Raw genomic sequence first — 45,517 nt, 5'->3', positions numbered from 1 at the left:
CAATCGTCGCTTAACCTGTTTCGCCTCTGCCTATGCTCTGGGCATAATGTCCATTGCCGCCACTAAAAAAGTGGATGGGAGATTATTATTCTCTTGACTGGTGACAACCATATCAGGTCGGATTAGGACGCCCTTTGTCCGTAATCCGACGTTAAGCCGAGTGCCTCCGGCGGGTCGCTTTTTGTAAAAAGCTCCGCAAAAACTTTATGGTTTTGTTAGTAGGCAAAAAACTGATAATTTTAGAGTTTTAAAAATGTTAAGCCCATGAACTTTCAAATGTTACTGAGAATTGAGCATAAGCACATAAGAGAATACCAGTTTCTGTTTGGAAGTTTTGATGGTCTTGCAAAAAGCCCAAAAAGGCATTGGTGTCATGCCGGACTTGATTCAGTATTCAGTAATTACAGTATCTTATGGATTAAGGCTCCCTGTTTTCACCGGGGCAGGCTGCACCGGAATAACGAAAATCTGACTTTTTGCGAGTCCATCAAGTATAATTAAAAACCTGATCAGGGCTGTTTCTAAGGCGCGAAGAGCTCTGTTATCTCAAGAACAAGAAAACTATAAAGTGGAAGGGTTTTAAGATCCTCTGTGACTTCGTTTTCAGATTCGGCTCTCATAAGAATCCAGCCCTTTGATCTGTCCAGGGCAATCCAGTCTTCCAGTATTTTGCCTTTGTCTTTAAGAGCTTGTGCTGCCTTTATTTCTTCAGGAATAAGAGAGATATATTTATCGTCAGGCTTTTGTTTCGGCTTCCAGAAAACCATATATTTCTTTGGCATATTAGATTCCCGTTATTCATAAATTTAAATTTTTTAGAAACTCTACAATCAATGAACCTGTCAGTACCGGGTCTTCAATGTGGGGCGTATGTTCAAGCCCAGGAATTAAAACTGCCTGGCAGTCGCAGTATTTTGCAGTCTCAGTGGCCTGGTTTCCTGCGCTGTACGGATCATTTTCACCTTCAATGGCAAGTACAGAGCATGTGATTCTTTTCAGGCAAGGCCTGATATCCCAGTTTTTTGCTTCATCAGACAGCCAGGTATGCGCCCATGAGTAAAAAACAGAGTCTGTCTTTTCACCGTGGAATTTTTCAAGAGAAGCCTTGAACCCGCCTTTCTCATATCCCTGAACTGCGTTACTGATTCCACTTCTGGTAACATCGTCATTGAATACATGGGAGCCGATAGTGACAACAGAGGTGACATTGTCAGGATTAGAGGCTGCATACAGAAGAGCAATCGTGCCTCCGTCGCTATGACCTATCAGAACTGGTTTTGTGATTTCAAGCTTTTCAAGCATGGGCGCAAGATAATCCAGGGCTTCTATTCTGTGATAATCGATTTTTCTTTCATATGGCAATTCATCGGAATGGCCGTATCCAGGACGGTCATAAACAAGATACGGCAGACCTGTTATATTGCCCACGTATTCCGGGAAATCCTTCCAGAATCCTATTGAGCCAAGGCCTTCATGCAGAAAAACCATGACTGTTGAATCCGGTTTTTTTGAAAAGCTTTTTTGAATGGCAAGCAAGCAGCCGTTTATTTCAATTTTTTCAATCATGATCAGAAAATTTTATATAGAAGTGACATTACAATTTCTACGGATATGAGGATGATTATCATCCACTCAAGCCTTGTTCCTCTTTTGGCATGGGCAAGACCTGAAAAAACCTCGGTCACATCCATGAGGATTTCAGCCTTGCTTTTTATTGTTTCATATCTGTCATAGAGTTCAAAAAGATCAGCCATCTGAATATAAAACTGCTCGGCCTGTTCGTCGTTCCAGGCAATATCCGGCTTATCCAGAAGCATAATGTGGGAAATTGTGTTGAATTTGAATCTCAGAACCTTGCTGGAGATCTTGGCGAGTTTTTCGTCACTGAGGTTCAGATGGCCCTTGTCAAGAAATTCTATGACTTTTTCAATTTCATCGAGGAGCAGATCCGTATCTGACTCTATTTTCTCAAGGGCCACTGATTTGGCCAATATTGTTGCAATAATCGGAGGATGATAATCCATTAATTCATCCGAGATTATGCGGTCATTTGACAGCTCTGTGCTCTCGCCTTTTTTTATTTCAAGCCTGAATTCATCATTATAACTGAATTCAAGTTTGCCATTCAGGTTTTTGTCGAATTTTTTAAGGTAATCAAGAATGTCCTTGATTTCGTGGAGAGTCAGATTAGTACCGACTATGCTGCCAAAATGAAAAATATGAAAAGTTTTACCTTCAGGATGGGCTATGATTCCCTTGAGAAGATTCTCATCAAGCACAAGATGATCTTCCCATCTGTATTTTTTTGTGATCCCGAAATGCTCGGCCATGATGTTGAGGTTTATCTCATTTGATATGGCAAAGGATTTGAACTCAAAAATCTGCATTCATTACCTCTCTTTTTCAGGAATTCTGCCTGGCATGCAACGCGATACACCTGTCTTTATTTAAGATAAAAACTTAAAAAATGTTAACACCTATTGTCCGGGAATGTCAAATTCAGGCTGGCTTATTGAAGTTATCCTATCAAAGCTATCTGGTTATTCTACGGTTTTTGGCTATACCATCAACTTTGACAAGGTCATAAAAAGTCCTATTACAGTCATTCCGGCGCAGGCCGAAATCCAGAAGAGGCTGAAATTAATTGATGCGGATCAACTCCGGCATGGCGACAAGGCCATTTTTAGACTTTTTGCGACTCAATCAATTTTATATTTGCAAACTAAAGAGCATTATATGTAATGATTATTTTGCAGAACACTATTACAGACCTGAAAATGGAGTAAAAGCATGAAATACGACTCTGCCGCATGGCACTATAATGGCCATTTCCCCAAGGAACTGCCTCCAGAAGCCGGAGCAACCCATATCGGTATGTTTCTGGCCTGGGCGATTTCTAACGAGTTACTATCTGATCTCCACACAGAAAAATTTAATGAAGATATCAATTCTGTCCTTCAGAGAAACATGACCGGGCGTGAGTATCTTCTGAAAAACTGCAATTCTCAACTTTCAGAGGAAGATCTTTCCGAAACAGGTCAAAGTTTTGCCTATGATTTTTATTGTGATGATGAAGGCTATAAAGAATACATAGCCATATACGACAAGACATTCTGTAAAAAACTGGCAAGTTTTTACGAGGTCAGGGATTCCTGGGAAAATTTTGATAAAATTAAAATTCTGATAGACAAAAGTTTCCAGAAATGGCTGTCATCTGTAGGAAGAAAATGACTTTCAGAGGATGCGCCTTGTATGGGTGACAAGGTCGCAAAAAGTCCGATTTCAGTCATTCCGGCGCAGGCCGGAATCCAGAAGTGACAGAAATTACAAAGATGCCGGATCAAGTCCGGCATGACGCCGACGGCTTTTTGCGAGTGCATCATGGTTAAATTGACGTAAAAAAGGCCGATTCGTAAGTCGGATTAGAGCGTCCTTTGCTCGTAATCCGACACTGATCTGAAATGATTCGAATAACTCCGGCGGGTCGCTTTTTGAAAAAAGCTCCGCAAAAATTTCTATGTGTAAAAAATAGAGATACGAAAAAGAATCAAATCCGTATTGTTATCAAAAACACATTAAGTTTTTTAGGGGACTTAATGGATTTTTTACAAAAAGTTCCCCAATATCAAGAAATATTGAAAAAATTATTATTTCGATTTGCGCGTCAAAAAGGAAACTATCTTTTTTACACCCTGAATTTTCCGACAATTTCCTCAAGTTTTTTTGCAAGGTCAGTGAGGGTCTCGGCGCTTGAACTTACCTCAGAGCTGCTTGAACTGAAATCACTCGCAACGTGGCTCACTTCTGAGATTTCCCTCGTTATTTCGTTTATTACAATGGAACCCTGATGAAGCCTTTCGTTTACTTCAGAAACTCCTGATGATAGTTGCGTAACGTTTTTGGCAATATCCTTTGTTGTGGCTGACTGTTCTTCCACTGCCGCAGCTATTGATGAGACTATGTCATTCACATCGCTTATTACTTCGGCAACCTTTATTATGCTTGTTACGGCTGTTTCTGTGGTTGATTGAATCCCATGGATTTTACTTCTTATTTCATTTGTGGCCTCTGCTGTTTGTTTAGCCAGTTCTTTTATCTCGTTTGCAACCACAGCAAAGCCTTTCCCTGCTTCTCCAGCCCTTGCAGCCTCTATTGTGGCATTGAGCGCAAGAAGATTTGTCTGATCTGAAATATCGTTTATAACATCTGTCACCTGACCAATATCCTGGGCTGCAAGACCTAGGTTTTTCATCTGTGAAGAGGCCTGCCTTGCTTCTGCTACGGCATTTCCTGTTATTGATCTTGCCCTTTCACTGTTTCTTGCAATTTCATTTATTGTTGCGGTCATTTCCTCGGCAGCGGCAGCGACCAGGCCGACATTATCCGAGGCTGTATTCATTGCGCTAACAATGGAATCGACATTTGTGTTCATTTCCTCAGCACCTGCTGCGACGGTAGAAGAGGTGCTGGACATGCTCTGTGCGCCCTTTGACATTCTGGCCGAGAGTCCGGTAAGCGAGTTTGAAGACATGTTTATGGAAGCCGCATTTTTTTTTGTGCTTGAGATAAGCACCTGAAGTTTTCCCATGAACTGGTTGAAAAAATCCGCAAGCGCACCAATCTCATCTTTTGTATTGATGCGGAGCCTTCTTGTTAGATCAGCATCTCCTTCAGCGATTTGTTTCAAACCTTCACTTACTTCCATCACAGGATTAATAATCACCTTTTTCGTAATGGCGAAAATCATGCCTCCAAGCATTGCCGTCATTGTGATTACAGTAATTATTATGTTTATGATTTTTCTATTCATTGCAGATTCCATGAATTTAGAAGTCATGAAAACCTGTACATAGCCCATTTTATTGTTTTCTTTTATTATTTCGGTTTTTGAATTGAATTTGTAGCCAGCAATTGGTTCATTGGCAGGTATTGGTTCCCATTTGTCATTACGCTTTTTCCCGAATGTGATTTTTTTATCTTCGGCGTTTGTAACAATAATTGCATACAGCCTTTTTTCAGCCATTTCTGACCGCATTGTGTTGTCTACCTGGTTTTCGTCCATGTCCCATAACGGAGATGCCAGATTCTGGGCGAGCCTTTTGGCTATGTATTCTGAATCTATTGTAAGTGCTGTCATCAGCTCTTTTTTTGAATCGATATAGTCAATTATGTTTGATCCCAAAAGTATCAATACAGCGCATATTATAGTGTAGAATATTATTTTTACTTGAATGCTGTTTTTCATGATTACTCCTTAAGGCAATTGCTGTTTCATATAAAAAAGATCCTGTTTATAAATATCTGGAAAATCGAGGCGTACATTTGTTTTGTGCATTGCGAAGTGGGGGCTGCTTAGCTATAAAAAAAACTGAAAAATGGACATGGTTTAGTTATAAATTATCTATTTTCAATGCTTAACGCAATATAAACTTTGTAGTATTTGACAAAGTGCTCCTTATGAAATATCAAAAAGCAATAAATGCGGGTTTTAAGTGTAAATGTTCGTGGGCATGAATTTACCCTGTTAACTTTTTTATCGGAGGTACTTTGAAATGAATTACGAGAACATTACTTTTGAAGTAGCAGGCGGCATAGCTACAATAACCTTTAACAGGCCAAAGGCTCTCAATGCCCTGAACGCGGCTCTTCTTAAGGAGTTTTCCCAGGCTCTTGATGTAATCGCAGCAGATGAAGACATCAGAGTACTTGTGCTGACCGGAAGCGGTTCGAAAGCATTCGTGGCAGGCGCTGATATTACAGAGCTCGCCACACTGAATTCTCTCCAGGCAAAGCTTTTCTGTAAAGTTGGCCATGATGCCATAGGCAAACTTCAGTCTCTTTCAATTCCAGTTGTTGCTGCAGTTAATGGATTTGCACTTGGCGGCGGCAGCGAAATAGCTCTCGCGAGTGATTTTATCTATGCTTCAGAAGCTGCCCAGTTTGGTCTTCCTGAAATTACTTTGGGTATAATTCCTGGTTTTGGCGGAACACAGCGTCTGCCAAGACTCATTGGCAAGAATATGGCCAAAGAAATGATTTTTACAGGAAAAATGATTTCTGCCCAGGAAGCCAAGGACCTCGGCATGGTAAATAAGGTTGTTCCTGCAGAATCTCTCATGGAAGAAGTCATGAAGACTGCAAAGTCCATGGCAGCTAAGGGCAAAGTGTCTTTAAGAGCGGCCAAGGAAGCTGTTAACCGTGGTATGGACGTTGACCTCGCAAATGGCTGTGCTATTGAGATAGATGCTTTTGGGCTTTGTATGGCAAGTTCGGATGCCCGTGAAGGAACAAGCGCTTTTGTTGAAAAACGCAAAGCCGCTTTCACAGGAAAACTCGTAGGATAATACTTGGTCTGACAAAAAGCTTGTATGGGGCGGGATAAAAAACTTGACACCTGCTTTGGGCGCTCATACATAGATTGTAATTCCAGATTGTATTTTGGTATTTTAAATAGCCCAAAAGCCTGTTGGAAAAGATGCCCTCATGGAAAGCAGATTTAGGCGTTTTTTTGATTACAGTGCGGTGATTATGTTACATAAATAAACCGTGGGCTTTAGCCCGCGGTTTTTTTTTGTCATGAGGAGAACCTGATGATTTTTGATATCGAGTTTGAAACTTTGCCAAGAGAAGCGCTTGAAGCTATCCAGCTAAGACGCCTGAAAGATACCATTGAAAGGGTGTATGCCACAGTTCCTTTTTATAAAAAACGTTTTGAAGAAGCGGGTATCACTCCTGCTGATATCAAAACCATTAAGGATATGGCAAAAATACCTTTTCTCACTAAACATGATTTACGGGATAATTATCCTTTCGGGCTTTTTGCCGTGCCAATGGATAATGTTGTCAGAATTCATGCTTCATCAGGTACCACAGGTCAGCCAACTGTCGTAGGATACACAAAAAGAGATATCGACACATGGGCTAATCTTATGGCCAGAGCTTTGGCAGCTGGTGGCGGAACACGGGGTGACATCATCCATAATGCATATGGATACGGTCTTTTTACTGGCGGTCTCGGTGTTCATTACGGCGCTGAGAAGTTAGGAGCTTCAGTAATCCCGGTTTCCGGCGGAAACACAAAACGCCAGATAACCATAATGAAGGATTTTAAGCCCACAATCATTACAGCCACACCCTCATATCTTCTTCATCTTGCTGAAGTTGCTGAGGAGATGGGCGTTTCTTTCAAGGATTTAAGCTTTAAATGCGGCATACTCGGTGCAGAACCGTGGTCTGAAAGCATGCGTTCTGAAATTGAATCCAAGCTTGGCCTTAAAGCCCTGGATATATACGGACTTAGCGAAGTAATGGGGCCTGGCGTAGCAATCGAGTGCCGTGAGGCCCAGAAAGGTCTTCATATATTTGAAGATCATTTCATTCCTGAGATAATAAATCCTGAAACAGGCGAGGTTCTTCCCTATGGTGAGGTGGGGGAACTTGTTTTTACGTCAATTACAAAAGAAGCTTTCCCTGTGATAAGATACAGAACAAGAGACATTACCTCCCTCAATCTTGAGCCCTGCATATGCGGAAGGACACATATCCGCATGAACAGAGTATCAGGAAGAACAGACGATATGCTTATTATAAGAGGCGTTAACGTATTCCCTTCCCAGATTGAGAGTGTGCTTGTAAAAATTGATGAAGTTGAGCCTCATTATCAGCTTCTTGTGGACAGAGTGGGTACCCTTGATAATCTGACTGTCAGGGTTGAAATAAGTGAAAGACTTTTTTCTGACGAAGTTAAGTCTCTGCAGGGCCTTGAGAAGAAAATCGCCCATGATATCAAGGAAACTCTTGGTGTTTCGGCCACAATAAAACTTGTTGAGCCAAAAACCATCCAGAGAAGCGAAGGTAAGGCTGTAAGGGTCATCGACAACAGAACGATCTGATGATCAAAGCAGTCAGTATTGACAAAGTCGCAAAAAGTCCGATTCTCGTCATTCCGGCGCAGGTCGGAATCCAGAAGTACCTGAAAATACAAAGATGCCGGATCAAGTCCGGCATGACGCTAAAGCCATTTTTTTGACTTTTTGTTAGTCCATTTAGTATTGATATTTTTTTCTTGGATAATGCTTTTGTAAAAACAGAAATAATGATGGCGAAGCAGTCGCTAAGTCCTCATATAATCCAATGATACGACTGTATCCGTGGAAACTCTAAACAGGAGAAAAAGCATATGATGCGAGTTGAGCAGATTTCCGTGTTTCTTGAAAATAAGGAAGGCAGGGTTGCGCAGGTTACATCCATATTAAGCGGCTCTGAAGTAAATATACGCGCTCTTTCACTTGCAGACACAGCCGATTTTGGAGTACTTCGCCTGATAGTTGATAATACTGAGAAGGCCGAAGAAGTGCTCAAGGAAAAAGGTTTTACAGTGGGGAAAACCCATGTTGTGGCTGTCGAGGTCGAAGATAAGCCAGGAGGCCTCAATGATATTCTTCAGATACTCCATGATGCAAAAATAAACGTGGAATACATGTACGCATTTGTGAGACAGAGCGGCAACAAGGCCGTCATGATTTTCCGTTTTGACGACATTGAGTCAGCAGTATCTGTTCTTGAAGGAAAGGGCATAGGGATAATTCCTGGCAAGGATCTTTATTCAATGTGATTTGCAGCTGTTCATAATAATGGATGGTTTTTGTTAAAACACTGGTAGAGTTAAAAAGGGAAATTTCTGAAAAAATTCCCCGCCTCCGTTGGTGTTGTTCGTCGAATTTTAGAATAGTCTGGAAACAATACCAAGAATTAAAGATTGTGAATAGACGGGCAATAACCCAATAGTTTTTTGCGGAGCTTTTTTCAAAAAAGCTACTCGCCGGAGGCAAAAACATTTGCAGGCTTTAGTTGATAGTTAAAGTTTTCCTTTATTGGGAAATTCATTCGTGGAGGCGCAATTATGCGTCATGGCTTTTAGCCATAGGGTTTTTATCATTGATTAGAATAGAATTACTAAGGGAGAGATTGATACATGAAGAAATCGGGATTGTTGAAGTTTATTCTTGCGGTCGCAATGCTTTCGGGTATTCCGGGTATTGCCTTTTCCGAGGAAACCGTCAAGATCGGAGCCATTTTTGCGGTAACAGGCCCCGCGTCTTTTCTGGGAGATCCGCAGAAAAAGACCATTGAAATGCTTGTTGAAGAAGTAAACGCAGCAGGTGGCATTGACGGCAAAAAGCTTGAAGCCGTTATCTATGATTCTGAAGGCGATCCGACCAAGGCTGTCCAGGCCATGGGCAAACTCGTAAGCAAGGATAAGGCCGTTGCTGTTATCGGGCCTTCAATCACACAAGATACCCTCGCCATTGTTCCTGCAGCTGAAAAAGCAGGGATTCCTCTTGTCAGCTGTGCAGCAGGCGTAGCCATAACAGATCCGATTAAAAAATGGGTTTTCAAGACAGCCCAGACCGACGCTCTCGCGGCTACGACAATTTTCGACTATATGAAAAAAAATGGCATAAACTCCATTGGCGTGCTGTCAGTTGCCGACGCGTTTGGTGAAAGCGGAAAGAAGCAGATTGAAGTTCTTGCGCCTAAGGCTGGAATCAAGATAGTTGCAGCAGAGAGTTTTGGTGCAAAAGACACTGATATGACTGCCCAGCTGACAAGAATAAAATCAGCAAATCCCCAGGCGATCGTTTGTTGGGGTACTAACCCTGGGCCTGCTATTGTTGCAAAGAATGTCAAGGATCTTGGAATTACGATCCCTTTATTCCAGAGTCACGGCGTAGCCTCTCCAAAATTTCTGGAACTTGCAGGAGCAAATGCTGATGGCATTATTCTTCCTGCAGGGAAAATTCTTGTTGCGGATTCACTCGCAGATAGTGATGCCCATAAAAAAGTTGTTCAGTCATATCTCAAGGCTTTTGCTGCAAAATATCAGTCACCTACTTCAAGCTTTGGCGGATATGCATATGACGCTTTCAAAATGATTACCCTGGCTATGAAGGGCACAGGTTTTGATCAGGCTAAAATAAGGGATAATCTTGAAAAGATACAGGGATACACCGGCGTCAGCGGAACCTTTAATCTTTCTCCGGCAGACCATAACGGACTCGGCTCAGATGCATTTGTGATGGTTAAAATAGTCAATGGGAAGTGGGAACTTATTTCCAAATAATTGTTAAATTTTGTTCGGGTTTTTGACAGGCCGTGGAAAATTCATTTAAATTTTCCACGGTCGGTTTTTCTATTGATTCAAGAAATGACAAGGTCGCAAAAAGTCCGCTTTCGGTCATTCCGGAGAAGGCCGGAATCCAGAAATATCTGAAATAACTGGATGCCGATCAAGTCCGGCATTACGCCGTCGCCTTTTTTGACTTTTTGCGAGACCATCAAGAAATATATTAATGGACTTAAAGCTGGCTGAAAATATAAGCTTTACCCAAATCAGCAGAATTGATTTTCGGATATTATGATGCAGGAATTACTTCAATATCTATTCACAGGAATAACCAGCGGGGCTATCTATGCAATAATCGCTGTTGGATATTCAATGCTTTACAATTCCACGGAGTTGATCAATTTTGCCCAGGGTGAGTTTGTCATGATAGGCGGGATGAGCCTCATGACTTTCTGGGGAGTATTGAAAATTCCGCTTCCTTTTTCCATTCTGCTTGCTGTCGCGGTAACTGCTCTATGCGGTTTGATTTTTGAGCGCCTGGCCATCAGAACCGCAAAAAAGGACAATCATGTTGTTCTTATAATTATTACAGTCGGGGCCTCAATTTTTCTGAGGGGAGCCGCAATGATTCTTTGGGGCAAAGAGCCGCATTCCGTCGCCCAGTTTACATCTTTTCCTCCTATAAACATCGGAGGAGCTGTTATTGTTTTTCAAAGTTTATGGATTATAATCGGAGCTTTGATTATTGCTGTTGCGCTTGATTTCTTTTACAGAAGAAGTCTCACAGGAAAAGCAATGACAGCTTGTGCCATAAACATGCGGGCAGCCAGGCTGACAGGGATTCCGGCAGGGTTCATGGTGCTTCTTGCATTCGTCATAAGCTCTTCAACCGGTGCCGTAGCAGGCTCCATGATCGGGCCCATTACAATGTGCAGTTATGATATGGGAACTGTGCTTGGATTAAAGGGGTTTTGTGCGGCAATGCTCGGCGGACTCGGAAGCCTCTGGGGAAGTTTAGCGGGCGGTATTATTCTTGGAATCCTTGAATCCCTTGGCGCAGGATATATCTCTTCGGGCGTTAAGGATGCAACCGCGTTTCTTGCTCTTTTAATGATTCTTTATTTCAGGCCAGGCGGTCTTTTCGGGAAAAAAGATATCAAAAGGTTCTGATTTTTAAACTTTAAGGCATTTATTATTAATTCTGATCATATGAAAAATGAAATTGTATTTAACAGAGCCTGTTTTGCCGTGCTTATAACGCTTGTTGCAGCAGCAGGATTCTTTATTGATAATTCATATTATATTCAAACACTGACTCTGATAGGCATAAATACTCTGCTTGCTTTGGGGCTCAATCTTTTGATGGGTTATGCTGGTCAGATTTCTTTGGGGCACGCCGCATTTTTTGCAATCGGTTCCTATACCACGGCTATTTTAACCACCAAATTCATGATGTCACCCTGGTTGGCCCTGCCAGCAGCCCTCGTTCTTGCGGCGGCGGTTGCATATGTGGTTGGAATACCAACTCTGAGGCTTTCCGGTTATTATCTTGGAATGGGGACACTCGGGTTCGGGATGATAGTAAATATATGCATAAGAGAATGGGATTCGTATACCGGCGGAGCTTCAGGTCTTGTGGGCATCCCAGGACTTTCCTCACCATTTGTTTCATTTGAGAATCCAAGAAATTTCTTTTTTCTTGTCTGGGCAGTACTCATTTTATTTTTTATTGCAAGCCAGAGAATTATGGATTCAAGGGTTGGAAGGGCATTAAGGGCAATTCATGACAATGAGGCCGCCTCTCTAATTCTTGGAGTTGATACAAAGGATCTGAAGCTCAAGATATTTGTCTTGAGTGCTGTCATGGCCGCTGTTTCAGGTTTTTTATATGCCCACATGATTACTTTTATAAGTCCTGGAACCTTTGATTTTTTAGCATCCATAAGAATAGTCACCATGGTTGTCATCGGTGGAATGGCAAGCATATGGGGGGCACTTTTCGGAGCGTCTCTGCTGACGCTTTTACCAGAATGGCTTCATTCATTTGCTGATTTTGAAATGATGATATACGGTCTGATTCTCATGGTCGTAATGATTTTTATGCCCCAGGGGCTCACACGCGGTTTGATAGATATTTATGAACAAGCTAAATCAAAAAAATAATACACAGACTAAAATCCTCGAGGTTAGATCTGTATCCAAATCTTTTGGAGGCATAAAGGCCCAGAAGGATATATCGTTTGATATTGACAAGGGGACAGTTGCTGGCTTGATAGGTCCAAATGGTGCAGGTAAAACCACACTTTTCAATCTTGTCACCGGAGTCTATACGCCTGATACAGGTTCTATTTTCTTTGAAGGCAATGAAATAACAGGCGAGTCTCCTGCCAATCTTGTTAAAATGGGTATTTCCCGTACTTTTCAGAACGTCGCTCTATTTGAGAGTATGACTGCGCTCGAAAATGTAATGGTTGGAGCACATATAAGGACTTCAAGCGGTTTTCTTTCATCTGTGATTCGAGCATCGGGTTTCAGAAAAGAAGAAGAAAGAACCAGGGCTCTTGCATATGACATGCTCGATTTTGTTGGTTTGAAGGATAAAGCCATGGACAGGGCAGGGGATTTTCCCCTCGGCTGGCAGCGTCTTCTGGAGATAGCTAGATCCCTTGCGTCATCACCATCGCTCATACTTCTCGATGAACCTGCTGCGGGCCTCAATGCAGTTGAAACGTCAAAGCTCGGCGAGATTATTCTTAGGATCAAGGATCAAGGTATTACTGTTCTTCTTGTTGAGCATGATATGAGCCTTACTATGAACATTTCTGATAAAATTGTTGTTCTTGAACAGGGAAGAAAGCTGGCCGAAGACACTCCCCGTGAGATTCAGAGGAACCCTGAGGTTATGGCGGCTTATCTTGGAACAGGCGATTAGCCTGAATAGCGCTGGTATGAATAAAAATTTATTACACCTTAAATCCAGAAGTTTTTGCGGAGCTTTTTTCAAAAAACGACTCGCCGAAGGCGAAAAACATTGCTCATTCTTCTTTACAATTATTTTGGCTTATAAATGCTGACCATAAGAAACTTAAAATGCTATTACGGAAAAATAATGGCTGTGAAGGGCGTCAGTCTTTCAGTTGCCGAGGGTGAGTTTGTCACCCTGATTGGCGCCAATGGTGCTGGTAAGAGTACGCTTCTTGAGGCCGTGTGCGGTCTTCTTGAATCCTGGGAAGGAGATATTGTTTTTGATGGCAATCCAATCAAACGCCTCGACCCTCCTGAGATTGTAAAGCTTGGTATCAGTATGGTGCCGGAAGGCCGTCTGATATTTCCTCCTCTCAGTGTTATGGATAATTTGAGGCTTGGCGCATATATACGGTATAAAAAGAATGAAGGCGATTCAATAAGAGAAGACATTGAAAGAATGTTCACCCTTTTTCCAGTGCTTAAGGAAAGGTCAAAAAAGCCTGCCGGAGGTCTTTCCGGCGGAGAACAGCAAATGCTTGCGATCGCAAGGGCGCTCATGGCAAAACCCCGTCTTCTTGTACTTGATGAGCCTTCAATGGGACTTGCCCCTATTATTGTTGAAAAAATATTTGATATTCTTCGTTCTTTGCATTCCCAGGGTCTTACAATACTTCTTGTTGAGCAGAACGCCAGGGCTGCCTTAAAACTTGCAGACAGAGGGTATGTTATGGAAACAGGTAAAATAGTTCTTGATGGAGACGCCGAAGATCTCCTTTCAGACGAGGACGTTAAAAGAGCATATCTTGGACAGGATTATTCGGATTTCTGCGACGGGAGGGAATAAAAAATGACAGAGACTTCTATAAATGAAAGAAAACAGCTTCAGCTTGAAAGGCTCCAGAGTTCCCTCAACAGGGCATACAGAAATGTTCCCTATCATCAGTCGAAATTCAGGGAAATTGACCTTGATCCTTCATCTGTTGAATCTCTCAATGATATGCCAAAAATTCCGTTCATGACCCGTGAAGACATGGGCAGGAATTATCCTTATGGACTTTTTGCAGTTCCGTTAAGGGATATTGTAAGAATACACACGGCTCCGGGTACTACAAAAAATCCTTCGATAAGCGGCTATACACGTCATGATGTGGATATCTGGAGGAGTATTGTGGCAGGCGCCCTTGCTGTTTCAGGCATAAAGGATTCGGATATTTTACAGATACATCTGAATTCAGGTCTGTCAAACTGGGGCCGGGATTATCAGGCCGGAGCAGAAGCTCTTGGCGTCGGCGTAATACCGCATGATGTTCTTTCCCTGGCAAAAAATATGATGGTCTTGCGGGATTATAGGACAACCGTACTTGTCACTACTCCGGCATATGCAAAAGTGCTTACAGAATATATGTATTCGTCAGGATTTAACCCAACAGGGCTTTCCCTCAAAACATTAATTCTCGCAGGTGAAGCCGCATCAATCGATGAAAGATCATTTCTTGAGAAACATCTGCATGTCAAAACATGGCAGCATTATGGCCTTTCAGAAATGCCTGGAGCCTGTATAGCTTGCGAGTGCGCTGAAAAAAATGGCTTACATATTCAGGATGAGCATTTTATTGCCGAGATTATTGATCCTAAAACCATGACCGAATCTCCCCATGGGGAGTGGGGTGAACTTGTCCTGACAACTCTTACTGCAAGGGCATTTCCTCTGATACGCTTCAGAACCGGAGATTTGGCCCGTCTTATTACAGAGCCGTGCGATTGTGGATCTGTTGATACAAAAATAGAGTGGAAGGGCGATAGAACTGATGACCTTCTCAATATTGACGGAGTAAAGGTCAGCACTTCCCTTGTTCGTACATATCTTGAGGAGATGCTTGGATTTGAGCCCGAGTTTTGCGAGATAAGCAGATCCGAGACAGATGAGTCACTGCTGTCCGTATCCATGACTGTTTCAGAGAGGATGTTCTCGGATGAAATAAAGCTTCTTGAAAAAACAGTTCTTCAGCTTGAAACAAAGATCCAGGAATCTGTTGGTGTGAGAACGTCTTTTTCTTTAAGGGAGAAAGTTTTTTACATTTGAATTAATCAGCCTGACCATGTTTTTTGATTTCTGAAAAACATTCATTCCGGTCTGCGTGAGGTCTGATCAAAGCCATTCCTGTGAAGCCCGTCATGAGGAGCAACGTGCTGAACAGGCCAGGCAACGGGGCAGTAAGCCCAGGTCGTTTGACTATTAATCCAAAGATCCAAATTTAATCCGATCATGTCTTTCTTTGGCTTGGTAATGTTGCATAGCAAAAAACAATGTTTGCCTGATTGGATGGGCTTTTTGATGTTAATACATTGTAATAGTATTGTTTTTTAATTTGAACTTTTCAGATATTCTGTTATCCTTAAAAAAATATTGCTGAGCAGAAAAGTGGTCAATCCTCAAAAACCTACCCGAATATTCCGATCACTTTAACAAGTCATCCTTAAGTGGGACAATTAATTACTTCATAAAATCTATTAGGATCTCATAAAAAAGCTGCTGGTTCCAATTAAATCCTTAGCCAACTATCCTGACGGCTACTTTGAATTGTTATTATGAAATAGTAAGTTCGCCAGAGTTTTTAGACCGTCTTAATAGAAAACCTAAACCCATTTTTTAAAAGCTTAAAGGTATTTTCCACTTGTTTATTCTAAGGATAAACTGTGATTTGAAAATGTTTGCAGGTACAAAATGAAAAGTATCAAAATGTCATCTTTTTCAATGGGCTTCAGACTTTTTTTGAATTTATGCGGCTTTGTTTCTGCCGGTCTGATCTGTTTTCTTGCCGGAGCTTTTTTATGCAGAAATGATTATATATTGCCCATTATATCATTGGAGAGGCAGGAGATAATAGTTATAATTGCCGGACTTTTTATCGTCCTTGTACTGGTTTCCCTGCTTTTTTTATTTTTGAGGTTCAGTACTTCAGCAGCTTTTAAAGGGGGAAGGCTACCCTTTATATTTGATGCATCAGGATCAAATTATTTTATCACAGAAATGATGGGAAATATAAATATCGGAATATTTGTTTCAGATTTAAAAACTGGTAAACCGTTATTTATCAACAGAAAAATGAAAGATCTGTTTGATCTTTGCCCTGATGCCGAAAAAATTGGATGGAACGGTGACATTAAAAAGCCTCCCCAGTTTTTGAATTTAGCATCGCCTGAAAAAAAAGGTGAATTATTGCCGGAAGGAACTTGCGCGTGGGATGGCATAAGTGCCTTGAATAAAAGATGGTATTCGGTGCGAGTATCAAAAATGCAGTGGTTTGATGGCCGGATAGCAGCCTTTCAAACTGTCTACGATATAAATTCCCTGAAAAAACGAGAATCAGAACTACGGGATTTCACTCGCGGAATCCTTAGAGACCGTGAAACTGAGCTTAAGATTATATCGACAAATTTACATGATCATGTGGCCCAAGATCTTGCCAGTTTAAGGATCGCGCTTGATACAGTATATTATGGAATTGATGATATACCTGAAAAACTGACCGAAAGAACCAGGAATATGTCCATAGTTCTTCAGGATGCAATATCTCATTTAAGGGAGATTGCATATGGATTGACACCGTCATCCTTAGACGATTTTGGTATAGAAAAGGCCCTGCATCAGTATTGTAGTGAATTCTCTGAAAAGAGTGGTGTCAGAATAAGCTGCATTTGTTCAGGAATACACAACATCAGCTCTGGCTGCGAACTATCCATCAATATATATAGAATTATCCAGAATACTGTGGCAAATTTAGCGTCAAAAACCAGCCCTGCCCATATCAGGGTAAGTGTTGTTTTTTCGGCTACAAGGATAATTGTTAAATTTGAATCTGATGGAAAAGGATACGAGGTGAATACGTCTTCAGGATACAAGCTCGCAGAAGAAGAGCTAGAACTTCATAATGTCAGGGAGAGGATAAGGCTTCTCCGTGGCGAAGGGTTAAGAATAAATTCAGGAAACAATATGGGGATACTTATTTCCTTTGAAATTCATGGAGATTTTTCTATGGCCTGTAATACAGAATCACAAGCTCTGAATTCCGGAAGTTTAAAGGATGATGCTCTTAATAGTGTAACGGAAGCCAGGCCATATAAAACCTGTGCCGCTAAGAAATTTCTGCTTTTCTGTAAAGATGAAAAAAATGATTCGGAGTTGCGGCACCCCGACCAGTATCAAGCCCATGTTCAATGGCGGAGGTGATATAGCTTTTGGCGCTTTTACACGCTGTTTTAAAATCTTCGCCTGATGCCATATAAGCGGCTATTGCCGAAGAAAAAGCGCAACCAGTCCCGTGCGGGCTTTTTGTGCCTATTTTTTCTGCCTCAAGGACACTGAACCCCATTCCGTCATAAACAAGATCATATGCGAACTCGGAATTAAGATGCCCACCTTTCACAATCACCTTTGCGCCAGTTAGCTCAGAGATGGTATATGCCGCAGATTTCATATCTTCAATCGTGGTTATTGGTATGCCTGTAAGGGCCTCAGCCTCAAAAATATTAGGTGTTATTATGTCGGCAAGAGGCATGAGGATAGTTATAAGAGCTTCTTTTGCATCATCTGCAAGAAGGGAATAACCGCTTTTTGAAATCATAACCGGATCAAGTATGACAGGCGGTTTTCTGGTCAGTCTGTTTAAGGCGCTCGAGATAGATTTTACTATTTCAGCACTGTGAACCATTCCAATTTTTATAGCATCAATATCAGCATCTTCGAAAAGGCAAAGTATCTGATCAAAAACTATTTCAGGGAGAATGCCTTGAACAGCAAATACTTTCTGGGTATTTTGTACAGTTACAGCAGTTGTTACTCCCATTCCAAAGACTCCTATGGAATGGAATGTTTTGATATCTGCCTGTATGCCTGCTCCGCCCGAAGGATCTGAGCCGGCAATGCTGAGCGCAATTTTCATATTTTTGTATTTCCCCCTGTATTGTGAAGTCCTGACAGGTGTAACCGAGTTACAGAACTTGTATTTTAAAGAAAAAGCCTGGCAATCATGACGAATTTAGTTATCAATTTTTCAGAAAAATTCAAGATTATCTGTATTCAATTCTAAAAAATGAATTAAATTCATTGTAAGATAAAATAAAAAAGGATGCCATCGTTATTAGTGATGGCATCCTTATAACTGTAACAATCTAATATATTATTCCGATTTTAAATCAAGAGAACATTGATTTTTATGTCCGGCATGACGCAGAAGTCATTTTTCTGGCTTTTTGTGAGTCCATCAAATCTGAAATATAAATAATGATCCTTTGAAATAGAACTGTAATTGTCTGTATTATTTTCACTAAGGCCATGGGGTCTGAAAAACGAATAAATGTATTATCCAGATAGTCCCTGGATAATTGCCGTTGCCGACTCAATTGTTCTTTCTTCAAGCTCCGCAATATCATCCTGGGTAAGATCAAGCACTTCAAGGGTTTCTTTTTCTATTGGATAAGTCTCTCTATCTGTTGCCGTCGTGGCGAAACCGATTTTTTTAGCTATATAATCAGATAGATGAAGAATGTAAGCCAGTTCATTCTGGCCTGAAAGAGAAGGGTAATGATGAAATTTTATTGCATGGGCCTGGATTTCAGGGATATTCCATATTTTACAGAAGTCATATGCAATTCCGCTGTGATCAAAACCAAGAATTGACTGCTCTGCCATTAGAAAAGTCATATTCTCTGAATTCATTTTTGAATGAAATTCTTCCTTTATACTTTTTAAATACTCATCAAGAATGATTTTTCCTGAATCGTGGAGAAGTCCGGCAGTAAAGGCATCGTTTTCAAGATCAGGAGCTTTTCTTTTGGCAATTATCTGTGAACATGTAGCAACAGCTAAAGAATGTTTAAGAAGAGCCCCTGAATTTATTCCATAGCCATCAAGGTTTTTTCCCAGCATTTTTGATGTGCTGATAACAGTAATAAGGCTTAGAAGATTTCCCTGACCAAGTATCATACAGGCATGTCTTATTGATGAGACTGGTCTTATCAGGTTGTAATATGCAGAGTTTGAAAGTTTTAAAACCCTTGTTGCCATTGCAGGATCTGTCTCTATAACATTTGCGATGTCATCCGCTGATGAATCCGGATCTTTTATTACCTTCTGGGCCTTGGCAAGTATTTCAGGAACCGGTGGCAGAGACTTTACTGTTTCAAGAATGTGCTTTTTTAGCTCATTGCCTCTTGATGCAATGTTTCCTTCTTCTCCAGCAATCTGTTTTTTATTTTCAGGGGTTGTAGGATCCACAATAAAACTGTGTTTGCATCCAGGGCAGGTTATTGAAAACTTTCTGTTTTCTGGCGCTGCGCCTGCAGGTAGCTGATATTTTTTTTGACATGCAGGACACTGTATGATCATTTTTTCACCTTTATGCAATCATTGCGTTTCACTATTCCAGGGCAGCCTTGTGGTAATAATGATTCCTCATCGCCCATAAATTCTTCCCAGAAAGGAAATGTTCTGCACTGGGAAGGTCTTACCGGGTATATTAGGCATCTTTTGGAACTCATGTCAAAAAATATGCACGGATATTCATCGCCTTGTTTGGTTTCTTTAAGGCTGAAACGTCTTCCAATTTTAATCATATAATCTTTTACAATAATGTCCGCATCAATCCCCGAATAATTGGCTATACGCGATATGTCCGCTTTTTTCACCCAAACATACCCGCTTTCCATTCTGCAGCAATTGCCATCACATGCGTGACAAGCGCAATTGTCGAACATGTAGGCAAATCCTTCTTTAAAAACATGTTCATTGATGCGAGTTTCTTTATCTGAGAACATTATTTTTTGGCAAATCCGCTTATTATAAGCAGGATTACACCAATAACAAAAAGGGGCATATAAAGCGAGTCTTTGAAAATCAGGTTTAAAACTTTCTGGGCAAGGGCAAAATCTACATTTGCTATCCAGTCGCCTTTGTCCTGACCTATAAGACTGAGAAGAGAAATGTCCTGCCATGAATCATTATCCATCACATTGCCAATAAGCTCAAAGGCAAATAGAACCATACTGGCAAATAATGATAATATTCCGAAAAGAGATACTTTCCCCATTGTTTATCTCCTGATTGAATTATTGGGATTGATTAAAGATTTGATGCTTCTTAAGGACTTAGTCAAACATTAATATTTATATACTTTCAGCTTCATTAAATAAAGTATTATTACAATTTAAAATCAAAGCTATTTGGCTTTTTATTGATATGCCATGTTTATTTTCAAAGCCAATTTCCTTATAGGTTATTATCATGGGTACTTAAGGATTTGATGGTTTGGGTTATTGACTGTAAAAAAATATCAATACGGGACAAGCATTTGTATGTCATCGGAATTAAAGCCTTTTATGAGTTTGTACAGGCCATGGATGTCAAGTTTTCCAGCCATTTCCCTTATTGAATGCATTCCAAGGGTTGGAACCCCAATATCAACTGTTTTTATTCCAAGCAAGGAGGCTGTGATAGGCCCTATTGTGCTTCCGCAGGCCATATCGCTTCGCATTGTGAAAGTCTGAAGCTGTATGCTGTTTCTTTTTGCGACCATTTTGATTATGGCTGAAGTTTCACTGTTTGTGGCGTATCTCTGGTTAGCATTTATTTTTATGGCTGGCCCGTTGTTCATGATTGGTCTATGGTTGGTATCATGTTTTTCAGAATAATTTGGATGAACGCCATGGGCATTATCTGTTGATATCATGACTGATTTTGCCATGGCCCTTGAAAAGGACTCTGCACTTCCGCAGATTCTTTCGAGAATGCTCTTGAGGAATTGGCCATCAGCGCCGGAAATGCTGCTGCTTCCAACTTCTTCATTATCATTAAGCACAAGCACAGAGCAAAAATCAGTTGCCGTGTCAGCAATTGCCCTTGCTCCGGCGTAGCAGCTAAGAAGATTGTCTATCCTTGCGCCTGTCATAAATTCTTTTTTTAAACCCACAAAAGAAGGCCTTTGAGCGTCATAAAGAAAAAGTTCGTGCTCCAGAATCTCAGACGCTTCAGGAATTGCACCACGAACTTGATCAAGAAGCATATCCATAAAATCGTTTGTTCTGGAGTTTGCATTATGATGCATAACAATCGGCAGCATCTCTTTTTGGGGATTAACGCTTTTGGAGCTGTTTACGTCTCTGTTCAAATGTATGGCAAGGCTTGGAATAAAAGCTACCGTATCTATAAAATCAACAAGACAGGACATGATTATCCCATCTGATGTCAGGCATGTTGTTCTGCCTGCTATGGATAAATCCCTGTCAAACCAGGTGTTTAGTAAAACGCCTCCGTATATTTCCACATCAAGCTCAATATAGCCCGAGGATTTCAGCTCAGGAACGGGCTTCACTTTCAGGCACGGGCTGTCTGTGTGGGCGCCTGTGAGTCTTATCCCATTTATTGCCGGGCTTTCTTTTCCTGTTATAAAAGCAATTAAGGCCGAGCCATTACGAGTAACAATGTATTTACCTTTGGGTTTCAGATTCCATGCTTCTGACTCATCAAGCTTAACAAAGCCTGATTTTTCCAGAATAGAGCAGATGTTTTTTACAGCATGGAAAGGAGTTGGTGATTTTTCAAGAAAAGCCATAAAATCTAATGCAAAATCATCCATGTTCATATTTATCCTTGCGTGGAATTGATAATTTCAGGTGCTGAAGCAGGACATATAATTTCCATCATTTCAGCTTTCTCATAGCCGAATGGGAGATGTTTGCCCCTTCTTCCCCTTGTTCCAAAATAAGGTTCAAGATTTGCTTCCTTTAGTATAACAGGAGGTTTTTTGCTTGAGTGAAGCATCATATGGCAGCCTTGCGGCAGAATCAGTATTGATGTTAATCGTTCACCTGCAAGGAATCGGTCATTGGGTATATGTATTATTTTATTGCCCTTGCCTTTTTGAAGAACAGGAAGATCGCTGGCGCTGAAAATGAGCATTCTTCCTTCGGATGTGACCGCAGCTATCCTGTCTTTTTCAGGGTTTTCAATGAAAACAGGCGGAACAGGCAAAGAGTTTTCATCAAGTGTTAAAACCGCCTTTCCTGCCTTGTTTCTTGTTTCAAGCTCTTCAAGGGTTGTTACAAAACCGTAGCCTTCGTCACTGGCAAGAATGATAGATTTTGAAGGCTCTCCCATTATCAGGTGCTTGATTTCAGCTCCTTCGGGAATGCTTATTTTGACGCTGAGGGGTTCGCCCTGTCCCCTGGCTGATGGAAGCGTGTTTGGAGAAATAGCGTAAAATCTGCCCATGGTATCCATAAAAAGAGCTGGCTGGGAAAGCTTTCCAAGGGCGGCCTCCCTGAAACTGTCACCTGTTTTATAGCTCAGATTTTTAGGATCAATATCATGGCCCTTTGCCATTCTTACCCATCCTTTTTCGCTGAGTACAACAGTGACGGGATCAGATGACTGGCTAGCGTCCTGGGCAGTGATTGCCTGGGCCTGTCTGCGTTCTATTATTGGGGATTTCCTTGCGTCGCCGTATTTATTCTCATCTGTCCTTATTTCTTTTTTGATGAGATTTTTGAGCTTTCTGGGAGATTCCAGGGTTTTTTCAAGATAATCCCTTTCTTTTTCCAGCTCGTTTTTTTCTGACCTGATCTTGAATTCCTCAAGCTTTGCAAGATGCCTGAGTTTAAGTTCAAGAATCGATTCAGCCTGTCTGTCTGAAAGCCCGAACCTTTCCATGAGAATCGGCTTGGGTTCGTCATTTTTTCTTATAATACTGATTACTTCGTCAATATTTAGAAAAGCTATCAGAAGACCATCTAAAACATGCAGTCTGTCCTTGACCTTTTCAAGTCTTGTAAGGAGCCGGCGTCTTACAGTTTCTGTCCTGAAACTGAGCCATTCATTGAGAAGTGCAGGCATTCCTGACACTCCGGGGCTGCCGTTTGTTCCTATTATATTGATATTTACCCTGTATGATCTCTCAAGATCTGTGGTTGCAAAAAGATGATCCATGAGTCTTTCCGAATCCTGTTTCCCTGATTTTACAGAAATAAGGATGCGGGTAGGATCTTCATGATTTGATTCATCTCTCAGGTCGGTAATCATGGGCAGTTTTTTAGCCTGCATCTGGGCTGCTATCTGTTCTATGACCCTGGCACCTGAAACCTGATAGGGCAGGGAGTTAATTATTATGTCTCCGTTTTCCTTCTGAAAAGTTGCCCTCATCCTCACCATGCCCTGTCCTGTTTCATATATCTTCAGAATTTCAGACGAAGGCGTTATTATTTCTGCTTCGGTTGGAAAATCCGGGCCTTTAATGAATTCCATGAGATCTGATGCGGTCGAATCAGGATTGTCAATCAGATGAATGAGACCATCAGCCACTTCCCTTAAATTGTGCGGAGGGATATCCGTTGCCATGCCAACGGCAATTCCAGATGAACCGTTAAGAATAAGATTTGGGAGTCTCGCCGGCAACAACCTCGGCTCTTTAAGTGTTCCGTCGAAATTTGCCACAAAATCGACCGTGCCAGAATCTATTTCACCAAGCAGAACTTCGGCATAAGGAGTGAGCTTTGCCTCGGTATATCTCATTGCGGCAAATGATTTAGGGTCATCAGGCGAACCCCAGTTGCCCTGGCCGTCAATAAGCGGATATCTGTATGAAAATGGCTGGGCCATGTGTACCATCGCTTCATAACATGCAGTATCGCCGTGGGGGTGAAATTTGCCGAGCACGTCTCCGACCGTTCTTGCTGATTTTTTATGCTTTGCCGAAGCATTCAGGCTTAGCTCATTCATGGCATAGATTATTCGTCTTTGAACAGGTTTCAGACCATCAGCCACGTTCGGCAAAGCCCTGTCCAGAATTACGTACATGGCATATTCAAGATAAGCCTGCTCTGTAAACTCATGAAGCGGCTTTGATTCTATGTAATCCATCGATTTAACGGGTGTCTTCAATATTTTAACTCCGGGCTAAGATTTGCCTTGGGCGGGTCGCTTTTTTTTAAAAGCTCCGCAAAGACTTTTTGATTACGACGAATGCTACAAAAAAAAGGCCTTATTGGAAAAGCAAATTCCTGTCTATGTCAAGCATTCTGAGAATAGGTATATCCATCCTTAATAATGATTTTTCAGACCCCTTCAAGAAGCTCCTTTACAAGCCCGCCTTTGGTTTCTATCCACAGCCTTCTGTCCTTTGCCCTCTTTTTTGAAAGCATCATGTCCATGATGTCATTGGTTTCAGATATGTCACCCATTTCAAGACGGAGCAGTTTTCTTGTTTCTGTTGCCATGGTTGTCTCTCTGAGCTGGATAGGGTTCATCTCTCCAAGCCCTTTGAATCGCTGGATGTTAACCTTCCCTTTGATTTTTTCAGCAGTAATTCTGTCAATAACACCATTTTTTTCGTCATCATCAAGGGCATAGTAAACTGTTTTGCCTACGTCTATTCTGTAAAGTGGGGGCATGGCCACGTATATGTTCCCGTTTTCAACAAGCTTGGGAAAGTGGCGCATGAAAAGTCCGCAGAGCAGGGTGGCAATATGCAGACCGTCTGAATCTGCATCTGCCAGAATGCATATTTTACCGTATCTTAGTTCAGAAAGATCGGCTGAACCAGGATCAACTCCGATTGCGATCGATATATTTTTGATTTCAGCAGAGTCAACGATCTGGGTAACATCATCCTCCCAGGTGTTCTTGATTTTGCCTCTCAGCGGCATTACTGCCTGGAACTGTCTGTCCCTTGCCTGTTTTGCAGAGCCTCCTGCGGAATCTCCTTCGACAAGAAAAAGCTCGGTAAGAGAAACATCCTGGCTGCTGCAATCAGAAAGCTTGCCTGGAAGGGCAGGTCCGGACGCGGCTTTTTTTCTTTCTGTGGATTTATTGCTCCTCATCCTTTTCTGGGCGACAGAGATGAAATGCTCTGCAAGTTTTTCACCCAGACTCGGGTACTGATTAAGCCATATGCTGAAGGAATCTTTTGCAACACCTGCAACAAACGCAGCGGTTTCCCTTGATGTAAGCCTCTCTTTTGTCTGGCCTGAAAACTGCGGGTCCTTCATCTTAACGGAAATAATATATGCGCAGGTTTCCCAAATATCTTCAGGGGCAAGTTTAAGTCCTTTGGGTAATATTTTTCTGTATTCGCAGAAATCTCTTATCGCTGACAGAAGTCCTGACCTGAATCCGTTGACATGGGTTCCGCCCTGGGCAGTAGGAATAAGATTAACATAGCTTTCCGTTATTGGTTCTCCACCTTCAGGGAGCCATATTGAGGCCCATGTGATGGTTTCATGCTCTCCTTCCATATTGCCTTCAAATGGAGTGTCAGGGATTATTGCATGACCTTTAAGGTTTTCCATGAGATAATCGCTTATCCCTTCCCTGAAGCACCAGATTTCGGTTTGACCTGTATTATCATCTTTGAAGCTTATGGTAAGCCCGGGACACAGAACAGCTTTTGCTTTAAGGCTGTGACAAAGCCTCGGGACAGAAATTGTAGGGGAATCAAAGTATTTTGGATCAGACCAGAATCTTATGGATGTTCCTGATTCTTTTAAAGATGTTTTCCCAGTTATTTCAAGATCAGAAGTCTTGAACCCGTCGTTGAATACCATCATGTATTCATTGCCGTCTCTTCTGACCCTGGCTTCAAGCCTTGTTGACAAGGCATTTACAACAGAAACTCCAACTCCATGGAGCCCGCCTGAGAATCTGTAATCCTTTCCTGAAAATTTGGCGCCTGCATGAAGCCGCGTAAGTATAAGCTCGATTCCGGGGATTCCTTCTTCCGGGTGTATATCAACAGGCATCCCTCTGCCATTATCAGTAACTTCGAGGCTTCCGTCCTCAAAAAGTATTATGTCGAGACGATCTGCATGACCCGCTATGGCTTCATCCACGCTGTTGTCTATTACTTCCTGGGCAAGATGATTGGGCCTTGAAGTGTCTGTATACATTCCCGGTCTTTGTCTTACCGGATCAAGCCCTTTAAGCACTTCAATTGATTTTGCGGTATAAGTATTTTTTTTCATAAATCTTTCTTGGGTAATAATATAGAACCTTAAGCTCTGGCGGTCAGGCTCTTATCATAATATTTTTTGTTTAGGACTCAAATAGTCAGACTGGGTATGATATATGCTCAGAGAAAAGCAATCAAGTCGTTTGGGAAAGATATGCCGATTATTTTTGACAAGGTTAGAAAAAATCGAATTTCTGTCATTCCGGCGTAGGCTGGAGTCCAGAAGTAACTGAAAATACAAAGAGCCGGATCAAGTCTGGCATGACGCTTAAGCCATTTTTAGACTTTTTTGCGACTCCATCATTTTTAGGGAATACCACAATTCTGAATTTGATCATTAAAACAAGCTCATATCATGATATCGTTGTGGAAGTCTTTAGCTGTATTTTTAAAGAATATGGATTATTATAAATGGGTTATTATAAATATTGATCAATATGGTGGCTTGAAATGGCATTGAAAGAAAATAATCTTTTAAAAATAATTGATTCTGTACCTGTTGCAGTGTTTGCCATTGATACTGAGCACAGAATTATTTTCTGGAATAAGGCATGCGAACGGATTACCGGAATACCTGAGTCGGATATTATAGGTTCTGATAAGCACTCTATTGCATTTTATGGTCATAGAAAACCGGTTCTCGCGGATCTCGTTCTCGAAAATGACACAGGGTCAATGATTGCATACTATTCCGGCAAGAATCTCAGAAAATCCACGGTCATGCCAGGTGCATGGGAAGCGTCATGGTTGTTTGAAAATGTTGGCGGAAAAACAAGATTTCTTCATTTTACAGCTGCGAGGGTGTTGAATGCAGAAGGTGTTTTGATAGGAGCAGTATCAACAGTTCAGGAGATTGAGCCTGAAGATCCTTCGTTGGCCATTGCAGAAGACAGCAATAAAAATATGTCTGCATCAGAAAATGGCAGATACGGAATAATCGGTTTAAGCAAACCAATGATTGAAGTCTACGGACTCATGGAAAAAGCTGCCGGAACCGATGCTGGTGTGATCATTTACGGCGAGTCTGGTTCAGGAAAAGAGCTTACTGCCAAAGGAATACATCAGATAAGCGGCAGACGGGATCAGCCATTTGTTCCTGTCAATTGCGGAGCCATTCCTGAAAATCTACTTGAATCAGAATTTTTTGGTTATGCCAAAGGCGCTTTTACCGGCGCCCACGCAGACAAGCCAGGTTTTCTCGATCTTGCGGATAACGGAACTCTGTTTCTTGATGAAATAGGCGAGCTTAATATCAATCTTCAGGTGAAGCTGCTCAGGGCCATAGAAGGCGGAGGTTTTTCTCCGGTCGGCAGCAGACAGTTGAAGCATTCTAATTTCAGAATAATTGCAGCAACAAATCTTGACCTTGCCAATGAAATGAAATCAGGAAGAATGCGGCCTGATTTTTTTTACAGAATTCACGTAATCCCGATAAGGGTTCCTTCATTAAAAGAAAGAAAGGAAGATATTCAATTATTAGTAAGCTTTTTTATGAAAAAATTTGGGTCAGGGAGCAGGACTCTGCCTAAAAAAATGACCGACGCAATAAATGGTTACACATGGCCTGGAAACATAAGAGAGCTGCAGAATGTGATTCAGAGGTATCTTGTTTTAAAAAGTATTGATTTTACAGGTGATTTTCTATTTGACGAGGGTGAAGGTGAAAGAATTGATGAAAATCGCAAAAAAATTCCTGAATCAGTTGATGAACTAGAAAAGAAACTGATTATTGAAGCGCTGGAAAGAAATGGTTTTAAGCGCTCCAAAGCCGCCTTGGAATTAGGGATTTCACGAAGGACCCTATACAGGAAAATGGTGAAGTTTTGTGTATTTGATGATGAACGGTAAACGTTGTTTTAAATATTGATATGGGTTTGATGTCTGGAATAGCTGTGTGCTTGAATTTTTTACATATTTTTGGCCCTTAACATGAATTTATGCTTTGACATGGTTAGCCTGTCATAATAAAACACTCTGGCAATTTGGTTTTCAAAATCATGTATTGCTGGCGGGCAACGCCATAATTGATAAACAACAAAAATAAATGGGGGAAACATTTATGCAGGACAACTACGCAAATCCTGGGCCACTTGGTTTGATGGGATTCGGAATGACAACCGTGCTTCTGAACATCCACAATGCAGGTTTTTTTCCGGTAAATTCAGTTATTTTGGCAATGGGAATTCTTTACGGAGGCTTTGCCCAGATTATTGCAGGTATTCTGGAATTCAGAAAAGGCAATACTTTTGGTGTAACCGCCTTTATTTCTTATGGATTTTTTTGGATTACCCTTGTTGGAATCTGGGTTTTGCCAACACTTGGATGGGGTCCGAAGGCTGATGGCCCTGCAGAGTCCTTTATGGGATGGTATCTGTTTATCTGGGGTGTTTTCACATTCTACATGTTCATTGCAACCCTTAACAGTAACAAGGCGCTTCAGTTTGTATTTCTTTCACTGACAGTGCTTTTCTTCCTTCTTGCTGTAAGAGACTGGACCGGTTCTGTTCTTATTGGCACTATTGCAGGATGGGAAGGCATAGTATGCGGTGCGAGTGCTATTTATCTTGCAATGGCCGAAGTACTTAACGAGAAATTCGGCAAGGAAGTTGTTCCTGTTGGTGCTCATAACTAAATAAGCAAGTACTGCTTGCTCCCTGATTATATCAGGGCGGCAATCTTTGTGAAGCCACTTTCACGATATAACCTGCTTCTGTCATGATCGAAAACTGTAACCAGTCGATCGACAGACAGCAGGTTTTTTATTTTGTGTTTTCTTATTGTTAGTTCTGCAAAAACATTATTACAATTTACACCTCCCAATTTATTTTCACATACAATTTAAACTTTGGTTATTTTCATGTTGACACGCTTATTTACATTTTGTATACGTGCTCAATCCAAATTAAATTAGAAATAAGTTTATCAATCCGGTAACCGGATCTCGACAAAGTTTGTCGGTGCGTTCCCCCATGCGCCAAAAACTTTTTCACGGTCTGATTCCGGGCAAAATGTTTTTTTTTCGAGTTTTGTGGACTTTGATTTCACATAGGACCCGAAAAAATCAAAGGTAACGCTGTTTCTATAGTTGAACAGCGTAAATAATTGATTTAATTGAAAAAAGCAGGAGGAAGTGATGGGTGGTCATGGACCGGCATCGGATTGGGGCGACGACAAGGCATCTGATTACAAATCAAGCCTTGGAATCAAAATGTTTGTTTTTTATTGTTTTTTTTACGTTGTTTACGTGATTATCAATGTTTTCAGTCCCAAGACAATGGGCGTTGAAGTATTTGCTGGCCTAAATCTGGCCGTTGTATACGGATTCGGCCTCATTATCCTGGCGGCAATTATGGGTATTATTTACAATTCAATGTGCACATCAGCCGAAGATACATTGAATGCACCGACAGAGGAGGGATAGTCAGATGATTTATGATCCGTCGCCGATTGCAGTTGGCGTCTTTTTGGCATTTGTTATCGTAGTTGTCGGTGTTTCCAAGTATCTTGGCGCCAAAACCACTTCTGCCGAAGGTTATTTCGCAGCAGGCGGAACCGTTCACTGGGGTGTTAACGGTATTGCTTTTGCAGGTGACTATCTTTCAGCAGCGTCTTTCCTCGGTATCTGCGGCATGATCGCGTTTTCAGGTTACGATGGTTTTCTTTACTCCATCGGCTACCTTGGTGGATGGGTTGTTGCAATGTTTGTCGTTGCCGAACCTATGAAACGCGCTGGTAAATATACATTTACAGATGCTCTTGACAGCAAGTTCAATTCCAAGGCAATCCAGCTTATGGCTGCAATCAGTACTCTGGTTGTTTCCGTATGCTATCTGATTCCCCAGATGGTTGGTGCGGGTGACCTTATCACCCCTCTTCTTGGTCTGCCTCACTGGGTTGGCGTTGTTATTGTCGGATGCATCGTTACTTTTATCGTTGCAACCGCAGGCATGGCATCCACTACTTATGTTCAGTTCCTTAAGGGTGCTTTGCTTATAATATTCTCAACAATCCTTACTGTAGCTCTTCTTAAAAACGGCTTTAATCTCAAGCCAAGTGAAGACTATCATAAGTTCCTGACCCTCAATGCTACTGTTGAAGGTACAGCTGTTACAGCAGTTGAAGATCCTGCTTACAAGATTACTGCCCAGAATGCAGAAAAGCATCTTGTGAAACTTGAAAAAGACGGAGTGAACAACTGGTGGGAAGTTAAAACTGTTGATGGAAAGACTGTTCTAAAAGAAACTCTTTCAATTACAGATACTAAATCAGGTGTTAAGCTTTACAATGGTGAGACAAAGGATAAGAAGAAATTCTTCCCGGTCGGCGGTATGACCAAGATCGTGGTTGACGGGAAAGAAGTTGAAAAGACTGGCGCAGTCGGTCCTTTTGAGTTCCTCGAAACTATGGGCAAGAGTGAAATCCTTCGCTTTAAATCTGTAAAGATTAGCGATGGCGAAGACAAAGTTAACGTGTTTGTCCAGAATCCTACTCCTGGCAGCAAGCTCATGCGTACCGGCGCTTACATCAAAGTTGATGAAGGCTCGACTATCGCATCAAAGCTTAACTTTGTTTCTCTTATGCTTGCTCTTTTCTTTGGTACTGCGGCTCTTCCGCATATCCTTATTCGTTACTACACTGTTCCAAGTCCGAAAGATGCACGTAAGTCAACAATCGTTGCCATCGTATCAATCGGTTTCTTCTATATCCTTACACTTTACATGGGCCTTGGCGCTATGACCCATGGTGTTCTTGATATGGAGAGTAGCAACATGTCGGCTCCTCTTCTTGCCAAGTACTTCGGTGTGTTTCTTTTTGCTGCGATCTCTGCCATCGCGTTTTCAACTGTTCTTGGAACAGTTGCAGGTCTCATTGTTGCGGCATCAGGTGCGGTTGCTCATGACGTCATGACCAACTACCTGGGACTTAAAATGACTGACAGCGGTCAGGTAAAAGCTGGTAAAATAGCAGCTGCAATTGTTGGTGTTATCGCAATCATTCTTGGTATTATTTTCAAAGGCATGAACGTTTCCTTCCTTGTTGGTCTGGCATTTGCTATCGCATCTTCAGCAAACCTGCCATCAATCATGATGATGCTTTTTTGGAAACGTACTTCTGCAATGGGAATTTCATGTTCAATATTTGTGGGTATGACTTCAGCTATTGGCCTGATTCTTCTTTCTCCAAGTATGTGGGAACGTTATGGCTATGTAGCCTCAGCAGCTCCATTCCCGCTTGATAACCCTGGTATTGTTTCAATACCGCTTTCTTTTCTTACATTGATCGTAGTTTCACTGATCCTCCCTGAAAAGAATGCTGCAAAATAAGTAACTTCTTAATCTGATTTAAGATAAAAGCCGGTGAAGCTTAGCTTCACCGGCTTTAATTATTTTGTTTGCAGGACTCTCAGAAAAGGCCTTGTTTAGTACCTTATCAAGTTGGATTTCAGACTTTTCCAGCGCTTCATGGCTTTAACCAGCTGTATACCCGCCTTTTTGCTTATTGGCAGAGCCATATCATGTAGGTCTTTGCGGATCTTTTTTTAAAGTGACCCGCCTGCCATGCAAAACAATGTATTCTTGATTCAAAATGGAATTAGACAATTACAGGCCACACCTAAGGCCATTCTTTTATCTGAAATATTAAATAAGGCACGGTCGCAAAAAATCAGATTAACGTCATTCCGGTGAAGGCCGGAATCCATAAATATCTGAAAATACTGGATGCCGGATCAAGTCCGGCATGACGCCACCGCCTTATTTTGACTTTTTGCGAGTCCATCATAGAAGCCAAGGCCTGTTTTTAAATATTTGCAAGATTTCTATTGAACCTCGCAAGCCTTGCAGTATTTACATCTGCCTTGGCTGATCCGCCGATTACTTCTTTTACAACCTCTATTCTTGACTGAGGTGAAGGATGTGTCTTGGCAAAATCCATTCCGTCCGGCTTCATCACTTTCCCCATCATTTCGAGCATGGAAACAAGGGCTGTCGGATTGTAACCGGCTCTTTTCATGATTGTTACTGCCGCCTTATCCGCCTGGTTCTCATACTCCCTTGAATATCCGTTTGTTACCAGTTTGTTTGTAATATCGCTTATGGAGCCTTCAAAAGCTGTAGTCAGACTTGCCAGCTCTTTGGGGCCAAGATTTTTGGCACCTTCTGCAAGTATGGTTGTAACAACAGATGTCATTCTCGAATCGTCAATGCTTTCAGTTCCGTGCTTTAGCTGAACATGTCCAATTTCATGTGCAAGAACCGCTGCGACTGCATCTTCATCCTTACAGCATCTCAAAATACCGCGGGTAACGAATATCAGTCCTCCTGGAGCCGCAAACGCATTTATTTCATCAGAATCAAGAACAAGGAAATGATACCCTCCAAAGGTTTCGGGCATATCAGAAAATTTTGACAAGGACTGTCCCATTACATTTATGTAGTCTGTTACAATGTCGTTCTGATAAACTTTGTATTTGCTGGATATGACAGCTCCTATGGTTCGTCCGATATAATACTCCTGTTCAGGAGTGATTGTCTCGCTTGCTTTAGATACTGCCGTGGATACTTTTTCTATGGAATCAGCCTGATCGCTCGTAATTATTCCTGTGGCTGCTCCAACCTTGGCAAGGGGCCCCATTGCCTGACATCCGTAAAATGCTGCTGCTGAAAAGGCGGTTACTGCTAAAACGGAAACCGCCATAAAAAGTCTGCTTTTTTTCATGGTTTTCATCTCTGGTCTCCTTGGTTATTTTAGTTCGCCTTCTTTCATGAATTTTTGTATCTGGGGCTGACTGATCTTGATTCTTTCCATCTGATCAACCCATTTGTAAGTTACCGCGCTGTTTTTCTTTTTGTATTCATTTTCAACTTCTTTGCTGAAGCCTTTTCCAGCAAGCTGGAGTTCGCTTGAAGATGCAGCAATCTTGACATCCTTATCGCCCGCTGACATTCTGATTTCTTTTTCAGAAAGTGCAGAGTCATGCATCCAGCCACTCTGGGCTCCTTTTACTGTTTTGACTTTTTTCCAGGCTCCCTGGGTACCCTCGATGTTAACCTGATCCCCATAAGATGCTTTGCCTGTAACCTTTCCAAGATAATCAGGCGTTGCCCTGAGCTGGGCTTCCTTGATCTGTACGCTCATTTTAGAGGCCGCAAATGCAACTGCTGCGACAAATAAAACAAGACATACAGCAATAATTAATGATTTTGTCTTTTTCATTTTTCCTCCTTTATCTGTTATCTCCGTCAAGCATGCCTCCGATGGCACCGAGCACGGAGCCCTCTCCCTTTCTGGAACCACCGGCTGATGGAGCGCTTTGTACTATTCTGTCAGCCATTCTTGAAAATGGCAGGCTCTGAAGATAAACCACTCCTGTTCCCTTCAAAGTTGCGAGGAATAGTCCTTCTCCACTAAAAAACATGGATTTCAGGTTCCCGGCTTTTTCAATGTCGTAATCCAGTTCAGGGCTGAAACCAACTATACATCCTGTATCAACCCTGAGTGTTTCATTGTTAAGGGTCTTCTTAACTACAGTTCCCCCAGCGTGAACAAAAACCATCCCGTCTCCGTTTAATTTCTGGAGGATAAAACCTTCGCCTCCAAAAAAGCCTGCTCCGATTTTTTTTGTGAACGCTATGCTGATTTTTGTTCCAAGCGCTGCACAAAGGAAAGAATCTTTCTGACAGAGCATCTCTCCACCAGTTTCACCTAAATTAATAGGAATTATCTTGCCTGGATAAGGGGCTGCAAAAGCCACCTTTTTTTTTGTTGAAGCATTGTTTGTGAAGTGGGTCATGAAAAGAGACTCGCCAGTCATCATTCTTTTTCCGGCATTCATAAGCTTGCCTAAAAAACCGCCGCCTGAGTCAGATCCGTCACCCATTTTTGCTTCGAAACTGATGCCGTCTTCCATCCAGTTCATGGCTCCGGCTTCTGCAACGACGGTTTCGCCAGGATCAAGTTCAACTTCGACAACCTGCATATCGTTGCCGATAATTTCGAAATCTACTTCGTGGCACTGCATGAAGAACCTCCTTTTCTTAAATTATTGAAGGAATTGTTTGCTAATAGAATTTGATACCATGGATTTTTACCGGATTTTTTAGGTGTCCGGATTTTATATTTTAATATTTTTATTGTGAGGCTTTTCTTTGGTTATGCTTAAACCAAGCTTTAGGAGAAGGGCTTTTTTTTCTAATTCAGATAAATATCTCCAATTTCCAGGCTCAAGGCTTCCAATCCGAATGTCTGAAAATCTTATTCTGTGAAGGCGTGTTACTTTGTGACCAAGACATTCTGCCATCTTTCTGATCTGTCTGTTTCTGCCTTCCTTTAAAGTGATATTGAAGCTGTTATACGATAATCTTATTACCCTTGCAGGCCTTGTCATTCTGCCTTCTAAAATGATTCCTGTTTCCATTTGTTTCAGTTCCGAGTCAGTGACTTCTTTTTTAACGGTTACCTCATACTCTTTTTCATGATCAAAGGAAGGATGGGAAAGTCTGTGGTGTATCCTTCCGTCATTTGTGAGAATCAAAAGGCCGGTGGAATCCTTGTCAAGTCTGCCAACAGGAAATATTCTGGTGCCTGCATTCACAAGATCAAGAACAATTTTTTCTCCTGGATGACTGCAGCTTGTCACAAATCCAGCAGGCTTGTTAAGGGCTATATATACATATTGATCCTGAATAGTTACATTTTTGCCTTTTACCAAGACAACGTCTTTTTCAGGATCTATTCGTGTGCCAAGTTCGGTAATGGTCTTGCCATTTACTTTGACAAGGCCGGACAGAATCATTTCTTCTCCGGCCCTTCTTGAACATACGCCTGCCGAGGCAAGGAATTTCTGAAGCCTCACTCCTTTTTCTTCTGAGTCAGTCATCAGGATCTGTAGCTTATGTTTATTTTTACATAGTCATAGGAGAAGTCGCATGTGTACATGAAGTCTTTTCCTTGCCCGATGTTGAGTTCGAGTCTTATTGTGTATTCAGGGGATTTCAGGATCTTTGAGACCTCAGCTTCAACCGTTTTTCCAAGTCCCATACCATCTTTGACCATCTGCACATCATTGAAGAATATATCAATTTTTGTCTGATCAAGCTTTGCGCCTGATCTTCCTGCTGCCGCTATTATGCGTCCCCAGTTTGCGTCCTCTCCAAAAAGGGCTGTCTTTACCAGATTTGAATTGGCAATTTCCCGTGCTGCGAGAAGGGCATCATTATTAGTGGGCGCTCCGTTTACTTCTATCTTGACGAGTTTTGTCGCACCTTCTCCATCTTTTACAACCATTTTAGCAAGGGCAAGAAGGGTTTCTGAGAGCATTTCATCAAAAGCCTTCATTGCCACAGGATCATCTGATGTAAGGCCAGACATGCCGTTTGCCATTACCATGACAGTGTCATTGGTGCTCATGTCGCCGTCCACAGTGATTCTGTTGAAAGATTTTTCCGTGCCATCAAGAAGAACTTTGTAAAGATCCTTTGACGCTATGCCCATGTCTGTGCAGATAAAACAAAGCATTGTAGCCATTCCAGGCTGAATCATTCCTGATCCTTTGGCCGCGCCTGTCACAGTGATGGTTTTTCCTGCAACTTCTCTTTTGGCTGTATATACTTTTGAAACAAGATCTGTTGTCATTATGGCTGTTGCAAAATCATTCATGCCGTCTGTTGAGGCTGATTCAATCAGCTTTGATGCTGACGCCTCAATTTTTTCAACAGGCATTGGTTCGCCAATAACTCCGGTTGACGCGCAGAAGACTTTATCATCAGAGATCTTAAGTGCATCAGAAATAACTTTTGTCATTTTAACGGCATTTTTCATGCCATTTTCGCCTGTACAGCAGTTGGCGTTTCCGCTGTTTGCTATTATTGCGTTTGCTCGCCCCTGCATTATTCTTTCTTTGCATAAAAGGACAGGTGCCGCGCAAACGAGATTTTTTGTGAAAACAGCTGCAATATCAGCTTCATTTTCAGAGACAATCAAGCCAAGATCAGGACTCCCGTTTATCTTGATCCCGCTTGCAATTCCAGAGAATTTGAAACCTGGACAGGTGTTGCTTTTCATATGCTTTAAGAACCTTTCAAAAATTGATGGACTCGCAAAAAGTCGGATTACCGTCATTCCGGCGCAGGCCGGAATCCAGAAGTATCTGGAATAACTGGATGCCGGATCAAGCCCAGTATAACGCTGACATTATTTTTGATTTTTGCGACCTTGTCATACATATTGGGCGACTATAAGCGATGCAATCAGGGTAAATGTACTCAGGATTATACCGGATATAAAGGTCGCGTAAGCCAATTGAACATATCTGAACTTTTTGGATGCAAGGAAGCATCCAAGGCTGTATATTTCTTTGATCTGGGCTTCATAGGCCTTTGATGGGTCATTCAGCATTTCCTCCATCAGTTTTGCGTATTTATCATACGGCAAACGCACAAAATCCGCAAAAAAAAGTATGTTGAAAAATGGGCTTTTGGGGTTTGCCTTCTTTTCTTCTTTGCTCCATATGTTGATTTTGGGCATAACTGTATATACGGCAAGGGATATTGTTGCAAGGCAAAAAATCATCATGCATAGTGCAGGCCATTTTAAAATGGGATCTGAAACATATTTCATGGACATGGTCAGGATTACTGATGATATTGTGAGCATTATGTTTGCCTTGACGTCTGCCATGGTGCTTAAATGCACATGGTGCTGACGTGTCTGTTTCAGCATGTGGTCATAATGGGCGCCCGGCTGATTAACATGCATTAGAGAACTCCTTTAAAAAAATGACTTGGCCTTTTGAATGATTAGTTTTCCAGTTCTTTTATTGACTTGACAAAGTCAGGGAAATCACCGCAAATCAGCTCTCTTATATGTTGTTATGAGATCATAAGGTAATAATCTTTTTTATATAAGAGTCAATTTAAAACATAAGGGGTTTATGTGCCATGATAAAAAATGCAGGAATGAAAAAAATTGCCAATTGTCCGGAGTGCGGTGGCAGACTCGTACTAAAGCGCAGCTGACGGGAAATAACAATCTGCTGCAAGGATTGCGGCATAAAAATGTCGAGGGAAAAATATGGTGACCTTATGGACGACTATCTTGAGGAATTGCTGGCTTTTATCCCTGTTGACAGGATTTAGTGACATCTGATGGAAAAGACCTTTAAACTGACAATACAGTATGACGGGACTGATTATCACGGCTGGCAGAGACAACCCGGCCTTGCGACCATTCAGGGCGAACTTGAAAAGCTCCTTTCCATGATAACAAGGCAGCAGGTTATTATTGAAGGATCAGGCAGAACAGATTCCGGGGTTCACGCGTTGGGTCAGGTGGCAAGTTTCAGCGTTGATACAGGTCTCTGTGCGGGTGATTTTTTCAGGGCTCTTAATGGTCTTCTTCCTGGCGATATCTGCATTACCGAATGCAAAGAAGTGGCTAATGGCTTCCATGCAAGGTTTGACGCCGTTGGAAAAACATACAGATACTGCATTTTGAACAGAATTCTTCGTGATCCGTTCAAAAGAAAGTATATATGGCAGTTTCAGAAAAGACTTGATCTTGAAGCAATGAAAGAAGCTGCGGAATACTTTGTCGGTGAATATGATTTTAAATCCTTTGAGAATGCGGGAAGCCCAAGGCTCCATACTGTAAGACATATTTCTTCTGCGGTTTTCAAGAAAGCAGACGGCGGCATGATCCATTTTGAAGTAACTGCAAACGGATTCCTGCAGAATATGGTCAGAAATATTGTCGGCACGCTTGTGGATGTAGGTATGAGCAGAACAAGACCAAAAGAAATCAAGGACATCATTGCCGCGAAAGACAGGACTAAGGCTGGGCCGACTGCGCCGCCACTGGGGCTTTTTCTTCTGGAGGTTTATTATCCTGATCAGTTTATGTAGGTGCTGGTACAATTTAGCTATGCCGGGTATAATGTGGGCAAACTGATCCTAATACCAATTCCAAATCAAAGCGCTATCTCAATGCATGGATCGGGTTGGCATCGTCGTCAGCTCCTCAACGTACAAACAACGTACGTTTGCGTCGCTTCCTCCTTGCCGCCTTGATTTCATCTTTGATTTGAAAATGCTATAATATATGTTGGGGGATGAAGGATTGACGTTTAAAATTTACCCAAAAGTTTTTGCGGAGCTTTTTCAAAAAGCGACCCGCAAGACACCCTGTTTAACGTCGGATTACGAGCAAATGACGCTCTAATCCGACCTACGAATTGGCCTTCTTTTACGACAATTTAACCATACAAGGCACCAATTGGTTTATAACTCCTATCTGACATTGGCTGACAGGGTCATATAGCCTTCCTGTAGGCATAATTGATTCTGCTCTCCGAGAGTAAAATGATTATGAACACAGATCATTCGCGGCATCAAGTATGCAGTCAAAAAGAGTCTGGATATCTTCTTCCTCAAGGCATGAGAAAGCCACCCTTATGTTTTTCTCGCCAAGCGCGATGACTCCAACCCCGTATTTTTCAAGCAGATGAACCCTCAGTTTCTCAGCGTTGGCCTCTTTAAGCTGAACACACATGAAATATCCTGAGTTGAAAGGGTAGGGCGTGAATGCTTTTTCATATTTAGGGTTTTTTATAACTTCTTTTACTCTATTTGCCCTTTTTTTGAGGATTTCGAATTTTTCAGATGCTTCTTCTTCAAATGCCTTATCCTGCATGGATTTAAGAACTATTGTCTGGCTAAGATGAGGCGCATTGGATATATTACCCCTTATGCAACCAGCTGTTTTTCTTTCAACAGCATCATTGAAATCATCCATATCGCCTTTGGCCTTAAGTCCGTATGTTATGAAAGCGACTCTAAGACCCCATACATAATTTTCTTTTGTAGCCCCATCAAGTTTCATAGGAATCAGGCGTTCGTGGGTTCCGGCCATGAGTCCGAATATGGACTCTTTCATTGTTTCTTCTTCGTAGTATAATCCAAAATATGCGTCGTCGCATACTGCAATGACATTGGTGCCGCTTTTAGCGGTTTCAGTAAGAATTTCAGCAATCCTCGCACCTTCTGTTTTTGAAACGGCATAACCTGTTGGATTATTTGGAAAATTCAGGATTACTACTATTTTGGAGTTTTGGGAGGCCTCTGCTTTTATTTTTGCTTCAAATGCCTCAAGATTGTATCCGCCATTGTCATTGAAAAGAGGGTACGAGCTAAGTCTTGCGTTTTTTCTTGTGGCAAGAATCATATTGTAATTGCCCCACATCATGTCAGGCACAATAACAACATCACCAGGATTTATAAACATATCACCCATAATGCTTATTGCATGGGTTATTCCTGAAGCGACTATCGGAAGGCTGATATTTTTGCCATTAAGGGAAGGATTTTTTTTGAACATGTATTCCTTCCATGTCTTTCTGAGATCCATAAGCCCGAATGACGAAGCATAGGTCAGGGCTTCTTCAGGCTTAACTCCTCCAAGCTGATTCATTACTGAAGGGAAGCACATGATTTTGCCTTTTTCAGTTGCAATCCCTATGGTCGCGTTCAATTTGAAAGCCTTTTCCCTGGCTTCTGCAGACTGGCTGAGAATGCCCTTTGGAAAAAAAATCTTCTTTCCAATTTCAGAGAGCATATCCATTACATGAGGATTGCCTTTTTCAATTATTTCATTGAGTTGAACGGCAAGAGGATTCATGTGTGTTTCCCTTAGATTATTGATTGTATTTATGCCTGAAAACATGAGGGCATAACACATTTTATCTGTTTCAAAGATAAAACCAGCAATTATTCCCAAGTATCAGATTTGACAAGGTCGCAAAAAGTCCGATTACCGTCATTCCTGCGCAGGCCGGAATCCAGAAGTACCTGAAAATATTGGATGCCGGATCAAGTCCGACATGACGCTGGCGTTCTTTTCTGACTTTTTGCAAGACCATCAGATTTAATGCCAATGGCGGATTTCATACTGTTTTGAGCAAGGCAAAGTCAAGAGAAATGAGCATGGAGTAAACGTATTTTGAAAAGCGAGGATTATTGAAAAAAATCAATGGAATTACAAACATTCCGAGTTTATGGTTTTCTTGAATATACATCTGTATCCAGCGGACAAGTGATATTTTTAAGCAGCCTGTAATAACCTGAAGAAGCAATCATTGCTGCGTTGTCACCGCAAAGGGAAATATCTGGTATATGAATGGTCAGCCCGTTTTTTTCTGCTTCTCTGGTGGCTTTTTGCCTCAAGCCTCTGTTTGCGGCAACTCCGCCTGTTATTGCAATATGCGAGCATCCATTTTCAACTGCGGCTCTTATAAGCTTGTAAGTCAGAACTTCTGTGACAGATTCCTGAAAAGAAGCCGCAATATCTTCGAGCTGGCACTTGTATGTCTCTTTATTTTCCTGAATATATCTTGCAGCTGCTGATTTGAGTCCGCTGAAACTGAAGTCGAATGATTCTTTGTCAAGAAACGGTTTAGGGAATTTGATTTTCCTGTGATCTCCTGAAGCTGCAAGGTTGTCTATTACTGCTCCTCCCGGATACCCAAGTCCGAGCATTTTTGAAACCTTGTCATAGGCTTCTCCGGCAGCATCGTCCCTGGTATGTCCAAGTGGTTCAAAATCAGTATAGGATTTTACAAGATAAAGGCTTGTGTGCCCGCCTGAAGCAAGAAGAGCGACATAAGGAAATTCAGGCCCTTTTTCATTAAGAAAGACTGAAAGCATGTGGCCTTCAAGATGATCGACTCCTATAAAAGGAAGTTTTCTTGCCCATGCGAAGGCTTTTGCAAATGAAAAGCCTGTAAGAAGCGCTCCCACAAGCCCTGGACCTTGTGTCGCCGCTACCGCGTCTATTTCCTCAAATGTTATGCCAGCATTTTTTATGGATTCATCGACAACTGCGACAATGGATTCGATATGCTTTCTTGAAGCAAGTTCCGGAACAACTCCGCCGTATTTGGCATGAATTTCTATCTGGGAAGCAACCACAGAAGACAAAATGATCCGTCCGTTTTCAACGATTGCCGCTGCGGTTTCATCGCAGGAGGATTCTATTCCGAGGATTTTCATATGTAATCCATATATTTCCAAAACGCCTGAAATAATCAGGCGGTTTTGGCATACATTACCAAAACCGCCTTTTATAATCAGAGTCTAATTATTTTAAACAAATTCAACAGGTTCATCGCCAGGCTTCTGTTCCGCAACTTCGCCAATGAGCCAGGCTTTTTCATTCATTGCAGTGATTCTGTCAAGTATGTCAGAAACATCCTTGTCAGGAACAACTGCAATCATTCCAATTCCGTTGTTGAAAGTTCTCATCATTTCCATTTCATCTATGTTTCCGGCCTTTTTGATGAAGCCGAAAATTGGAGGTATTTCCCATGAGTCTTTCATTATTTTGACTCTACAGCCTCCGGGCATTATTCTGACAATATTATCAGGAATGCCTCCGCCTGTTATATGGGCCAGCCCATGTATGGGCAGATCCTTTATGAGGCCCTGTACTGTCTGAACATAAATTTTTGTAGGAGTAAGCAATGCTTCGCCTATGGTTTTTCCAAGTTCTTCGACATGATCTTCAACTTTGAGTTTAAGCCTGTCAAAGCATACTTTTCTCGCGAGCGAGTATCCATTGCTATGAAGCCCTGTGGACGCTATTCCTATTAGTTTGTGACCAACTCTTATTTCAGAGCCGTCAATGATTTTGTCATTATCAACAAGGCCAACTGAAAAACCGGCAAGATCGTATTCGCCATCCTGATACATTCCTGGCATTTCAGCTGTTTCACCGCCGATAAGTGCACAGTTGGCCTGCCTGCATCCTTCCGCAACACCTGATATGATATCTGCGGCGGTTTTGTTGCATAATTTTCCTATGGCGAGGTAATCTAGAAAAAAAAGAGGTTTTGCGCCCTGTACGAGTATGTCATTAACACACATACCCACGAGATCAATTCCGACTGTGTCATGCTTGTCCATCATGAATGCAAGTTTGAGTTTAGTGCCGACACCGTCTGTGGAACTTACAAGCACAGGTCTTTCCACATCCCTCAGATTTAGCGAAAAAAGACCGCCGAACCCGCCTATATCGCCGAGTACACCGGTTCTTGGAGTCTGTTTGGCTATCTGTTTAATAACTCCGACGAGGCTGTTTGCCTTGTCTATGTCAACTCCTGCATCCGCATACGTCAACGGCTCGGTCATCAAATACTCCTGTCCTGCTTATCTTTGGGATAAATAAAAAGTCAAATTTCTTCAGAAGATTAGGGCCTGATTCCATGTATGTTTCTTGCTTTTCAAACCACTTCTGCATTGTAAACGCTGGCATAATAATTTATAGAATTATTTTTTGCAATCTTCTTTAGAACTAAACTTTTGCTTATTTTCTAATTTAGGTTCTTTAAGTTTACCAAATTATTATAAACCAGCAATCTGAGAATTCAAGTGGGGCGCTAATGAGAGTCATTAATATAGGTTTGCTCGGATTTGGAACAGTTGGCGCCGGAGTGGCAAAACTGCTTTTCAGTAACAAAGAAATCATAAGTAAAAGACTCGGAGCAGAACTTAATCTTAAAAGTATTTCCGATCCTGACCTCACGCGGGACAGAGGTATTATAATTCCTGATGGAATCCTTACAAATGACAGTTTGGGCGTTGTTGCCGATCCTGATATAGATATAATAGTAGAGCTAATTGGCGGTGTTGGAATAGCCAAAGAGCTTGTTCTTAAGGCAATTGAAGCAGGAAAGCATATTGTCACTGCTAACAAGGCCCTGATCGCCATGTATGGTGATGTTCTTCGTGGTAAAATTACGGAAGCGAAGATTGATTTTGCCTATGAAGCCAGCGTTGGCGGATGTATGCCTGTTATCAAGGCTCTGAGAGAGTCGCTTGCGGCAAACAGAATTAATGAAATAACCGGAATCCTTAACGGAACATGCAATTATATTCTGTCAATGATAACAAACGAGGGGCTTTCATTTGACATGGCTTTAAGGCAGGCCCAGGACGCCGGTTTTGCAGAAGCCGACCCTTCTTTTGATATCGAGGGTAAGGATACAGCCCATAAACTTGCAATACTTGCAGGTATTGCTTATGGAACAGGCATAGACTTGGCCGACATTCATGTCGAGGGCATAACCAGTATAACTCCTATGGACATAGAGCTTGCCCGCGAGATGGGCTACAGGATCAAGCTGCTCGCGATCACCAAGAATCATGGTGACTCTGTTGAACTAAGGGTTCACCCCACAATGATCCCTAAGGACAATATTCTGTCAAATGTCGAAGGGTCCTTGAATGCTGTCAGTATTGACGGCGATGCTGTGGGCAATATGCTTCTTTATGGACACGGCGCAGGCATGATGCCAACCGCAAGCGCGATACTGAGTGATGTGATTGATGTCGCAAGAAACATTCTTTCTAATTCAATTGGGAGAATCCCAACTTTTGCCTTCCAGAGCGATTCCATGAAAAAGATTCAGGTGCTCCCGATGGGCGAAATAAAAACCTGCTATTATGTCAGGTTTGCAGCCCTTGATAAGCCTGGAGTTTTGTCAAGGATTTCAGGAGCGCTTGGTGATTTTGGAATAAGCATTGACTGGGTTCATCAGAGAGGGCGTCATCATACCGAATCTGTGCCCATTGTAATGCTTACCCATGTGGCAAAAGAAGCCGATTTCCAGAAAGCCCTTGCAGTGATATCAGCAATGCCGGAAATCTGCCAGCCGCCACTACTGGTAAGAGTGGAAGACGACGAACTTCTATAATTAAAATTGAATCGAGGCTTATTATAATGATGAATCTTATCTGTTCAGATCTTGAAGGCGTTTTTATTCCTGAAATTTGGATTAATGTTGCACTAAGAACTGGTATTGAAGAGCTTAAACTTACGACCCGGGATATTTCTGATTATGATGTCCTTATGAAAAGAAGGCTTCAGATTCTTGATGCAAATAACCTGAAACTTAAAGATATCATGGATGTGATTGCAGGTGTTGATCCCCTTGAGGGTGCCGTGGAATTTGTAGAGTGGCTCAGATCAAATTATCAGTTAATAGTAGTCTCTGACACGTTTGATCAGTTTGCCCAGCCTCTTATGAAGAAAATGGGATGGCCCACGATTTTCTGTCACACTCTTTTAGTCGATGAAACAGGAAGGGTGACCGGTTACAAGCTGCGTCAGGCTGATGCCAAGCGCAAGACAGTAAATGCTCTCAGATCCCTTGATTACAGGGTTGTTGCATTCGGGGACTCATATAATGATATTGGAATGCTTCAGGCCGCTGATCAGGGTATTCTTTTCTCTCCCCCTGACAATGTGGTGGCCGAATATCCAGAATTCCCCGTCACAAGAAATTATGATGAGCTTAAGAAACTTATACTTGCCTCCGTTGCTTAGGTTTTATGGCAATACTTAAAGTAAAAGATGATGAAATTCTTATAAGAATTTTTGTTCAGCCAAGGTCATCCAAAAATGAGATGGTCGGAACAAGGGACGGTGCTTTCAAAATAAGATTGACAGCCCCTCCTGTTGATGGAGCTGCAAACAAGGCCTGTTCAGAATTCCTTGCCAAATATTTTGGCGTATCAAAGTCATCTGTCAGCATAGAATCAGGTGAAACAAGCAGAACAAAACAGGTCTGTATCAAGGCAGACAAGTCAAAGATTGAAGAGATAAAAAATAAATTGAACGAGTTTTTAAAAAGCGCTTGACTTATTTTCCGTTAAGGCATAGTTTTGCGCATCTTGTTGCGGGGTGGAGCAGCCTGGTAGCTCGTCGGGCTCATAACCCGAAGGTCGTTGGTTCAAATCCAGCCCCCGCTACCATAAAAAAATAAAGGGTTACAGCTTATGGCTGTAGCCCTTTTTTGATTTGCTCTGTTTGCTTATGTGTGGAAAGTTTACTCCTCAGATAACCATTACAGAGCAGGCTTTCCCGGCTCATTAAGGACATGGGGACTAATAAACTGGCCTCCATATACCGAAGCACTATTCCGTATTTTTTGCCGCAGCCTTATATAAATTGTCTCGCTGTTGCCGGCGGGAAAGTCGGCTGTATGGGATTCTTTTCTTGAGTCCCATATTTCTCTCCATATTCAGGTCAGAATCATATTATCCCAACGGGTATGACATGCATTTCCCGAAAGCGGCAGGGATAACCCTGTAAGTGATCAACGACAATTATTTTTCCGTGTCAGCGACAGTTATAATTCCCGATCCAGTTTCCTAATTTAAGGCGCATTTTCCTCACTTTTTTCCTCGTTAATTTTCTGTTTTGACTTTTCCAGCCTGTAGCTTGGCAAGTTAAGTTCAAGAATGATGCTATGATGTACAAGTCTGTCAATGGCAGCGGCGGTAGTCATGGGATCCTTGAAAATCTGCTCCCATTTGGAAAAGGGAAGATTACTTGTGAGCATGACAGATCCACGTTCGTATCGATCTGCGAGCAG

Annotated in this window: 42 protein-coding genes and 1 tRNA gene; 21 read left to right on the top strand and 22 right to left on the bottom strand. The window is 41.8% G+C overall.

What is annotated here, in order from left to right; translation table 11 throughout:
• Positions 1 to 521 precede the first annotated feature (521 nt).
• Genes K245_RS24085 through K245_RS0111550 form a run of 3 tightly spaced genes read right to left on the bottom strand, consistent with a single transcriptional unit; the run spans position 522 to position 2,387 of the window.
• On the bottom strand, positions 522 to 782 hold the full coding sequence (locus K245_RS24085; protein ID WP_035277042.1) for a muconolactone Delta-isomerase family protein: 261 nt from the start codon (positions 780 to 782) through the stop codon (positions 522 to 524).
• A 16-nt stretch (positions 783 to 798) separates the two neighbouring features.
• A complete protein-coding gene (locus K245_RS24080) occupies positions 799 to 1,566 on the bottom strand; it encodes an alpha/beta fold hydrolase (RefSeq protein WP_051284056.1) in 768 nt (255 codons plus the stop codon).
• A 2-nt stretch (positions 1,567 to 1,568) separates the two neighbouring features.
• Positions 1,569 to 2,387 carry an RMD1 family protein gene (locus K245_RS0111550; protein ID WP_027359413.1) on the bottom strand — a complete coding sequence of 273 codons (819 nt, stop codon included), beginning with the start codon at positions 2,385 to 2,387 and terminating at the stop codon, positions 1,569 to 1,571.
• A gap of 403 nt (positions 2,388 to 2,790) precedes the next feature.
• Between K245_RS0111550 and K245_RS0111540 the strand changes: the two genes are divergently transcribed.
• Positions 2,791 to 3,231: a DUF7832 domain-containing protein gene (locus K245_RS0111540; protein ID WP_027359411.1), complete on the top strand. Its 441-nt coding sequence runs from the start codon at positions 2,791 to 2,793 to the stop codon at positions 3,229 to 3,231.
• A 454-nt stretch (positions 3,232 to 3,685) separates the two neighbouring features.
• Here the strand turns inward: K245_RS0111540 and K245_RS24075 are convergent, their stop codons facing one another.
• The gene (locus K245_RS24075) at positions 3,686 to 5,245 is read right to left on the bottom strand and encodes a methyl-accepting chemotaxis protein (protein WP_051284055.1); all 1,560 of its coding nucleotides are present in this window, start codon (positions 5,243 to 5,245) and stop codon (positions 3,686 to 3,688) included.
• Between the two features lie 307 nt (positions 5,246 to 5,552).
• Here K245_RS24075 and K245_RS0111530 point away from each other — a divergent pair, with 307 nt between their 5' ends.
• The 10 genes from K245_RS0111530 (at position 5,553) to K245_RS0111475 (ending at position 17,324) form a co-directional block, all read left to right on the top strand.
• Positions 5,553 to 6,344: an enoyl-CoA hydratase/isomerase family protein gene (locus K245_RS0111530; RefSeq protein WP_027359410.1), complete on the top strand. Its 792-nt coding sequence runs from the start codon at positions 5,553 to 5,555 to the stop codon at positions 6,342 to 6,344.
• A 246-nt stretch (positions 6,345 to 6,590) separates the two neighbouring features.
• Positions 6,591 to 7,892 (top strand): phenylacetate--CoA ligase family protein, encoded by a 1,302-nt coding sequence (locus tag K245_RS0111525; RefSeq protein WP_156906778.1) that lies wholly within the window; start codon positions 6,591 to 6,593, stop codon positions 7,890 to 7,892.
• A gap of 287 nt (positions 7,893 to 8,179) precedes the next feature.
• Positions 8,180 to 8,614, top strand: coding sequence for an ACT domain-containing protein (locus K245_RS0111515; protein WP_332248664.1), 435 nt, complete (start codon positions 8,180 to 8,182; stop codon positions 8,612 to 8,614).
• A 360-nt stretch (positions 8,615 to 8,974) separates the two neighbouring features.
• Positions 8,975 to 10,123, top strand: coding sequence for an ABC transporter substrate-binding protein (locus tag K245_RS0111510; RefSeq protein ID WP_027359407.1), 1,149 nt, complete (start codon positions 8,975 to 8,977; stop codon positions 10,121 to 10,123).
• A 294-nt stretch (positions 10,124 to 10,417) separates the two neighbouring features.
• Positions 10,418 to 11,296 (top strand): branched-chain amino acid ABC transporter permease, encoded by an 879-nt coding sequence (locus tag K245_RS0111500; RefSeq protein ID WP_232223820.1) that lies wholly within the window; start codon positions 10,418 to 10,420, stop codon positions 11,294 to 11,296.
• Positions 11,297 to 11,335: 39 nt separating this feature from the next.
• Positions 11,336 to 12,289 carry a branched-chain amino acid ABC transporter permease gene (locus tag K245_RS0111495; RefSeq protein ID WP_035277039.1) on the top strand — a complete coding sequence of 318 codons (954 nt, stop codon included), beginning with the start codon at positions 11,336 to 11,338 and terminating at the stop codon, positions 12,287 to 12,289.
• Positions 12,264 to 13,058: an ABC transporter ATP-binding protein gene (locus tag K245_RS0111490; protein ID WP_051284054.1), complete on the top strand. Its 795-nt coding sequence runs from the start codon at positions 12,264 to 12,266 to the stop codon at positions 13,056 to 13,058. The genes K245_RS0111495 and K245_RS0111490 overlap by 26 nt, the downstream gene beginning before the upstream one ends.
• Before the next feature lie 135 nt (positions 13,059 to 13,193).
• Complete coding sequence (locus K245_RS0111485; RefSeq protein ID WP_027359403.1) at positions 13,194 to 13,937, top strand: ABC transporter ATP-binding protein; 744 nt, start codon at positions 13,194 to 13,196, stop codon at positions 13,935 to 13,937.
• A gap of 3 nt (positions 13,938 to 13,940) precedes the next feature.
• Positions 13,941 to 15,176 carry a phenylacetate--CoA ligase family protein gene (locus K245_RS0111480; protein ID WP_027359402.1) on the top strand — a complete coding sequence of 412 codons (1,236 nt, stop codon included), beginning with the start codon at positions 13,941 to 13,943 and terminating at the stop codon, positions 15,174 to 15,176.
• A 642-nt stretch (positions 15,177 to 15,818) separates the two neighbouring features.
• Positions 15,819 to 17,324, top strand: coding sequence for a sensor histidine kinase (locus K245_RS0111475; protein ID WP_027359401.1), 1,506 nt, complete (start codon positions 15,819 to 15,821; stop codon positions 17,322 to 17,324).
• Here the strand turns inward: K245_RS0111475 and thiD are convergent.
• The 7 genes from thiD to parE all read right to left on the bottom strand — a co-directional run bounded on the left by thiD (position 17,230) and on the right by parE (position 26,104).
• Positions 17,230 to 18,036, bottom strand: coding sequence for a bifunctional hydroxymethylpyrimidine kinase/phosphomethylpyrimidine kinase (gene thiD, locus K245_RS0111470; protein ID WP_027359400.1), 807 nt, complete (start codon positions 18,034 to 18,036; stop codon positions 17,230 to 17,232). The genes K245_RS0111475 and thiD overlap by 95 nt on opposite strands.
• Positions 18,037 to 18,455: 419 nt before the next feature.
• Positions 18,456 to 19,481, bottom strand: coding sequence for an HDOD domain-containing protein (locus tag K245_RS0111465; protein WP_027359399.1), 1,026 nt, complete (start codon positions 19,479 to 19,481; stop codon positions 18,456 to 18,458).
• On the bottom strand, positions 19,478 to 19,909 hold the full coding sequence (locus tag K245_RS0111460) for a YkgJ family cysteine cluster protein (protein ID WP_027359398.1): 432 nt from the start codon (positions 19,907 to 19,909) through the stop codon (positions 19,478 to 19,480). The genes K245_RS0111465 and K245_RS0111460 overlap by 4 nt, the downstream gene beginning before the upstream one ends.
• Entirely contained in the window at positions 19,909 to 20,181 is a 273-nt protein-coding gene (locus tag K245_RS0111455) for a hypothetical protein (RefSeq protein WP_027359397.1), read from the bottom strand. Before K245_RS0111455 ends, K245_RS0111460 begins: the two co-directional genes overlap by 1 nt.
• A gap of 243 nt (positions 20,182 to 20,424) precedes the next feature.
• Positions 20,425 to 21,732, bottom strand: coding sequence for a M18 family aminopeptidase (locus tag K245_RS24070; RefSeq protein WP_035277037.1), 1,308 nt, complete (start codon positions 21,730 to 21,732; stop codon positions 20,425 to 20,427).
• Positions 21,733 to 21,734: 2 nt separating this feature from the next.
• Positions 21,735 to 24,026, bottom strand: coding sequence for a DNA topoisomerase IV subunit A (parC, locus tag K245_RS24065; protein ID WP_232223819.1), 2,292 nt, complete (start codon positions 24,024 to 24,026; stop codon positions 21,735 to 21,737).
• A gap of 173 nt (positions 24,027 to 24,199) precedes the next feature.
• Positions 24,200 to 26,104: a DNA topoisomerase IV subunit B gene (gene parE / locus K245_RS0111440; RefSeq protein ID WP_027359396.1), complete on the bottom strand. Its 1,905-nt coding sequence runs from the start codon at positions 26,102 to 26,104 to the stop codon at positions 24,200 to 24,202.
• A 437-nt stretch (positions 26,105 to 26,541) separates the two neighbouring features.
• On the opposite strand from parE, the gene K245_RS24060 reads away from it, so the two are divergent.
• From K245_RS24060 to K245_RS0111420, 4 genes are all read left to right on the top strand, one after another.
• Positions 26,542 to 27,939, top strand: a complete 1,398-nt coding sequence (locus tag K245_RS24060; RefSeq protein WP_051284053.1) for a sigma-54 interaction domain-containing protein — start codon at positions 26,542 to 26,544, stop codon at positions 27,937 to 27,939.
• 211 nt (positions 27,940 to 28,150) lie between these two features.
• Positions 28,151 to 28,723: an acetate uptake transporter gene (locus K245_RS0111430; RefSeq protein ID WP_027359395.1), complete on the top strand. Its 573-nt coding sequence runs from the start codon at positions 28,151 to 28,153 to the stop codon at positions 28,721 to 28,723.
• A gap of 501 nt (positions 28,724 to 29,224) precedes the next feature.
• Positions 29,225 to 29,512 (top strand): DUF485 domain-containing protein, encoded by a 288-nt coding sequence (locus tag K245_RS0111425; protein ID WP_027359394.1) that lies wholly within the window; start codon positions 29,225 to 29,227, stop codon positions 29,510 to 29,512.
• A 4-nt stretch (positions 29,513 to 29,516) separates the two neighbouring features.
• Positions 29,517 to 31,415 carry a solute symporter family protein gene (locus tag K245_RS0111420; protein WP_027359393.1) on the top strand — a complete coding sequence of 633 codons (1,899 nt, stop codon included), beginning with the start codon at positions 29,517 to 29,519 and terminating at the stop codon, positions 31,413 to 31,415.
• Between the two features lie 475 nt (positions 31,416 to 31,890).
• Here the strand turns inward: K245_RS0111420 and K245_RS0111415 are convergent, their stop codons facing one another.
• The 6 genes from K245_RS0111415 to K245_RS0111385 all read right to left on the bottom strand — a co-directional run bounded on the left by K245_RS0111415 (position 31,891) and on the right by K245_RS0111385 (position 36,846).
• Positions 31,891 to 32,817 carry a M48 family metalloprotease gene (locus K245_RS0111415; RefSeq protein ID WP_027359392.1) on the bottom strand — a complete coding sequence of 309 codons (927 nt, stop codon included), beginning with the start codon at positions 32,815 to 32,817 and terminating at the stop codon, positions 31,891 to 31,893.
• A 15-nt stretch (positions 32,818 to 32,832) separates the two neighbouring features.
• Positions 32,833 to 33,306 (bottom strand): SH3 domain-containing protein, encoded by a 474-nt coding sequence (locus K245_RS0111410; RefSeq protein ID WP_035277034.1) that lies wholly within the window; start codon positions 33,304 to 33,306, stop codon positions 32,833 to 32,835.
• Between the two features lie 10 nt (positions 33,307 to 33,316).
• On the bottom strand, positions 33,317 to 34,111 hold the full coding sequence (locus K245_RS0111405; RefSeq protein ID WP_027359390.1) for a TIGR00266 family protein: 795 nt from the start codon (positions 34,109 to 34,111) through the stop codon (positions 33,317 to 33,319).
• Between the two features lie 93 nt (positions 34,112 to 34,204).
• A complete protein-coding gene (locus tag K245_RS24055) occupies positions 34,205 to 34,969 on the bottom strand; it encodes a pseudouridine synthase (protein WP_051284052.1) in 765 nt (254 codons plus the stop codon).
• The gene (argJ, locus tag K245_RS0111395) at positions 34,969 to 36,153 is read right to left on the bottom strand and encodes a bifunctional glutamate N-acetyltransferase/amino-acid acetyltransferase ArgJ (RefSeq protein WP_027359389.1); all 1,185 of its coding nucleotides are present in this window, start codon (positions 36,151 to 36,153) and stop codon (positions 34,969 to 34,971) included. Before argJ ends, K245_RS24055 begins: the two co-directional genes overlap by 1 nt.
• 153 nt (positions 36,154 to 36,306) lie before the next feature.
• The gene (locus K245_RS0111385; RefSeq protein ID WP_027359388.1) at positions 36,307 to 36,846 is read right to left on the bottom strand and encodes a Pycsar system effector family protein; all 540 of its coding nucleotides are present in this window, start codon (positions 36,844 to 36,846) and stop codon (positions 36,307 to 36,309) included.
• A 266-nt stretch (positions 36,847 to 37,112) separates the two neighbouring features.
• Between K245_RS0111385 and K245_RS28650 the strand changes: the two genes are divergently transcribed.
• Positions 37,113 to 37,226 carry a hypothetical protein gene (locus K245_RS28650; RefSeq protein ID WP_456297552.1) on the top strand — a complete coding sequence of 38 codons (114 nt, stop codon included), beginning with the start codon at positions 37,113 to 37,115 and terminating at the stop codon, positions 37,224 to 37,226.
• Between the two features lie 9 nt (positions 37,227 to 37,235).
• Positions 37,236 to 37,991: a tRNA pseudouridine(38-40) synthase TruA gene (gene truA / locus K245_RS0111375; protein WP_027359387.1), complete on the top strand. Its 756-nt coding sequence runs from the start codon at positions 37,236 to 37,238 to the stop codon at positions 37,989 to 37,991.
• 460 nt (positions 37,992 to 38,451) lie between these two features.
• Here the strand turns inward: truA and K245_RS0111370 are convergent, their stop codons facing one another.
• The 4 genes from K245_RS0111370 to purM form a co-directional block, all read right to left on the bottom strand.
• The gene (locus K245_RS0111370; RefSeq protein ID WP_332248663.1) at positions 38,452 to 39,822 is read right to left on the bottom strand and encodes an aminotransferase class I/II-fold pyridoxal phosphate-dependent enzyme; all 1,371 of its coding nucleotides are present in this window, start codon (positions 39,820 to 39,822) and stop codon (positions 38,452 to 38,454) included.
• Between the two features lie 10 nt (positions 39,823 to 39,832).
• On the bottom strand, positions 39,833 to 40,003 hold the full coding sequence (locus K245_RS27735) for a hypothetical protein (RefSeq protein WP_156906777.1): 171 nt from the start codon (positions 40,001 to 40,003) through the stop codon (positions 39,833 to 39,835).
• A 133-nt stretch (positions 40,004 to 40,136) separates the two neighbouring features.
• A complete protein-coding gene (gene tsaD, locus K245_RS0111360; RefSeq protein WP_027359385.1) occupies positions 40,137 to 41,132 on the bottom strand; it encodes a tRNA (adenosine(37)-N6)-threonylcarbamoyltransferase complex transferase subunit TsaD in 996 nt (331 codons plus the stop codon).
• 93 nt (positions 41,133 to 41,225) lie between these two features.
• On the bottom strand, positions 41,226 to 42,269 hold the full coding sequence (gene purM, locus K245_RS0111355) for a phosphoribosylformylglycinamidine cyclo-ligase (protein ID WP_027359384.1): 1,044 nt from the start codon (positions 42,267 to 42,269) through the stop codon (positions 41,226 to 41,228).
• A gap of 251 nt (positions 42,270 to 42,520) precedes the next feature.
• Here purM and K245_RS0111350 point away from each other — a divergent pair, with 251 nt between their 5' ends.
• From K245_RS0111350 to K245_RS0111335, 4 genes are all read left to right on the top strand, one after another.
• Positions 42,521 to 43,834, top strand: a complete 1,314-nt coding sequence (locus K245_RS0111350) for a homoserine dehydrogenase (protein WP_027359383.1) — start codon at positions 42,521 to 42,523, stop codon at positions 43,832 to 43,834.
• A 26-nt stretch (positions 43,835 to 43,860) separates the two neighbouring features.
• On the top strand, positions 43,861 to 44,466 hold the full coding sequence (gene thrH, locus K245_RS0111345; RefSeq protein ID WP_332248662.1) for a bifunctional phosphoserine phosphatase/homoserine phosphotransferase ThrH: 606 nt from the start codon (positions 43,861 to 43,863) through the stop codon (positions 44,464 to 44,466).
• Between the two features lie 5 nt (positions 44,467 to 44,471).
• Positions 44,472 to 44,780, top strand: a complete 309-nt coding sequence (locus K245_RS0111340; protein WP_198013880.1) for a DUF167 domain-containing protein — start codon at positions 44,472 to 44,474, stop codon at positions 44,778 to 44,780.
• A gap of 37 nt (positions 44,781 to 44,817) precedes the next feature.
• Positions 44,818 to 44,894, top strand: a tRNA-Met gene (locus K245_RS0111335).
• A 404-nt stretch (positions 44,895 to 45,298) separates the two neighbouring features.
• On the opposite strand, the gene K245_RS24050 is transcribed toward K245_RS0111335, so the two are convergent.
• Positions 45,299 to 45,517: ATP-binding protein (locus K245_RS24050; RefSeq protein WP_035277031.1), on the bottom strand; the 219-nt coding region annotated here is incomplete at its 5' end.

Source organism: Desulforegula conservatrix Mb1Pa (genome assembly GCF_000426225.1).
Classification (GTDB): Bacteria; Desulfobacterota; Desulfobacteria; order Desulfobacterales; family Desulforegulaceae; genus Desulforegula; species Desulforegula conservatrix.
The sequence above is the reverse complement of the archived record's forward strand: the minus strand, read 5'-3'. Positions and strand labels throughout refer to the sequence as shown.

Bases quoted from the DNA above. Each gene is read 5' to 3' on its own strand.
- K245_RS24085 (WP_035277042.1), bottom strand. From the start codon at position 782: ATGCCAAAGAAATATATGGTTTTCTGGAAGCCGAAACAAAAGCCTGAC.
- K245_RS24080 (WP_051284056.1), bottom strand. From the start codon at position 1,566: ATGATTGAAAAAATTGAAATAAACGGCTGCTTGCTTGCCATTCAAAAA.
- K245_RS0111550 (WP_027359413.1), bottom strand. From the start codon at position 2,387: ATGCAGATTTTTGAGTTCAAATCCTTTGCCATATCAAATGAGATAAAC.
- K245_RS0111540 (WP_027359411.1), top strand. From the start codon at position 2,791: ATGAAATACGACTCTGCCGCATGGCACTATAATGGCCATTTCCCCAAG.
- K245_RS24075 (WP_051284055.1), bottom strand. From the start codon at position 5,245: ATGAAAAACAGCATTCAAGTAAAAATAATATTCTACACTATAATATGC.
- K245_RS0111530 (WP_027359410.1), top strand. From the start codon at position 5,553: ATGAATTACGAGAACATTACTTTTGAAGTAGCAGGCGGCATAGCTACA.
- K245_RS0111525 (WP_156906778.1), top strand. From the start codon at position 6,591: ATGATTTTTGATATCGAGTTTGAAACTTTGCCAAGAGAAGCGCTTGAA.
- K245_RS0111515 (WP_332248664.1), top strand. From the start codon at position 8,180: ATGATGCGAGTTGAGCAGATTTCCGTGTTTCTTGAAAATAAGGAAGGC.
- K245_RS0111510 (WP_027359407.1), top strand. From the start codon at position 8,975: ATGAAGAAATCGGGATTGTTGAAGTTTATTCTTGCGGTCGCAATGCTT.
- K245_RS0111500 (WP_232223820.1), top strand. From the start codon at position 10,418: ATGATGCAGGAATTACTTCAATATCTATTCACAGGAATAACCAGCGGG.
- K245_RS0111495 (WP_035277039.1), top strand. From the start codon at position 11,336: ATGAAAAATGAAATTGTATTTAACAGAGCCTGTTTTGCCGTGCTTATA.
- K245_RS0111490 (WP_051284054.1), top strand. From the start codon at position 12,264: ATGAACAAGCTAAATCAAAAAAATAATACACAGACTAAAATCCTCGAG.
- K245_RS0111485 (WP_027359403.1), top strand. From the start codon at position 13,194: ATGCTGACCATAAGAAACTTAAAATGCTATTACGGAAAAATAATGGCT.
- K245_RS0111480 (WP_027359402.1), top strand. From the start codon at position 13,941: ATGACAGAGACTTCTATAAATGAAAGAAAACAGCTTCAGCTTGAAAGG.
- K245_RS0111475 (WP_027359401.1), top strand. From the start codon at position 15,819: ATGAAAAGTATCAAAATGTCATCTTTTTCAATGGGCTTCAGACTTTTT.
- thiD (WP_027359400.1), bottom strand. From the start codon at position 18,036: ATGAAAATTGCGCTCAGCATTGCCGGCTCAGATCCTTCGGGCGGAGCA.
- K245_RS0111465 (WP_027359399.1), bottom strand. From the start codon at position 19,481: ATGATCATACAGTGTCCTGCATGTCAAAAAAAATATCAGCTACCTGCA.
- K245_RS0111460 (WP_027359398.1), bottom strand. From the start codon at position 19,909: ATGTTCTCAGATAAAGAAACTCGCATCAATGAACATGTTTTTAAAGAA.
- K245_RS0111455 (WP_027359397.1), bottom strand. From the start codon at position 20,181: ATGGGGAAAGTATCTCTTTTCGGAATATTATCATTATTTGCCAGTATG.
- K245_RS24070 (WP_035277037.1), bottom strand. From the start codon at position 21,732: ATGAACATGGATGATTTTGCATTAGATTTTATGGCTTTTCTTGAAAAA.
- parE (WP_027359396.1), bottom strand. From the start codon at position 26,104: ATGAAAAAAAATACTTATACCGCAAAATCAATTGAAGTGCTTAAAGGG.
- K245_RS24060 (WP_051284053.1), top strand. From the start codon at position 26,542: ATGGCATTGAAAGAAAATAATCTTTTAAAAATAATTGATTCTGTACCT.
- K245_RS0111430 (WP_027359395.1), top strand. From the start codon at position 28,151: ATGCAGGACAACTACGCAAATCCTGGGCCACTTGGTTTGATGGGATTC.
- K245_RS0111425 (WP_027359394.1), top strand. From the start codon at position 29,225: ATGGGTGGTCATGGACCGGCATCGGATTGGGGCGACGACAAGGCATCT.
- K245_RS0111420 (WP_027359393.1), top strand. From the start codon at position 29,517: ATGATTTATGATCCGTCGCCGATTGCAGTTGGCGTCTTTTTGGCATTT.
- K245_RS0111415 (WP_027359392.1), bottom strand. From the start codon at position 32,817: ATGAAAACCATGAAAAAAAGCAGACTTTTTATGGCGGTTTCCGTTTTA.
- K245_RS0111410 (WP_035277034.1), bottom strand. From the start codon at position 33,306: ATGAAAAAGACAAAATCATTAATTATTGCTGTATGTCTTGTTTTATTT.
- K245_RS0111405 (WP_027359390.1), bottom strand. From the start codon at position 34,111: ATGCAGTGCCACGAAGTAGATTTCGAAATTATCGGCAACGATATGCAG.
- K245_RS24055 (WP_051284052.1), bottom strand. From the start codon at position 34,969: ATGACTGACTCAGAAGAAAAAGGAGTGAGGCTTCAGAAATTCCTTGCC.
- argJ (WP_027359389.1), bottom strand. From the start codon at position 36,153: ATGAAAAGCAACACCTGTCCAGGTTTCAAATTCTCTGGAATTGCAAGC.
- K245_RS0111385 (WP_027359388.1), bottom strand. From the start codon at position 36,846: ATGCATGTTAATCAGCCGGGCGCCCATTATGACCACATGCTGAAACAG.
- truA (WP_027359387.1), top strand. From the start codon at position 37,236: ATGGAAAAGACCTTTAAACTGACAATACAGTATGACGGGACTGATTAT.
- K245_RS0111370 (WP_332248663.1), bottom strand. From the start codon at position 39,822: ATGTGTTATGCCCTCATGTTTTCAGGCATAAATACAATCAATAATCTA.
- K245_RS27735 (WP_156906777.1), bottom strand. From the start codon at position 40,003: ATGGTCTTGCAAAAAGTCAGAAAAGAACGCCAGCGTCATGTCGGACTT.
- tsaD (WP_027359385.1), bottom strand. From the start codon at position 41,132: ATGAAAATCCTCGGAATAGAATCCTCCTGCGATGAAACCGCAGCGGCA.
- purM (WP_027359384.1), bottom strand. From the start codon at position 42,269: ATGACCGAGCCGTTGACGTATGCGGATGCAGGAGTTGACATAGACAAG.
- K245_RS0111350 (WP_027359383.1), top strand. From the start codon at position 42,521: ATGAGAGTCATTAATATAGGTTTGCTCGGATTTGGAACAGTTGGCGCC.
- thrH (WP_332248662.1), top strand. From the start codon at position 43,861: ATGATGAATCTTATCTGTTCAGATCTTGAAGGCGTTTTTATTCCTGAA.
- K245_RS0111340 (WP_198013880.1), top strand. From the start codon at position 44,472: ATGGCAATACTTAAAGTAAAAGATGATGAAATTCTTATAAGAATTTTT.